The sequence below is a fragment of the Thermococcus nautili genome (genome assembly GCF_000585495.1).
Taxonomy (GTDB): Archaea; Methanobacteriota_B; Thermococci; order Thermococcales; family Thermococcaceae; genus Thermococcus; species Thermococcus nautili.
Genome location: NZ_CP007264.1, coordinates 1,252,080 through 1,307,749 on the forward strand (window position 1 = coordinate 1,252,080; position 55,670 = coordinate 1,307,749).

Genomic DNA, 55,670 nt, shown 5'->3' on the forward strand with positions numbered 1-55,670 from the left:
ACAGCGAAGGAACGCTTCTCCTGACGAACAATGCGGGTGTAATTTACTCTGTCGTCAGCTATCAGAGCTTCTGGGTGGAGGACACAAACGGAAACCGCGTTGAGGGATTCAACTTCACGATGTTCCCGAGGGTTTTTCCAAACTGGGGCAGGGGTCAGAACAAGACGGTAAAATACAACCTGACCGTGTCAAAGGACGTCCTTCCGGGCAACTACACGCTCTACCTTCGATTCATAGCAACTTACTCGGGAGACGTTTACATCCTGAAGGCCAAGGTTCCGGTTGAAGTTCTCGCTTCACCCCTTACCTTTACGAGCGCCTACTCCTACGTTCCTGGTCGGGGTGATGTTCCCTACGTTTTCCTGGGGGAGAGCGTTACCGTTTACTCCCATGTGATTAACATCGGCCACTTCAACGCTACCGTGAACGTTTTCTCTGCCCTTCTCCTGGGGAGCAATAACTACTCCGTCGTTTCCAAAAACGTGACAGTTCCGCCGGGGGACACACTGATAAGGCTATCTCTACCTGTCGGGTGGAACTATCCGGAGGGTAACTACACCCTAATCTACCGCGTTTCATACGGGGACCAGAGTTACACCTACGCCAAGAAGCTTGCAGTTTCACTCGGTGTCAGGCTCGTTGGCGTCTCTGTTGAGAAGGAGAGCGTCCTGCTTAACGACACACTGAAGGCGTACGTCACCATCATTTCCGAAAGGGACATAAACGCCACGATTTCCTGCGTTGCCGTAATCAACGGCACAAAATCATTTGCTGCCAAAACTCGGGAGATAACCCTCTCCCCGGGTACTAGTGTGGTTCAGCTGTCTCTTCCGACATCCAAGCCAGGAAACGTCTCCGCCGTTATTGGTCTCTCCGTTCACGGTCGCTCCGGGGGGAACGATACCGTTCACTACACCGTTTATGCTCCACCCTCAATAGGGTCCCTGAGTGCAAAGCTACTGAACTCGACGCTTGAGGTTAGCGCCCTGCTCCTGAACCCGACCCCAGAAGCGGTCAGCGGAACTCTCGAGTACAAGGTTCTCGCCAACGGAACTTCCCTCTACGCTGACGTTCTTGACGTAACTATTCCCCCTGGCAAAAAGGGGCTTTCATTCAGGTTTAACGTTCCAAAGGGCGTCAACGTTACGTACTCCTTCAAGCTCAACGCCCTTGGAAGGGTCAGCGTCAAGGAAGGTAGCCTCTGGGTTCCGGCGCCGAAGCCCAAGCCGTCCCCGACGCAGACACCAACAACCACGTCCACAACCCTGCAGTCTAACACAACCTCAACGACGGGCGAAGCCAACGGCGGGGGCTTCCCGTGGTGGCCCGTTGTTGGGATACTCATCGTAGTGGCCGTTGCGGTTGTGTTATACTACCAGAACCAACCCAAGAAGGGGAGAACCAGGAAAACTCCAAAGCGCCGCTCACCGCTCGGGAGATTCAAGAGGCCGAAACCGCCAAAGTTCCATGAGAGGGATTCCCTGCCCAAAAAGAAGTGACCAAACCTTTTTATCCTCCCTTTTCTGCTTCCTTACGGCGAGGGGGTCGGGGGCTCTCGGGGCACTCCCGAGGAAGTTCCGCCCACCGCACCGGGACCGCGGTGCCGTAAGGCACCTCCCGGGAGGGAGGGCAACGGCGCAGAAACGACACGGCTCCCGGGAGATGTGGATGACGCGCGCGAAGGGCCCGGCGACGGGCACCGAGCTAACCCGCAGACAATCCCGGGGGATGCGGTGAAACGGCCGTCCCGCGGGGTGCAAGGCCGTGGGAGGGGCGATGAGTTCCCGGTGCGAGCCCCGTGGTAGGCCGCTCAGTCGAATGCCCCCTTGACACAGAAGGCGGGCTACGACCCCCTCGCCAAATCAATAGCTGAGGCGAGTAGAATTAGGGCGCCACCTATAACGGTTCTAACTCCCGGTACCTCTCCAAAGACCAAGAACGCGTAAACTATCGCGCTCAGCGGGTCGAGGTAGCTCAACAGGGAGGCGTCTTTGACCTCCACCTTCTTCAGCCCGTCCATGTAGAGGTAGAGGGCGAACACCGTGTGGAGCAAGACGAGAACCGCTATTGCCCACCAGACCGGGCTTCCAACGTTTTCAACGGCCACGAAAGGAATTAAAACGACGGAAGCTACCGCCAGCTGGAGGAAGGTTAGGCTCTCACCGTCAACGCCCCTCATGAACCTGCCGAGGTTTGGAATTAGTGCATAGAAGAGCGCTCCCAGAAACGCGAATACGATTCCTGTGAAGTCCCTGTCGGAGAGGCTGATTCTCTGGGAAGACGCTATGAGGAGCAGTCCCGTGAAGGCTATGGCGAGGCTCAGAACCTTTCCCGCGTCGAGCCTTTCATTGAGGAAGCGCCACGAAATCAGCGTCGCCAGAACCGGCGCGGTGTAGTAAACGAGAACCGCGTTCGCTATGCTCGTGTAGTTGAAGGCCGTGAAGAGGAAGACCCAGTTTAAGGCTAACGCAGTCCCGAGCGCGAGCATGTGATAGGGCCTCTTTCTCAGCTCCCCCAAGGCGTTTCTGAGCTTTCCCCTGAGGCTGAGGAGTGGAAGGAGGACGAGCGCTCCAAGCGAGACCCTCGCAAAGGCGACGCCCAGGCCGGAAAGCCCGGAGAGCCTGCCGAATATTCCGACGCTCCCCCATATAAGCATTGCAAGCGCTATCTGGACCTTTCCCCGGTTCATAGCGAGCTCTCCCACTCCTCGTACGCTTCCTTTACTTCCTCCTTCCTGAACTCTGGCACGGCGTCCCTGAAGGGGTTAAAGCGCTCGAGTTTCCCCTCATCGGGGCCGATGTAGGTCGTTATCAGCCCGACCTTGGAGTGCAGGCTCGACGGCAGGCGGAGGATTCTCTTTACATCGACCGTAACGCGCCCGTCGAAGTAGGCCTTGGAGAACGTGCTCGATATCGAGAACAGCCTTATCAGCGTTTTATAGCCGACTCCGCTTGGGAAAGAGGCCAGCAAACCCCTCTCGACGAAGCTTCTGACGATTCTATTCCTGCTCTCATCGCTCAGGAGTTTTCTGGCAAGGCCCTTCTTTATCCCCGCGCTTATCAGGTGGTTCTCGTTTGCCCTCTTTATGAAATAGCCGAAGCGAAGTCTAAACACCCTGAAGTAGCCGCTCGACAGCATAATCCTCCTGCTCATCACGTCCTCGTAGGTTACCTCCTCCGAGGCGCTGATGTAAGCTAAAATCCTCTCGCGGGCCTTGGCGTCGAGCCTCAACGCCCATTCGTCGAGAACCCTTATGTGGTAGCCCCTGCCAGAATAAACCACGTGGACGTTCTCAAAGCCGAAGTCCTCCTTAAGAACCACTAGAGTGTCCCTTGCGAGCTCCTTCGCGTCCTCCAGGCAGATTGGGCACACCTGCCCGCTCGGGTGAAGATTCTGGCATCTCCTGAGGGGCAGGTCCTTGGCGTCTATGTCGAAGACGAGCTCGGCCCCGAGCCAGCCCTCCATCTGGGCCGGTTCGCGGTAGAGCGCAACCGATGTGTAGATTGCGTAGGGTGAGGTGGCCTTAACGTAGTCCTCCAAATCTCTAACGTCGGTGAATACGTTCTTCCTGTCGCTCGGGCCCTCGCCGGTGTGGTCGAAGCCGAACTCGCGCTTTTCAAGGCTATCAATGATGAACTTCGGAATCCTTTCGGCCTTCCACTCGTCCTTGTAGTAGAGCTCCCTCTCCTCCCTGCTGACCTCTCTGAGCAGTTCAGCCACCCTCCTCACCCCCTTCACCGGTTTCGCTCCGCTCCTCCCTTGCGAGCCTTCTCAGATAGTAGGTCAGCGGGTTCTTGACCCCCCTGCAGTACCTGTCCGGCTTGCATAGCTGGGGAGCGTTGGCCCTTATCTTGTCGCAGTTCGGCGGGAAGTACCACGTCGAATTTCCGCTGTCTTCAAGCGTTGGCTTATCGGTCAGTCCGAAGCCGAGGTGGTACCATATGTTCTTAATCTCGTGGGGCTGGTCCTCGAAGAGCGGCGGCTTACAGCGGTTGCCGGCCTCTATGATAACCGGTAAAATCTCCTCCTCGATGACCCTTAGGTCGCTTACGCAGTCCTTAACGCGGACGTCCTTCCTCGGCGGGTTGGGGCAGATGCGCGCGTAGCTCAGGAAGCTCGTTAAGAGAACCGTAATCGCGTAGTTCCTCATTCCCGCGGGGACGCCTTTTAGGGCCTCCTTAACGCACGGCGGGAAGAGGTCGAAGCGGAGCGGTTTCGCGCCAACCTTTCCGAGCTTCTCAAGCCTCTCCTTGAAGTACTCCCCGGCGAGCTCCTCAAGCTTCTCCTTAAGCTCCTCGTAGAATTCGGGAAGTTCGTCCCTGACGTCCGCGAGAAGGCTGACAGCTTTATCGAAGCGCCTCTCAAAGGCCATCTCCCAGAGCTTTAACGCCTCGTCCCAGCGGAGGTAGGCGTATCCTTTCCTTACGTAGACCTCCTTCAGCGACCCCTCCCAGAGCTCGAGGAACTCGCTCAGGTGCATCCTATACTTCAGCTTGAGCTTCTCCCTCTCGTCCTCGGGCAGACTTCTGTCCATTGCCCTTTCAAGTATCTTCCTGTCCCTCTCGGGTATCCCCTCCGTCGGCTCAATCTTTAGAAGACTTCCCTCCAGCGAGCCCTTTCTCTCTATCCTCGCGCGGTAGAGCTTTGCCGTTGCCTTCTTCACGAACTCGGCCTCGATGCCATAGGGGGAGAACGCCAGCGCCCCGAGCAGGGCGTAGAATCTGAAGAGGTCCCTGAGCTCCTCGAGTGGGTCGGTTCTGAGGAGCTCTCCCGGGGGCTCATTGGATTTTAGCATCCAACCGACGAGTGAGAGTGCCTCGTCTGGGTCTATGCTTGAGGGAATCCTTTCAAGGAGCGTTAGAACGTCCCCGAACTCGCGCCTGATTAGCTCCTGTGCGTCCCTTCCAAAGGGGTCGGACATGGTTTCACCTTGCTCCCACTTTGCTTTTTTCAATAAAACGTTTCCGCCCCTGTGGTGTTCCCTGGCGATTTAATAAGTAAACCGTTGTAAATCTTCCATCAAAGGGGACTTTAGTTCCGTTATCTTCCAAAAGTTTTATATCCACAAACCATCAATTAGCTATAGCGGATAAACTAAGGGCTATCCCCAACAGCCATCACGGTGATTCGTATGACCAGAGAGGTGTGGCAAGTTCGCAGAGTCAAGACCGGGATTCCCGGTTTTGACGACCTCGTTGAGGGAGGATTCCCCGAGGGAACCACGGTCCTTGTAACCGGTCCCACCGGAAGCGGTAAGACAACGTTCGCGGTTCAGTTCGTTTACAAGGGTGTTGAGCTCTACGATGAACCCGGAGTAATAGTCACCCTCGAGGAGAGGGCGCAGGACCTCAGGAGGGAGATGAGGACCTTTGGCTGGGACATCGAGAAATACGAACGCGAGGGCAAGATAGCCATCGTCGATGGTGTCAGCGCCGTCGTGGGGCTCCCGTCCGAGGAACAGTACGTCCTTGAGGGCAACCTCAACGCCGAGGACTTTTTGAGATACGTCTACCGCGTTGTTAAGGCAATCAACGCCAAGAGGCTCGTCATAGACTCCATTCCCTCCATAGCGTTCCGCCTCAAGAAGGAGGAGGAAATCAGGGAGATGCTCCTCCAGCTCAACACGATACTCCTTGAGATGGGCGTCACGTCAATCCTCACAACCGAGGCCCCCGACCCGAGCAGGGGCAAAATCAGCAGGTACGGCGTCGAGGAGTACATCTCCAGGGGCGTCATCCTTCTCGACTTCATCGAGAGGGAGGTTGAACTCAAGCGCTATCTCTTAATCAGGAAGATGCGTGAGACGAGGCACTCGATGAAGAAGTACCCCTTCGAGATAACCGAGGAGGGCATAGTCGTTTACCCGAGCGGGGAAATCTACTGACACCCAAAATTTTTTAAGGACCTTTGTTCTTACTATTTTCGATGGTTCAAAAACGATTATTTGTAGTCGTTTTGTTGTCATCACTCCTCTTCGTTTCCCTTGCGCTTAGCCGTTACTCCCCAGAGAAAGACTCCTTCACCGGCCTCTGCGTTTATTCTTCTGGCTCCATCTCGGTCCTCTACAACGGCACGGTCACGGTCGCACTCGGGAAGTCTTTGGAGCTCGGAAAGGCCTACACAGTTCAGGGCAGGCTCAGAGCGACCAACCGCGGTCTCTGGATGGACGTTTCCTCAGTAGTCCCCGCAAACGCGACGTTTCCCTTAGAAATTATTGAAGGGGCCTACTGGTACTCCAACGGCCCCGTTCTGCTCACTCCTTCGAGGGTCCGCCTCGCCTATCCACTCAACGCTTCCAAGGGAAGCCTCGTGAGGCTTGAGGGCCTGACCTACGGCTCGAAGTTCTATCCCGTCAATGTTGAAGAGCTCGGCTATTTGAAGGAACCCCGCAATGGCATGCCCTACCCTCTTGAGGGCGTCGTCCTCTACCCGGGCAACCCCGCAACGGTCTGGAACGGGAGCGAGGAGTTCAGGGTTTACCTCCCCCACGGCCTTTCCCTCAGACCGGGCCTTCGCGTCAAAGTCCTCGGCGTTGTGAGGCTTTACTCGACGATTACCCTCTACGTGAATTCCGGCGACGACGTTAACGTCCTCGGGTCTGCCGAGGAGAAGCCCCTCAACCTGGCCGAAATTGGTGATATAGCCACCGGCGAGTGTCTCGTTATCAAAAGTACCTCCCGCTACCTGAAGCTCGACTGCACAGACTTGAAGCTCTACGGCTTCAGCGCGAGAGTCGGCGACACGGTTCGCTTCGAGGCCCTGAGAAGGAAGTCCAGTTTGCTCTGCCTGAACTGCTCCGTTGTAAAACCCCGGGAAGAGTTGCCAAACGACATATGCTCCTTCAACGAAGGCTCCTTCTCGAGAATCTCGGGAAAAGTCGCGTGGGTAAAAGTTTACAGAAACGGCTTTGGCATAGCAAACGTAACAAACGGCACCTGCTCGGTTCTCCTCAAGCTCCCATCGAGGCTTGGTGTCTCTCTGACTGAAAACGAGAGCGTAACGGCCTACGGCTTCTTCACGACCTACCGCGGAAAGCCGGCGTTTGAAGTTCAGTCGGGTGAGGACCTTTGCTCCGGGAAGCACTGTTAGGTCTCCTGCTCGGCACTTTCACGGGAATAACGCCGGGAATCCACGTGAACACTTTGGCTTCCCTTCTCCGCGGTTTCGGCCTAAGCGCGGTCGTTCTCTTTGCGATGGGGCTGACTCATACGTTCCTTGATGCAATCCCTTCAACCTTCCTCGGCGTTCCCGATGAGGGTACGGCCCTCGGCGTTCTTCCGGCTCACCGGCTCGTGCTCGGCGGTAAGGGCCTTGAGGTCGTCAGGATAGCGCTCATCGCGAGCTTTCTGGCGGTCATATTCTTCCTCCCGCTGGTTCCCATCTACCTTCGCCTCGCTCCCCTCTACAGGCCCGCCTTTGGAAAGTTTGCCGTCCTGCTCCTAATCCTTCTTCTCGTCTTCACCGAGCGGGGCGTGAAAAAGATTTATGCGCTCTTCGTAATCCTTCTCTCGGGGATTCTTGGCCTTTTTATTCTCTCGCTCCCGCTGAACGAGCCATTTTATGTCCTCTTCACCGGGTTCTTCGGCGTTCCGGTTATAGTTTCCTCCCTCCTGGCCGGGACCAAGCGAGTAGAGCCTGGCAGTCCGGAGCTCGAGATTACCCCCAAAGGGCTCGTCCTATTCTCTTTCCTGGGGACGCTCTTCGGTATGCTTGCTTCCCTTCTTCCGGCCTTCACGGCATCGCAGGCGGCCCTGCTCGGCTCGTTCATCTCCCGGGACGAGCGCTCGTTCCTGACAATCGTCTACTCCGTTAACACCGCCAACTTCCTCTTCGCCTTTCTCAACTTCCTTGAAACGGGAAGGGAAAGAAACGGAGTGGTGACGCTAATGGAGCCTTTGAGCGTCAAAGCCCTCCCGGCGTTCCTACTCGTTGCGCTCTTCGTGGGCCTCGCGGTTCTCCTCTACGGCGAGCCCCTTGCAAGGTTTCTGGCGGGGGCCCTCTCAAGACTTCCGTACCGGTTTATCAACCTCACTGTTCTGGCGTTTCTGGTTCTCCTGGCCTTCATCTTCGACGGCCTTCCGGGCCTGTTCGCGCTGACCGCTTCCTCGATTGTGGGTTACCTAACCGTTCTCCTCGGGGTGAAGAGAACGGTCTGCATGAGCTCCCTGATGCTCCCGGTCCTGCTAAGATGAAACGTCAGGCGGACTTCTCCTTCATAATCTTCTGGAACTCGGAGTAATCCGTCACGATTCTCTTGCCGTCGAGGGTCTCGAAGTACACCTTCTTGACCTTAATCTTCTTGACGTCGGTGTACTTCATCTCGGGCGGGTCGTAGGAGCCTGGCTCGACAACCTCGTCCTCGACGACGTAGGTCTTCAGCTCGGGCTGGCCTATGTACTTCCAAACCTCGTAGAAGACCTCGGGCTCGAGGTGGACTTCACCGTCGAGCTCAATCCAGTCGGCGCCAATCTCTTCCAAGAACTCCTTTACAACGTCGAAGTGCATAGAAACCACCGCTCTAATATAGGGCTCCGGGGGTTAAATACCTATCGCCGGGCAGGTTTTTAAACCCCCTTCTCTAACCCCTCCGGTGGTGAGAATGGCGAGGGTAATCGTTGACGCCCAGGCGGCGAGGGCCATAGGGAAGGGCGCGATGATAGTCTTCAAGAAGGGTGTCGTGAGAACCGAGGGCGAGTTTGAACCCGGAGACATAGTCGAGGTCTACACGAGGGGAGGGAAGTTCCTCGGCAGGGGCTTCGTCAACCCCAACTCGAACATAATGGTCCGCCTGCTCATCAAAGATAAAGACACCCCGATAACGAAGGAGCTCTTCAAGGAGAGGATTAGGAAGGCCAACGAGTACAGAAAGAAGGTTCTTGGCTACGACAAAGCTTACAGAATGGTCTACGGCGAGGCTGACTATTTACCGGGCCTGATAGTCGACCGCTTCAACGAGATAGCCTCACTTCAGATTTCGAGCATCGGCATGGAGAGGTTTAAGCTCGATTTGGCCGAGGCCATAATGGAGGTCGAGCCTGAAATAGAGACAGTCTTCGAGAAGAACACCGGGCGCTCGAGGAGAAAGGAAGGTTTACCTGAGATAGAGCGCGTTCTCCTCGGCAAGGAGAAGTACAGGACGGTAATAGAGGAAGGAAAGGCCAAGTTCATCGTCGACATGCGCGGTCAGAAGACGGGCTTCTTCCTCGACCAGCGCGAGAACAGGATAGCTCTGGAGAAGTACGTCAAGCCGGGAATGAGGGTTCTCGACGTCTTCACATACACCGGTGGCTTCGCGATACACGCGGCGGTGGCTGGAGCCGAGGAAGTGGTTGCCGTTGACAAGTCCCCACGGGCCATCGAAACCGCCAAGGAGAACGCTAGGCTCAACAGCGTCGAAGACAGAATGAGGTTCATCGTCGGTTCCGCCTTCCCCGTTATGGAGGAGATGCTCAGGAGGGGCGAGAAGTTCGACATAGTTATCCTTGACCCACCTGCCTTCGTCCAGCACGAGAAGGACCTCCAGCGCGGGCTCAGGGCTTACTTCAATGTCAACCACGCCGGCCTGAAGCTCGTTAAGGAGGGTGGAATCCTCGTCACCTGCTCCTGCTCCCAGCACGTTGACATGCAGGCCTTCAAGGACATGGTCATCGCCGCTGGGGCAAAGGCCGGCAAGTTCCTCAAGATGCTCGAACCCTACAGGACTCAGGCCCCGGACCACCCGATACTCATGGCCTCGAAGGACACCGAATACCTTAAGTGTCTCTTCCTCTACGTTGAGGATATGCGCTGAAACTCGGGACGATGACGAGAAAGCACCTCCACTGAGACCGGCGTGAGTGCTGAGACGCCCACGGTCGGAGTCCCTTCGCTTTTCTTCTTCACAGCTTCAATATCAAGCTGTGCCTCCACCGCGCCCCAGCTTTAAACCGAATGTCTTTCACCAAATAGCCCAGCTTTTCTCCCTTCTCGGCTATAACCCTTATCAGCCCCTCCTTGTCGGGCAGGAAGAGGGCCACCCTTCCGCCGGGCCGTAGGTAGTCCCTCGCTTCCTCAATAAGTTTCACCGAGAAGGCCTCGCCGTGCTTTCCCCCGCCAACGCCTTCCCTCTCCGTGAGAACTCCCTTGGTCGGCCTCTCGTAGTAGGGAGGAGCTGAGAAGATGACGTCGAAGCGCTCTCCTTCGGGGATTACTCCCCTGATTATCCCCCCGTTGCTCTTGATTAGCCTGACCCTAGCGAGGTTCCGATTGATGTTCCTCCTCGCGTACTCGAAGAACTCATCGTCCAGCTCCGTGGCCGTTACCTCACAGTCGAAGAGTCTCTCAGCCATAAGTGCCATCATCGCGGTGTGCCCGGTCCCAATCTCCAGAACCTTCTCCCCGCCCCTCAAAAACGTCTTAAGGAAGAGGTAGCGCGATATCGGGGGCGTCACGAGACCGCGAGGATGGTATTCTATCTCCAGCCCGAAGAGGGCCTTCGCTATGGCTCTGTTGTAGAGTATTCTGGCTTTTCTGTTCGAGAAGTCGAGCCTTCCGCGCTCGTCAACGTATTCCTCCAGCTCCGGAAAGAGCTTAACCGCTTCCCTCACAGGCAGTCCAAGCTTTCCGTCCTTCCAGAGGGGCATGGAAAGAGGTGGAAACTGGAAAGAAAAGGCTTTCGCTCAGCGCAGGGCGAGGTAGGCCATTACCTTGGCGTCTTCGACCATGTTGTCAATCTTCGCATACTCGTTGGGCTGGTGAGCCATCTCGTCGAGCGTCGCCCAGACGACCGCTGGGATGCCCTTCCTCCTGAAGAACGCCGCGAAGGTTCCGCCTCCTATGCCCCCTACCTTGGCTTCCTTTCCGCGTAGCTCCTTTATCGCCTCCTTCAGGAGCCTCACTATCTCGCTGTTCGGGTCGGTCGGCGGTGCCGGGTCGCCCCTCTGAAGGACTTCCACCTCGATTTCGGGAAGAACCTTCCCGTCAAGCTCCTTCCTGTGCCTCTCCTTAACTTCTTTCGCGACATCTTCAACGTCCCTGAGAATATCGTCGAGGCTGTACCTCGGCAGAACCCTGCAGTCGAAAACGACCTCGTGCTCGCCTGGGATTATGTTGGGGCTGTCAGCCGGGTTTCCTCCCATCGTTGGCTCGAAGGTGCTCTCCGGCGGGTCGAAGAGCTCGTCCTTCTCGCTGTACTTCTCGTGAAGCCTTTTGTCGAGGTTGTAGGCCAAATCAAGTGCAACGCGGTGTGCGTTCAGGCCCTTGTCCGGCATGCTCGCGTGCACCTGCTGGCCCTTGACCTTGAGCTTGAACCAGAGGATTCCCTTTTCGGCAACCTCTATGAACGTTCCGTCCTCGTTTCCGCCGTCCGGGACGAGAACGAGGTCGTCTTCCCTGAACAGCTCCGGGTGCTCCTTCATCAGCCACCCGATTCCGTACTTGCTCCCGGTTTCCTCGTCGCTGACGAAGGCCAAAATGACGGTTCTCTTCGGCCTTATCCCGAGGTTCATCATGGCCCTTACAGCGTAGAGCGAAGCAACCAAACTCTGCCCGTTGTCCTCGCTTCCGCGCCCGTAGACCTTACCGTCCTTGACGAGCGGTTTGAAGGGCTCCGTAACGGTCCACTTGCTCAGGTCTCCCGGCGGAACGACGTCGATGTGCGTAAGAATCCAGAGCCTCTCGCTCTCCTCGCCTTTCTCGCCGTAGTAATAGGCCAATACGTTCGGCCTGACCCCGTTCTTGGCCCTCTCGTCGGGGGCGTTGTAGACCTCGACCTTATCGAAGGGCCAGTCCCTGATAATCTCAAGCAGCTTCTGCGCCTTGTCGTACTCCCCCTCGTAGCCGTAGTCGGGGCTTATGGCCGGAATCTTAATCAGCTCGACGAGCGTCTTTACCATCTCATCCCTTAAGCTTTCAACTTCCTTCAGAACCCCTTCGAACTCCATCAGAACCACCGCCACTACTTCTCCCCGGAGCTTAAACCGGTTTCGGAGCGCTTATATACCCCACCGCCCAAACCCTACCGTCCGCAGAGGATACGGAGGTGAGGGAGTGATAGAGATAACCTTCCTCGGAAGCGGGGGCGGGAGGTTCATCACAATAACCCAGTTCCGCTCCACGGGGGGATTCCACATACGGGCGAGCAGGAACGTTTACGTTGACCCTGGGCCGGGAGCGCTCGTCAGGAGCTGGCGCTACAAGCTCGACCCGAGAAGATTAGATGCAATCTTCGTCTCCCACAGGCACGTCGACCACTGCAACGACCTTGAGGTCATGGTCGAGGCCATGACAGGCGGTGCGCTCAAGAAGAGGGGAACGCTGATAGCTTCGAAGAGCGTCGTCTACGGCGACGAGACTCATACACCTGCGATAAGCAAGTATCACATAGAGGTTCTTGAGAGCGTCCACACGCCAGAGCCGGGCAACAAGATAGCGATAGGCGAGGAGGAGTTCCTCATAACCCCGAGCCAGCACTCGGACCCGACGACGATAGGCTTCCGCATGAAGACCGCCTACGGCGACATCTCCTACATTCCCGACACGGCCTACTTCGATGGCCTGATAGAGTGGCACGACGGGGCGAGGGTCATCATAGCGGCGATAACGCGCCCGAGGGACATGGGGATTCCCTACCACCTCAGCACCGACGATGCCGTTGAAATGCTCAAGAGCATGGAGAAAAAACCCGAAGTACTGGTAATGAGCCACATCGGCATGAAGATGCACTTCGCCAACCCCTACAAGGAGGCAAAATACATCGAAACGGTGACCGGCGTCAAGACCTACGTCGCAAAGGAGGGCTTCAAGGTCATGATAGACAAAAGGGAAATAGCCGTCAGGACCCTTCGACCCGCGCGCTTCGTTTGAGCTTTTCCACTTCTTTTGCAACCGTTTTATAAGCTAACTCGAAGAGCTCGTCCCTTCTCTTTTCGCTCGGTCCCTCGACGACGACGCGAATCTTCGGCTCCGTCCCGCTCGGCCTGACGAGAACCCACGAGCCGTCCCTCAGCTGGAAGCGGTAGCCTGAAATCGTGAGGACTTCTTTGATTTCCTCCCCTAAGGCCTTCTCAAGCTCTTCCCTAGCCTTTTCGATGACCTTCCCCTTGAGTTCGTCCGGGCACGGGACGTTTTCCTTCCTCAGGTAATAGACCGGAATCTCGGAGACGAGCTTCGAGAGCGGGCCGTTCTCGTCAATCATCTTAATCAGGAGCGTCATCGTCACGAAGCTGTCAATCCAGTTGCCAAACTTTGGATGGACGAGCTTCCAGGGTTCGCCGGCGAAGATGGCTCCGTATTTCTTTATGCCGTCGTGGGGCTGGCCGAGTGGGACTCTAACGACCTTTCCCCCGGCCTTTTCAACCACCTCATCAATCCTCGACCCGGTGTTTATCGACGTAACAACCGTTCCCCCGCCGTTTTCTTCAACGTAGTACCTGGCGAAGAGCGCTATTACCGTGTCCTCGTCAACGTAGTTACCCTTCTCGTCGAAGACCGCTATCCTGTCAGCGTCGCCGTCCTGTGCTATAGCCAAATCAACGCCGAGTTCTTTAACAAGCTCCCCGAGGTAGGCGATGTTCTCGTACCTCGGCTCGGGCTTCCTCCCCGGGAAGTGGCCGTCGACGTGGGCGTTCACGCTTATCACTTTCGCCCCCATCTCGCGGAGCAGGTAAGGCGCCAAAACGCTCCCGGAGCCGTTGGCCCCGTCGTAGAGGACTTTAAGGCCCGTCTCGTGGTTCACGAAGTCGAGAACCGCTCCGATGTAGTCGTCTATAACGTCGAGGGGCTTAACCGTTTTAATCTCGTTCCACTCTGCCTTCCTGAAGTTCCCAGAGAAGACTATCTCCTCAAGCTCCCTCTCCTGCTCGACGTAGAATTCCGTCCCGTCGCCGTTGAAGACCTTTATCCCGTTGTCGGTCGGGGGATTGTGGGAGGCTGTAATCATAACTCCAGCGTCGCCGTGCTCCCTCGTTGCCCATGCTAAAGCTGGAGTTGGAATCAAATCGGCATCTAAAACCTCCATCCCGCTCGCGAGCAGACCGCTTATCAGAGCGTTCTTGAGCATGATGCTTGAGGTCCTCCCGTCCCTCGCGACAACAGCTTTTCCGCTCTTGTATGTTCCAACGGCCATACCGACCTTCAATGCAAGCTCGGGCGTCACCTTCTCCCAGAGCCTCCCCCGAATCCCCGCGGTGCCGAAGAGCTTCATACCACCACCGGCTTTAGTTCGCTCACGGCTTATAAACGTATATTGCTAGCCCACCGTAGTTCATGAGCCTCAGCGGTCTGGGCACGGAGTCACCGCTCAGGGGCAGAATCACGAGGGGAACGCCTGTCTTTCGGCTTAGCTCAACGATGGGCTTCATTATCTCGGGCGTTGGCCTTACGGAGTAGAGAACCACCGCGTCCCTGTAAAGGCTGAGCCTCGGCCTGAAGAGGTCGTCGCGGAGGGCTTTTATGCCGGCTTTCCTCGCGTTCTCAACTGCCTTTTCGTTCCAGTCTATTGCTAAAACGTCGTAGCCGAGCTCGGTCAGCCTTAAAGCCACTTTCGTCTGGAAGCCTATGCCGAGCTCAACCGCCTTTCCCCGCGGGAAGGTCTGGGCTATGAACTCCGCCAGTTTCTCGAGCATGGGGGGTGTTTTTGATACCCCTTAAAAAGTTAAGCAAAAGTTTTATACACTCACCGTGACCATATACCACTAAGGATGAACAAACTAACGTTAGTGAATAGGTGACGAAAATGAGGGAGGAGGAAATCATTGAAAAGCTCCAGAAGCTCGGACTCACGAAGTACGAGAGTTTAGCGTACATAACCCTTCTCAAGCTCGGCCCGAGCAAGGCCACCGACATAACCAAGGAGAGCGGCATTCCGCACACGAGGGTCTACGACGTCCTCAGCTCGCTCCACAGGAAGGGCTTCGTCGATGTTATGCACGGAACTCCAAGGCTCTACCGCCCGGTTAATCCTGAGGTCGTCCTCGAGCGCATAAAGGAGGAGTTCATAGAGGACATCGAGAAGCTCAAGGAGGCGTTTGTCGAGCTCTACAAGCAGACCCACGGCCAGGAGTTACCGGAGATATGGACGATTCTCGGCTTCGACAACACCCTTGAGAGGGTTCAGCACATAATAAGAACCGCCCGCTACGAGGTTCTAATCAACACGCCCTACGAGTTCCTTGAGCTTCTCAGGCGGGATATAAAGGCCAGAAAGGACGTAATCTTCGTGATAATCACAAACCTGCCCGATGAAATTCCCGACTGGCTCAAGGCGGACAACATACTCCTCGCGAGAACCGGCGGTGCCCCCTGGCTTATGGCGAGCTGGATAATCGGCGACGCGGACTACTCGATATTCTTCGGCGCGATTCCCAAGGACAGGAGGCGGGAGAAGTTCTACTCCTTCTGGGCCAAGAGCCCGAGGGCGGTCTTCCAGTACATGCACTGGTTCTACACGATTTACTTCGACAACAGCGAGGTTGTCAAACCCATCAACTACGAGGCACTCTCAAAGCCCCTGACCTTCGTCAACGTCAGGACGCTCATCACGATACTCAAGCACGTTGGTCTTCCGCGGGAGGCCGAAATCACCGGAAAGCTCGTCGATACGAGGGAGCCGGTGGAGCTCCACGGAAAGATAGTGGACTATGAATACACCCCGCTCGTGGCCAACGTGACGATAGAGGCCGGCGGCAACCGCTGGAAGGTCGGCGGAATAAGCAGTTACGTCGAGGACGTCGAGGGCGAGAAGTTCATACTCCTCGAGTGATGCCTATGCGCGTCCTCATACTCTCTTTCGAATACCTGCCGGTTAAGGTCGGTGGCCTAGCGGAGGCCGTTACGAGCATAGCTGAAGGTCTTGTCGAGCTCGGCAACGAGGTAATCGTCTTCACCCCCGACCACGGGCGGAGCCTCGGCGAGCCGTTTCTCACCTTCAGGCTCTCCTTCGAGGGCAGAACCGTCGAGGTAACCGCCAGAAAGCGGGAGCAGAACGGGGTCACGGTTTACACGCTCTCAGGAGACCTCCTCGACACCGACGTCTATCCCGACTGGGAGACCCTCCTCAGGAAGGCCGTCCTCTTCGGCAAGGCCTCCGCCGGTCTGCTCAACCACCTTATTGAGACCTTCAAGCCGGACGTCCTCCACGCCCACGACTGGCACACGGTCTTCGCCCTCGGACTTTTGAAGAAGTACTTCTCTCCCAAAACCGTTTTTACGGTTCACAGGCTCAATAAGGCCAGGATTCCAGCGGGCTACTTCCACGAGGCCAACTTGGGCGAGCTCGCGCCTTATCCCGAGATAGACCCCGAGCACACCGCCTGCTACATAGCCGACGCGGTAACGACCGTTAGCAAGAGCTACCTCCTCGAGGAATGGGACTTCTTCAGGAGCTTCGACGGCAAGGTGACGCACGTCTTCAACGGCATAGACTGCTCCTTCTGGAGTGAGGAACTCCTTGAGAACGCCGATAGGCCGAGGGAGGAGCGGAGACGGCTAATCCTCGGGCGCTTTGGTTTGAGCGACGGAAGGGCCTTCATGTTCATCGGCCGCTTCGACAGGGCCCAGAAGGGCGTTGACACGCTCCTCAGGGCGATAGAGATACTCTCCGGCGACCCCTCTTTTAGGGAGATGCGCTTCATCATCGTCGGCAAGGGCGACCCGGGATTGGAGGCCTGGGCTAAAGCCGTTGAGAACCGCTTCCCTGAGAACGTCAGGGTAATCACCGACGTCCTGCCGAGGGAAACTGTCCGCGAGCTCTACGGCTCGGTGGACTTCGTGGTGATTCCCTCTTACTTCGAGCCCTTTGGATTGGTTCAGCTTGAGGCGATGTGCCTCGGGGCGATTCCAATAGCGAGCGCCGTCGGTGGGCTCAAGGACACGATAATAGACCTCAACGCCGACCCGGAGAACGCCACCGGAATCCTCGTCCCGCCGAGAGATGCATTCGCCCTCGCGAGGGCCATGGTTTCTGCCAAGGAACTCGACGAAGGGACACTCACAAGGCTTCGCGAGAACGCCAAAAGGCGCGCGAGAAGGGACTTCACATGGGAGAAGGCCTGCAGGCGCTACCTGCTCGTTTACACCGGCGCTGTGGACAAGGCGATGCCCTTCCTGCTCTAACGCCAGCCGAATTCGGCTAAAAACTTTCTCTTCAGCCTTTTTATCGTCCCTGAAACCCCGAGCGTCCTGAAGATTGCCTTCGAGCCGTTTATCTCCGTCACGAGGGTTAGGGCAAATCTGAGCTCTTCCACATGCTTCCTGTCAACCCTGACGATTCCGGTCTGGCTCTTTTCATCGAAGCGTATGAACCAGGGTTTTGCTTTGGCCGAGCCAAGAACTCCGAGCGCTGAGAGGCTCGCCTCCCATATTGCCTTCTTAACCTCGTCCTTCCGGAAGGGCCTCTCCCCAATCAGCTGGAAGGCAATGTAGCGGTGCTTCTCGCGGAGCGTCGGGGGCAGGTACTTCGGCTTCTCCCTCATAGGCATCGGACAACTTTGCCCGCCAACGTTTTTAAGGCCTATCCCCGGGTTAGGGTTGGCGAGGGCTATGGTATGGGAGACCCCTTACTTATCATACGCCGTGAGGGAACTTCCGAAGGGCTGTCAGCTCTGCGTTAGGGGTGAGAAGCTCGTTCTCTTCACCACAGGGAAGTGCCCGAGGGACTGCTTCTACTGCCCGCTGAGCCCCTGGAGGAGGGAAGATGTTGTTTACGCCAACGAAAGGCCCGTTAAGAGCGTTGATGACGTCATCGAGGAAGCTATGATTCAGGAGGCAAAAGGTGCGGGCGTCACCGGCGGAGACCCCCTCGCGAGGCTCGACAGGACCGTTCAATACATACGCGCCCTCAAGGAGGCCTTTGGCGAGGACTTTCACGTTCACCTCTACACCACCGGCGCTTTGGCCACGAAGAAGAACCTTGAGAAGCTCTACGATGCAGGCCTCGACGAGATACGCTTCCACCCCGACCTCTTCAACCCAAACTCGAAGCTCTTCAAGGTGGAAATCGAGAACATAAAGAACGCCTTCGACTTCGACTGGGACGTCGGCGGGGAGATTCCCTCCGTCCCGGGCCAGTTTGAGAGGATGAAGTGGTACGCCGAATTCCTCGACAGCCTCGGCGCGAAGTTCCTCAACGTGAACGAGCTGGAGTTCAGCGAGACCAACCTCAGAAACCTCCTCGACAGGGGTTACAGGCCGATAAGCGACGAGAGTTCCGCCATCAAGGGTTCACTCGAACTCGGTCTCAAACTCCTCGAGTGGGGCGAAGAAAATACCTCGCTGAGCTACCACCTCTGCACCGCGAAGCTCAAGGACGCCGTCCAGCTCAGGAACCGGTTGCGGAGGATGGCGAGGAACGTTGCAAAGCCATACATGGAAATTACCGAGGACGGAACGCTCCGCTTCGGGATTGCTGAATACGACGACCTCGACGAGCTTTACGAGTTCCTCGTCAGCGAGGCCGAAGTTCCGGAGGAGTGGCTGCACATCAACCGCGAGAAGGGCAGAATAGAGATGCCCGAGGAGGTGGCTTTAGAGCTGGCCGAGGCCGTCGAAGGCGACGTGAGGTTCTTCATCGTGGAGGAGTACCCGACCTTCGACCGGATTGAGGTCGAGAGGATTCCTCTACCCTGAATTTCTCCTTTGTTACTCTTGAGTTGTCATTTATGGGGACGTAAGTAACTTACGGGGGCATAAGTTGTGATGGCTTCGAAAAGGTTATTTACCCCCGAGAATATTAACGGCCATGCGGGTCTTTGTTAAGGACTACCTCCTCCCGTTGATATTCCTCGTCGTCTTTTGGTTCGCCCTCTGGCTTATCACTCCTCCAGTAAGGGAACACCTAAACGCCATGAACATCTTCGCGGTTTTCCTCCTTCTCATCCCGTTTCTCCTCGTGGCGCTTCACTTCGTTGGTAAGACCCTTGAACGCTACGGCTATTCTCGCGAGGACGTGAGGCGCCTTCCTGAGATAATCGAGAAAACCCACGGCAGGCTCTACCTTCCGAAAGAGGTGTTCAATATCATTGGCGACGCCATTATCTTCTGGGGACTCTTTGCGTGGGTCCTTCTGGCGACTGGAGACCCGATAATGGGACTTCTCAGCGGAATAGCGATGTTTGCTGAAATCTTCGCCTTCTCAGTTTTTCTCATCTCGATGTTTATCTGGGTTATTATCTTCCCCCACTCCCTTTACAGGCTCTTTACCGGGAGGGAACCGGACAGGGACTTCCTGATTGAGCTGATAAGACAGAACCTTGTCCTCACGGCAATTCTCGTAGCGGTCAGGCTCATAGCGCTCCATTCAAACTATTCGGCGGGTGATGATTTAATTGGGAAGATGATGGCCTTTGGGCGGAAAACGGAGCTGGTAACCCTGCTCCTTGAGCTTTCAGGCCTAAACGTTCTCTTTGGCATTGTTGGCCTCTATGGGTCGAGGAAGAGCAGAAAGCTGACGGCGCTGGCGCTGATAATCATCGTGGCCCTTCAGCTTTGGGTCGCGTGGAGGATTGTTTTTGGTTAAAGAAAAGAGAAGAGCGAAAGCTTTACCGGTGTACTCGGGCTCTACGACTCTCTCAGGATTAGCTTGACCACGGGGTCGGCCAGTCTGTACTCCCCATTCTCCTCAATCCATCCCATCTTCTTCAGGTTCTTGAGAAGTTCATACAGCCTCGGTTCTGGAGTTTTCATGCCCTTCACGGCGAGGTAGTCCCTTATCAGGCTCCACCTGTTGTAGCCGAGGGCTATCGCCCGTAAAATCTCCGTGTACCTCCTGCTCCTCCTTTCAAGCTCCCCCAGCTCACCGAACAGCAGGCCCTTTGCAACGTTGAGCGTCGCCTCCATTGCCTTTTCGAAGTCTTTCGTTTCAAGGTATTTCACGCCGAAGAGGACGAGCCAGCCAGGGATTCCGTCAAGGATTGATACGGCGCGGTCTATGGTGTCCTCAGACACATCAAGACCAGCTTCTCTAAAGCCTGTTCTCAGGAACTCCTTTGAGTTTTTTTCGTCGAAGGGCCTGACGTAGATTTCGCCTCCAACCCTGCCATAAAGCGGGCTCTCGTAGTCGTCTATGCCAAGAAAGTCGTGGAGCAGGCCGACTTCCGAGCCGGTCAGGATAATTCGGAGGTTCGGCAGACTGTCGTAGGTGTGGGCAAACAAAGCTAAGAGCTCCTTCCCGCCCCGTGAGCCGTAGAAGCGCAGGTACTGGGCCTCGTCAAAGGCTATTATGAACCTCCCGGTTTTTTCACCGAGCTCGTTCAGCTCCCTGAAGACCTCCCTCAGCGAGGCGTCATCGGGTTCTACCTCAAGAAACCGGAGGTTCAGCTTTACCCTGAACCGGGCAAGGGTTCTCTGGAGGGGTCCCCTTTTTGACTGAATTTCCCTTATGAGGTCTTCCTTCGTTATGTGCCCGCTCTCGGCGTAGAGCTCCCTGCAGTCTATCAGAATCCCGGGGTTCTCGTTGAGGTAAGCCCTGAGTATCGAGCTCTTGCCCACGCGCCTTATTCCGAGAAGGAGAGTTAAAGGATAGCGCTCAACGCTTTTCTCAAGCTCTCTGAACTCCTTTTCCCTGTCAAAAATCTCCTCTCTCCTCTCCTTTGGCCTGAGGTCGAACAGCACTTACGCCACCGTAAGTAACTTACGGGGGCATAAGTTATAAGGGTTTCGAAAGGGTTATTTACCTCAGGGGATATTAACGGCCATGAGAGTCTTTGTTAGGGACTATCTCATTCCATGGTTTCTGGCAGTGGGTTTTTGGCTGGCCATCTGGACTTTTGTTCGGCAGATACGGGAAAACCTCAACGCCGTAAACGTTTTCGTCGCCTTTCTTCTCCTTGTTCCGTTTCTCCTCGTGGCGTTTCACTTCGTTGGTAAGACCCTTGAACGCTACGGCTACTCGCGGAAGGACATCAGAAGATTGCCCGAGATAATTGAGAAAACCCACGGCAGGCTCTACCTTCCAAAGGAAGTCTTTGAAACAGTAACCAGAGCCTTGATGTTCTGGGGATTGGTTGCTACGGCCGTTGTGATGACAGAAAATCCGCTAAAGGGACTTCTCAACGGGATTGCGATATTTGTGCGTATCTTCGCCCTCTTTGTTCTTTTCGTCTCGATGGTTCTGTGGGTCATGGATTTTCCATTTGCACTCTACAAACTCTTTAAAGGAAGGGACCTGAGTAGAGACTTTTTAGTTGAGATGATAAGGCAGAACCTCCTCTACACGGCAATACTCATTGCGGTCAGGCTCATAGCGCTTCATTCGAGTTATCCGGCCGGCAATGACCCCATAGGTGAGGTAATGGCCATCGGCAGGAAAACCGGTCTGGTGAAGTTTCTCTTGGAGCTTTCAGGCCTGAACTTCCTTTATTGCCTCATCGGCCTCTATCTTCCGAAGAAATCTCGGAAACTGACCGCTCTGGCTTTAACGCTGATCGTTCTGACCCAAATCCTGCTCGTCTGGAGAATGTTCACGGGTAAATTTTAAATATTTCGTGCATGCATGCACTTATGGGTGGTGCCGTTGGGCAAGACAATTACGATAGCCGATGACGTTTACTATGAGCTCGTCAAGATGAAGGGCAACAAGAGCTTTTCCGAGCTTTTGAGAGAGCTCATAGGCAAGAAAAAGAAGGGAAATCTCGACGTGCTGATGATAGCCTTTGGAACGAGAACCCCCAAGGAGCTTGAAGAGCTCAAGAAAGAACTGAAGGAGGTTGAAGAATGGATGGACTCCTGGACACCAGCGTGGTAATTGAGCTCTTTGGCGGGAACAGAAAGGTCGTAGAAGAACTTTACCAGGAAGGAAACAGAGAGTATCATCTACCAACCATTGTTCTCTTTGAGCTTCACTGCGGTCACCTGAAAGAGCGGGAGGAGCTCATGCTTGAGATGATGCCCAAGGTTAAGTTCGATGAGAACTCCGCAAAGATAGCCGGGGCGATTTTCAGAGACCTCATGAAGAAGGGAAAACGACCTCCCCTGAAAGACCTCCTCATAGCTTCCACTGCCATAGCCCACAACGCAACGCTCTACACCTGTGATGAGGACTTCAAGCGCTTCGAGGAGTACGGGCTGAGGGTGAAAATTTTGGAGAAATGAACTGTCCGCTCTTTTGTCTGCCCGTTTCTTTCGACTGACTATGGCTCGTAAAAAAAGTTTATATGCACAGTTATCTCTACTATGTCTGACCCATTAGTATGAAGATGCCAAGAACCGAAGAAAGGCGACTTTCAGTTGTTGTCTCTCATGGCATTGAGCATAGGATTTGAACAGTCGGAGGGTTGATCAATGAAGAGCCAGATTTTACACTCTTTCCTTTTCTTTGCTATTAGTATTGGGATACTCAACATTCTCGCGCCTTTGAGAGAAGTGAGTTATCTGACGTTAGCGATTCTAATTTCGCTCCTCTTCCTCCGTGCAGTGCTTCCAAAGCGGTTCAAAAACAGGACCATAACATTTCTGTGGAATTTTTCAGTGATATTCTTGATGGGCTCCGTAATCTATCACTATAACGAGCACCTCGCGTACTCTTACTTCGCCGGTGCAGGCGTTGTTGCGGCGTTCTACGCTTTTAGCGACAAGCTGTCCTACTATGCGCCTCAGATAGCGTACTTCTGGGTTGGTCTTGCAATAGGCTTTGTCTTGTCGCTTACAGTTTTCATAGACGAGGCCAGGGACAATACTGGGTTGTTCCTCCTTCTCACGTTTGGGCTGGGTCTTGCAATGCTTCTCATTGGAAAACTCGTTAACTACAGGCTGTTTTCCAAAAGACTTGGGACCGAGAACATTGAATAAGGCTCTAATTCAGTCGGTGGTTCCTGTTTTTGTTTTTTTACTGCTCCTGCTCTCATCAATTATTAACCACAACTGCACTCGCTAATTGTCTTATTGTTCTTGGTGTTGTCTATATGGAACTTAGAGCACACAATTAAAAGGGAAATAAAAGGGTCGTTATGCTCGGAATCAATCTTCAACCTTCTCAATCCCTATCTTCGCCTGGACCTCGGGCCACTCGACGACGTAGCCCTTGGCCTCTCCGAAGATTACCTCGGTCGCCCTCGTCTCCTTCTTTATGTAGTCGAGGTTCTCGCTGAGCAGTTCGCGGTTCTCGTCGGTGGTCTCTATGGTGACGACGATTCTGTCGTTCACGTCGAGGTCAAGGCGCTTGCGCATCTCCTGTATCCTTCTGACGAACTCCCTGGCGAGGCCTTCGGCGAGGAGCTCTCTGGTGAGGGTCTTGTCCACGAAGACCCTTCCGCCCTCGAACTCCTCACTGACAAAGAAGTCCGGCAGCTTCTCTTCTATGCTCAGGTGCTCCCTCGTGAGGTGGAAGGTCTTGCCCTCGATTTCTACGTCCATCTCGCCCTTCTCGTAGAGTTCCCTTCCGTGCTCGTTTATCCAGGCTATCACGAGCTTTGCGTCGCCCTTGAACTCCGGGCCAACTTTCGCGAAGTTCGGCTTTATGACGAGCTCGCGCTCGACCTTTCCGACGACCACTTCTTTGGCGTTGAGCTGGTCGCGCAGGATTCTGTTGAGCCTCTCGACGGCCCTCTTTACTGTCCCGTCCTCGGTCTCGACGATTATTCTCCTGACCGGGTAGCGGAGCTTTATCTTGGCCCTCTGCCTGGCGCTTGAGCCCGCCTCGACTATCTTCCTTACCGCCTCCATCTCGCGCTCAAGCTCCTCGTCTATGGCCTTCTCGTCGGGCTTCGGCCAGTCGAGCATGTGGACGCTCTCCATGCCGAGGAACGGCCTGAGCATGTTCTGGTATATCTCCTCGGCTATGTACGGTGTAAACGGTGCCATCAGCCTCAGCAGGACGTCGAAGACCTTCCAGACGGTGTAGTATGCAGCTAACTTGTCTGGGTCGTCGCCCTCGACCCACATGCGCTTCCTGATTAAGCGAACGTACCACCTGCTCAGGTCCTCGACGACGAAGTTGTAGATTGCTCTCGTCGCTTTCGTCAGCCTGAAGGTCTCTATTCCCTCCTCCACGTCCTTTATGAGTCCGTTGACCCTGCTGAGTATCCACTTATCCTCCTCACGGAACGGAAGCTCCTCTGGCTTGAGCTTGGTCGGGTCGAAGTTGTCGAGGCTCATGTAGGTCGCGCTGAGCACGTAGACGTTCCAGAGTATGTTGAGCATCCTCTTGACCTGAGCTAGGCCCTTCCAGCTGAAGCGGAGGTTCTCCCAGGGGTTGGTGGCCCAGAGCATGTAGAACCTGAACGGGTCTCTGCCTTCCCTCTGGACGACCTCCTCGGGCCTTATGATGTTGCCGAGGCTCTTGCTCATCTTGTCGCCCTTTTCATCCAAGACGTAGCCGTGCATGGCCACCTTCCTGTACGGCACGGTGTCGAAGGCTATGACGCTGGCGGCCTGCTGGGAGTAGAACCACTTCGTAACCTGGTCTTCACCTTCGACTATGAAGTCGGCCGGCCAGAGCTTCTCAAAGAGCTCCCTGTTCCTTGGATAGTCGAGCGACGCCCAGCTTGCTATTCCGCTGTCGAACCAGACGTCAACGACGTCCTTTACTCTTCTCATCTCCTTGCCGTTGACCCTTATGATGAAGGCATCGACGTAGGGCCTGTGCAGGTCCTCCGGGCCAAGCTTCTCCTCTATGACCCTGAGCTTCTCGTTGTAGTCCTCCGGGAGTTCAACGCGCTCGCCGTTAACCTCTATCGCAACGGCGAGCTTGACAAGCTCCTCAAAGCTTCCAACGACGTATATCTCGCCGTCCTCGCTCTGCCATATCGGGAGCGGTATTCCCCAGTACCTCTGCCTGCTTATGACCCAGTCGCCCGAGTTCATGACGCCGTTGTCGTATCTAACCTTCACCCAGTCAGGATACCAGGTGACCTTCTCGTCGTTCTCCTTGATTATCTTGTCCTTCACCTTGCTGACCTTGAGGAACCACTGGTCTGTTGCCCTGAAAATCAGCGGGGTCTTACAGCGCCAGCAGTGCGGATACTTGTGCTCTATCGTTCCGGCCTTAACGAGGTAGCCCTTCTCCTTGAGGTGCTCGATTATCTCCGGGTCGGCGTCCTTCACATAGACGCCCTTCCACCTGCCCTCGGTGTAGCGACCCTGGTCGTCGACCGGGCTGTAAACCGGCAGACCGTACTTCTGCCCGACCTCGAAGTCCTCTTCACCGTGGCCCGGCGCGGTGTGAACCAATCCGGTACCGTCCTCAAGCGTGACGTGCTCGCCGAGGATTACGCGGTGCGCCCACTCGTACCTCTCGCGGAACTCCCTCTGTCTCGGATACTCATCGAGAAGGACGTGAACGTATCTCACTCCCTCAAGCTCCTCGCCCTTGAACTCCTCGACCACCTCACCCTTGACCCCAACCTCGCTCAGAACGCGCTCGACGAGGGCCTTCGCGATTATCCAGTACTCCTCGCCGTTCTCGGTCTCGACCCTAACCCTTGCGTAGTCGTACTCGGGGTGAACTGTAACGGCTAAGTTGGCCGGGAGAGTCCAGGGTGTGGTAGTCCAGATGAGGAGGTATTCCCTATCCCTGCCCTCGACCGGGAACTTGACGTAGATGCTCGGGTCCTTCCTGACCTTGTACTCACCGCGAACCTCGTGCTCGGCCAGAGCGGTTTCACAGCGCGGGCACCAGTGGAGGACGCGCTTGTCCTTCTCGAGGAGACCCTTCTCCCAGGCTTTCTTGAGGGTAAACCAGCCCGATTCGATGTACTCGTTCTTTATCGTCATGTAGGGGTTGTCCCAGTCCATCCAGATTCCGAGCATCTTGAACTGCTCGGTCATGACCTTGAGGTTGTTGAGGGCGAACTCCTTACACTTCTTGATGAAGTTGTCAACGCCTATCTCGGTCTCGATGTCCTTCTTGGTCTTAAGGCCGAGGGCCTGCTCGACCTTGACCTCTATCGGCAGGCCGTGCATGTCGAAGCCCGGCTGCCTGCGAACGTTGTAGCCCTGCATAGTCCTGAAGCGGATTATCATGTCTTTGATTATCTTGTTCCAGGCCGTTCCAAGGTGTATCGCACCGCTCACGTACGGCGGTCCGTCGAGGAAGTAGTACTTCGGGCCGTTCGCCCTGCTGGCCTTGACCTTCTCGTAGGTGTCGTTCTCCTTCCAAAAGGCCTCTATCTTCTCCTCCAGCTTGCCTGGGTTGTATTCCCTAAACTCCGGCTCCTTAATCATCCCAGAACCCTCCAGAAGTGATAGTTAAGGCTAACCCAGAAGAGGGCTCAAGCCTCGAAACGGGCGGAGCGAAGGATAAAACACTCCCCCCTCATGGGTATCGGGGCAGAGTTGGGAAGTTAGCTTATAAGGTTTTCTGCCGAGTTTTTTCGGTGGTGGCATGAGAATCGCGGTCGGCTCGACCAACCCAACGAAGGTTAAGGCCGTTGAGAACGTGATGCGGAGGATTTACGGCGACGTTGATGTCATAGGGGTTGAGGTTGACAGTGGCGTCCCAGACCAGCCGATTGGAATCGAGGAGATAGTGAGGGGTGCTATAAACAGGGCGAAGAGGGCTTTGGAGAAGACCAACGCTGACCTCGGCGTCGGAATCGAGGCGGGAATCTACCCCTTCCCAGGAACGCTGACCGGCTATCTCGACGTTCAGGTCTGCGCGGTGGCAAGTCCCGACGGGAGGATAACGATAGGCCACAGCCCCGGCTTCGAGTATCCGCCTGTTGTAATCAAGAGAATCATTAAAGAGGGAGTTGAGGCAGGCGTGGCGATGGGCGAGCTCGTCAGAGACCCAGAACTCAAGAGGAAGGTCGGCGCGATAGGCGTTCTGAGTAAAGGCCTGCTCACAAGAACCGAGCTCAACGAGATGGCGGTCCTGATGGCGATGATACCGAGGATGAATCCAAGTTTATTCTTTTGATACCTCCAAGAGGTCAGCAAGATGTGAGATTTCTTCTACGCCTCTCCATTTGTCAGTCAGTTTTGAGCACAAGTTCTCAAAGAGATTTTCAAAGCATCTGGGCCCAAATACGAGGTGAAGCAAGCTGAGCTTTCTCTTTTTCCAGGTGTCCCCGTCAATATCCTTGAACTTTGAGACAGGGCCAAGAACCTTTTTGTAGACTTCAAGTTCAAGGCTGTCTAGTTCTTTCTCGACATTTTTGAAAATCTTAAACAGTAGGTCCTCCATGTATCCTTCATAGGCCAGTGTGGAAACGGGAACTTCTCCTTTTGGGTTGTTCAGCCTGTTTAGTATACTCCATGCATCACGGTCCCCAACAAAAATTACCCCGTTTAGAGTTTCATGGATTTCCTCAGCGACGCGCCGAAGGGGTTTTATCGCCGACGCGATTTTTAAGAAGTTGTCTTTGCCTTCCACACTTGCTATTACAATGCTTTCGTCATTAGGAGTTCTGACAATTCGTATAACACCATCCACCTGGAAGTTTATCAGAAGGTTCCTGAAATGCCTTCTAATGGGGGATGCATAATCGGACCTGGTTATATCCTCTAGGCAAAACACTTTGACAAGAATTGACCTTATAAGGAGAACATCAAGGGGACCTTCAGTGAATATTATTTTCACCTTAAATCCACCCCTATGGTGTTAATTGCTACATTGGCCTCTGAACCGTTGTAGACTTCAACGTTTGGGACACCCCCGTCTATTGATTTGAATCTAAAAACCCTGACCTCTGACTCGACACCTAATTTCGCACAGCTATCAAGAACGTACCCGAGGAATTCTATGCTGTGGGTCGTTATGAACACCTGAGATTTCGTTTTTGCTATCTCTTCCGCGAGGATTTTCATCAAACCGGGATGAAGGTGGTTCTCGGGTTCCTCTAAAAGGACTGTAACTGGTTTTTCTGTGTTCAGGGCATAATAATAGCCCATTGCCGTTTTTATACCGTCCCCCAGCAGGGACATTGGGATTTTCTCTCCGCTCTCCATGAGCAGGATAATCTCTGCGATTTTCTTGTATATCCTTTTAATAGGGCTTCCTGTCACTTTCTGAAGAAATACTCTTAGGTTATCTACATCAATCAGAGAAAACTCTTCAAGCTTTACAACGACTTCCGAGATTGAGGACGTGCCGTAGTAGGGAGTTCTGAAGGTATTGTCATCGAGGAGGATTGCGCGTTTGCGAGAGGCGGAATATCTTGGCCATTTGAGTACGTATCTCGTATATTCACCGTATTCAACTGGTTCGATTTCTACGACCGGCCCACCATAGTTAGCCATGATTACGAGTCTTCTTTCGGTTTCCCCGGAAACATACTTATCCAATGTGCGTTGATTCCAGAGCCTTAGTTCGGATGTTGTAATGTTCGAGCTTATTGTGATTGGCTGGTAGGGCTCTCTGAAGAAATATGAAATATAGACCATGGGGTCTTCTTCCGCAAGGGGTTTTCTTATGTACGGGTTCAATCCCCTTCTGAATAGAATTGTCTTTATGGGGTGTCTCCTGAGGAGGTCTCTGCCGCCCCATGTTGTGTTCAGGTATATGGCCTCAAGAACGGTGCTCTTTCCCACCCCATTCTTCCCGATGAACACGTTAATTTTGGACAAGTTATTGAGCTCCAACTCTGATATTGCCCTGAAGTTCCTTATCGTAATCCAATCAAGATATTCCATTCTCCTCCCCTATTGATGCCCTTATCTCTCTATAACTATAAAATTTTCTAACGGTAAGAAATGTGCCCTCCCCGACCGTCCCCCGGTCACTTCTCCCGGAGGCGTGAGAGGGGAGGGCGGTTAAGGTTAGGCCGGTGAGAATTTTAAGCTTTTGCGGAACTCACGTGCAAACATTGCCAACGGTAGGGTTTTATAATCCGTCGCGGATAAAAAGAATGGGGAGAGTTATGGCGTCTGATGTGAGGGCGATTGAGTTAATGCTTAAGACCGACGAAGAGGCCAGGCGTTCGGTCAGTGAATGGATTGTCCAGCTCGCGAGGAAAATTCATGAGAAGCCTGAGGACATAGTGTGGTTTTTTGAGATGAAACGACTGATGAAGGAAGTTGAAAGGCTGGCCAATACCGTTACTGATGAAGAGCTTGAAAAGTGGGAACGGGAACTGGAGGAGGAGCATGTTGGGATAGATTACAACCTTGAGGAACTTATGAAGATAGGTGAGCGGAGTTTTAAGAAGTTTAAGCGCATCGAGGTGAAGTTGAGAGAGTTAGGAGTTGTTTGAGATGGCGGGTAAAATCAAAGTTGTGTTAGATACATCCGTCCTTATTAGTGCGTTGAAGTCTAAGGACCTTCCAAAATCTCCAGCGTGGCAGATATTAAAGGCCCTTCAAAGGGGCTATATCGTAAATTTTGTCTCAGATGAAATTATCGAGGAAATGAAAACTCAGATTCTCGGCATCGGTATGGAAACGGGGCTTACAAGACGTGCATTGCGGATTTTGGCGTTGGTTATTAAAAACAGTGTCATGGTTCGTCCTCGGCGAAAGTTCTCCGATGACCCTGAGTTCCTAAAGAACCTGAGGGACCCGAACGACGCTAAGTTCTTTGACGTGGCCTACGCCAAGAAAGTGGATTATATTATCTCAGAAAACACCAAGCACATCATCCAGATGAGGGATGAAGCTACCAAAACTTATCGTTTTGATGGAAGAAAAGTTAAAATCCTGAGGGCGGGAGAATTTGTAAGAGAAGCCTTACGATGAAGCTTTCTCCTCGACCTGCCTCTCCTCCTCGGGCTCGCCCTTTCTCCTGCTCTCGTTCTTGATGACCTGTATCACGTAGTCTATGAACTTCCTGACCTCCTCAAGGTCCTCCTCCGGGATGTCCTGAATCTTCTTGTTCTTGCTCTTGTATGTGAGCAGTTTGAGGAGCGCGAGCCTTCCAAGGGCCGTCCTCGTGCTTATCTCCCCGTTCTTCCAGTCGCGCCATATGGCGTTCGCTATGCCGTAGAACTCCGGAATGCTGTCGAGTCCCGGGTCGCCGACGTCAATGACCTCCTTTCCGAGGTACTTGTAGCGCTTCTCCTTCTCTTCCTTCGAGAACTCCTTGGTGCGGTCCTTTATGTACTCGTGCACCATGACCATCACCTCCGCTTTAAGAATAGGTGGATGTTTTTATTAACCTTTCGTTAGTTTTTCTTTATCTCGTTCCAAACGCCTGCCATTATGAGGAACGCGCCCGCTAAGGCCCTCCTCGTGAACCTCTCACCGAGAATGGCGAAGGCCGACAGGGAGCCGAAGATTGGTTCCATCGAATAGATGAGGGCCGCCTTGTAGGCCGTCGTGTGCTTCTGGTACTTGACTTGGAGGGTGAATGCTATGACAGTTCCAAAGAGGGCCGTGTAGAGCAGTCCGAGCCAGGGGAGCACCTCCCTTGGAAAAACCCTGGGCTCGAACGCCAGAGCGAAGATTAAGGAAAGGACGAAGTTCCAGAAAATCTGCCAGAAGGCCAGGCTGAGGTAGTCCTTCTCGCCAAAGCGCTGGACGAGAACTATCTGAAAGGCAAAGCTGACGGCGCAGAGGGCCGTTAGGAGGTCGCCGTAGCCGATGCTTGAGCTTGCCCCCGAGATGAGGTACAGCCCTGTGAGGGCGATGGCGAGCGACAGAACGTCCCTAGCCTTGACCCTTTCCCCGAGGAGGAAGTAGGCTATGAAGGGCGTGAACACGACGTAGAGAGACGTTATGAAGGCCGAGTTCGAAGCTGTGGTGTACTTGAGGCCGACAATCTGGAAGCCGTGGCCGAAGAATAGCGTGAGCCCGAGGAGGAAGCCCTCGCGCATGGTCTCCTTCCTGAGGACCTTTGAGCGGAAGATGATTAGCATTAGAAGCGACGCGATGCCGAAGCGATAAGCCAGGAAGAGAATCGGCGGAAGGTAGTCCAGACTGACCTTCATCGCCGGAAAGGTGAAGCCCCACATCGCTGTTATCGTGAGAAGTATGAGTTCGGCCCTCTTCATCGAGCCGAGTTGCTACCGGAATTTAAAAAGCTACTCCCCGGGTCCGTTGATGCAGGACATGTTCATTGAAAGGAGCATCTCCACGTAACCGCTTTCGAGGTTCTGGCGGATTTTGCCGGCAAGCTCCCTGAGCTCCTCCTCTTCGAGCGGTTTCTTCGTTTTCAGCCACTTTATCAGCCCGTCCCTCTTGTCGAGGATTACAACGTCTCCTTCCGTGATGAGCGGGACGTAGTTCATCTTTACCCCGTAAAGCTCCTCCGCGAAGGCCAGCTTCGCTCTCAGCAGTTCGAGGTAGTTGGCCAGCTCCTCCCCAAGGAGTTCCCTCAAGAGCCTCTTCATTCTCCCACCAACTGTACTTTGCTGGACAGGTTTATTAACCTATCGGGCAGATATGGGTAGGAAAAGGCGATAAGGGTTGAAGACGTATCACTCACGGTGAGACCATGTTTATGAAGTACGCCCACCACTTTCACGCCTACCAGCCGGGCGACGTAGTTTACGTTGAGGACGGCGACGGCTCCGGTCCGATAGAGTACGAAGAGCGGAAAAGCCCGGTCGCGATTAGAATCGGCGATGAGGAAGTTAGGGGCGAGAACTGGACGCGGGCGATGCTCTACTCCTATGAGAGGATTTCCGATGTTCTATCACTGCTCAAGGGAGTCAGCGTCGATATCGAACCCTTCACGTTCCTCATGCTCCTTCGGTACAGAAGGAGGGCCTTTGAGAGGACCCTTGAGCTCCTCAAGACCCTCGACGCCGTTCCAACGGTTCCCTTCCACCCGATAATGCCCCACCTCGACGAGTTTGAGCAGAAAATCCTTGCAAGGGTTTCCTTTGACTTCTACGCTCCGCTGATTGGCGACAAGAGCGTCATCGGCTACTGGCTCCCCGAGGCCGTGATAACGAGAAGGACCGTTCAGCTCATTGAATCCCTCGCCGACAGGAAGCTCGTCTTCCTGCTCGATGAAAGACAGCTACTCTACGACTTCCCGCAGGCGAAGTACTCGTGCAACCGCTACTCAAACTCCTTCGTCTTCGGCCGTGAGTGGGGCCTGAGCGACGCCTTCGCCTTCAACACCCTCGACGTCCCCGGGCTGGTAAACGAGACCCTCTCGCGGAGGGACGACTACAAGGAGAACCTAGGCGTTCCCTACCTGGTCTTTACCGCGAGCGACCTTGAGAGTCTGCTCGGAAATCCTGCACAGCTCGAGCGCTTTGTTGCCTGGATGGAGGGCCTTGAGAGAAACGGAGTTGAACGGATTTCGGCGCCTTCCTTCGTCTGGAAGAAGCTCTCCGGCGAGTTCAAGCGCCTCAAGGGGGAGTGCTCCTTCGAGATGCCCGTCAAAGAGTTCTCCAGCTGGAGCGACTACCTCGACTTGAGCCTCGACGGCAAGACGAGCGACTCGCGCTGGCTCGGTTACCGGAGGGCCGATGGAAGGGTCTTTGCAAGGGAAGTGAACGGGAGAAAAATCTCCCAGCTCTGGAAGGTCGCCTTCACGCGCCTTTTCAGCGAGCTCAACAGGACTGTGAGGCTCGGCGTTTTAAAGGGTCTGAAAGAGCTTAACGCCGACCCCGAGGAGTTTCTGGTCAGGTACGCGAGGGTCTTCTTCAGGGATTACTACGACTACTTCGGTCTGAGCACGTCTCTCAACTACGTCCTCGAGCCTGCCGACGGCGATAGGGACGCCCTACCGCTCGGCAGGGCCTACTACCTCATGCTCCTCGCCAACCACTCCTGCCCGCGCTTCTGGGAGAACCTTGACACCCGCGTTGCCTTCTCCAACGTCTCGGTCATGGCAAAGGCTCTGATTGAGCTGATGAGGTATTTTGAAGGAAGCGAGCTTCAGTCGCTCTTTATCGGGGCGTATCTCAAGATGCTCCGCTTTGATGACCTCTACCACGTATGGAACCTCTCCGTGATGCCGTCAATCGAGGGCTGGGAGACGGGTGAAGAGGCCTGGCGCGAGGCTTTGAAGCCCGAGGTTCCAACGAGCGGCTACAACGTCGTGACGAGGGCCGCGCTCTACGTAGGAAAGCGTGACCTCTGGGGCGACCTGAGAAGCCTCGTTGAGGGCTACAACCTCGAGTGGGCAACCGCGGACACCGGCCACATCCCCGGCGAAAGGCACGGCCTTTGGGAGAACTCGGAGTACTGCGAGCACCGTAGGAGGTAAGTTTATATTTTGTTTCCCTAACTCCATAACCGGTGGTTTCAATGAAGCCCAAAAAGGGTTTCGAGCTGAGGGAATCACGGCTGGTTGAGCTCATCGAGAGGGGCTTCGATGGTAAGAGTGCCCTTGAACTCCGCTCTGCCCTCAATAAAATTCGGGGGAAGCTGGGAAAGAAGGAGTTCCTCCTACTCCTTGAGATTCCACTTCTCTCGGCTCAGGAAGAGATAGGCCTCGCGCTCCAGCTCCTTGGGAACGTAGTTTAACAGGACGTCCGCTTCCCTCACCGCGTCCCTTATTCCTTTTCCGAGAGACACCTGGTTCTTCTCGAGGAGTTCGATGATGACGTCCACAGCGCTCTCCCGGACGGCCTTTTCGGAGTAGAGCCTCTTTCCAATGACCCAGACCTTCTCGTTCTTCCTGTAGAAGTTCCGCCCCCGCTCGGTGAAGAATTCCGGGCCGGGCTTAATCTTGACTTTCTCGCGCCAGTCTCTATCAAGTTCGAGCATTATGAAGGCCTTCCCTTTTCTCCCGACGTTCCAGCCGAGGACGCGGAAGCCTTCCCTCTCAAGGGCCTTTTCAAAGCCCCTCGCGCTCCTCTCCAGCTGGGGCAAAAGGATGTCGTCCACCATATCGGGGACATCGATTAGGAGCGTTACAAGGGCGGTTCCCCTCTTCCTCAGCTCGTCGAGGTAGTTCCCCTTGGGTTTCTCCGGTGGGAAGAAGAAGTTGACCGAGGGATTCTCAAGGAACTCCATCGCCTTGAAGTAGAAGCGCCCGTACTTCTCCCAGCTCAGGTTGGCCGAAACGTTCCGCCTCGGGTCGACGGGGTCTATCACTATCAGCGGTCTGTCTTCTTCGGTTTCCCTCTTCACGGTCTTAAGCGCGGTTTCCGGCTCTTTCCTCAGCCAGTCCGCCGGGTCTATTATCTTCTGCCTCAGTATGAAGTCCGCCTTCCCGACGACATCGAGGAAGGAGCCGTACTTGATGACGAGGATTTCGGCCAGGTAGCCGGAAAAGCCCCTCACGTAAATCTCGCTTCCATATGCGTTGATGCCCTTCAGGAAGCGCTTGAGCAGTCTAACCTCATCGTTCCGTCCGTTCAGGTTCTCGTTCACCCAGCGCGTGTGGAGTATCGAGCGGTCAACGGCGGTTCTAACATCCCGCCAATTTCTGACGTCGTAGCAGGGCACGAGGTCAACGCTCACCCCTCTGTATCTCGCCCGGACGTATGGGTGCTCCGCGTAGGCTATCTCGTAGGAGTCGAGTTTTTCTGCTATGACCTTCCCAAGCTCTAAACCTTTCTCCCTCAGCTCCTCAAGGGGAGTTCCGAGGGGGAAGGCCAGGAACAGGTCAACGTCGTGGTCTCCAGCTAAATAGGTGTCCTTCGCGAGCGAGCCGACGAAGTAGAGCCTGACGTCGAGACCGAGCTCCTCTATTCTCTCCTCGGCTACTGTTCTCAGCTCCTTCATGAGTTCCTCGACGAAGGTCCTCTCCTCATCGCTAGGCCTTATCTTGGAGAGCACTTTTTCCAGAACCTCGTCAACCTGCATTCCCTCACCTGTTGATTTAGAACTATCAAAATATTTATATATCTTTTGTTAGCCAACTATCAATCAGGTGTGAGCATGGAGGAGCTTGCCGTCGTTCAGAACCCCTGGTGGAGTGACGCGGACGCGATTTATCTCGATGATAAGGTTAAACGGGCGCTCTCAAGGGAACCCAAGCTTCTGTACCGCTTTGAGCCGGTGAACAAAATCCTGATAGGACCCAGGCAGGTTGGCAAGACAACCTACATGAAGCTTTCAATAGCCCATCTCATTGAATCCGGTGTTAATCCAAGAAACATCATGTACTTCTCCTGCGACCTCCTGAGGGACTACAGAGAAATTGTCTCCGTTGTCCGCTCGTTTCTGAGGAGGACTACCGGGAAGGCCTACGTTTTTCTCGACGAGGTTACGTTCGTTGATGGCTGGGAACGGGCGGTTAAGTTCCTCCTTGACTCGCCTCTGGCTTCGAGGATGGTTCTTCAGGTTACGGGCTCGACGTCAGCTGGTCTCAAGAGGGAGAGCTTTCCGGGCCGAGAAATCAAAGTTGAGGAGTTCCTCCCCCTTGATTTTAGACTCGTCGCCTTCGTTTATCGGTCCCGGGTGAGGAAAATCAAGCTTCCCCACGAAAACCCCACGACTCCAAGAGAGTTCTACGAAAACGCCCTCGAGCTGTATCCTTACCTCGATGACCTCTACGGAGCGTTTGACCTCTATCTGAATTCCGGTGGCTATCCCCGTGCAATCTATGAGCTCTTAGCTGGTGAAATCTCGCCCGAAACATATGAGATGGTCTACAATGCAACGGTTCTCGACGTTGTGAAGCTGGGGAGGAGTGAGAGAATTGCGCTCTCGCTTATCCTCGGTCTGCTCAGGCGCTACGGTGACAGGGTGAGCCTCAACTCCCTCGCCAAGGAGCTTGAAATCGGTTCCCACGTGACTGTCAGGGACTACTTAGAGCTCTTTGAAGAACTCTTCATTGGCAGGAACTACTTCCAGGTGAGGCTCCACGACATGACGCCCCTGTTCAGAAGGGAGCGGAAGTTCTATTTCCTTGACCCCCTCCTTGTTAGAACTTTCTCTCGGCTCTTCGGCGTGGCCGTGGACGAGTCAAGGGTCGTTGAGGGTGTCGTGGGTGAGCATCTAAGCAGGCTCTTCCCCACTTACTACTTCTACGGCTCGAAGGAGGTTGATTTCATAGCCGGAAACCTCGGCGTTGAGGTAAAATGGAGGAAAAGCGTCTCTTCATCAGACTTTCCAAGGGTTGGCATAAGGAACAAAATCCTGCTTTCAAAGGCCGACCTTGACTTTGTGGAACCCAGGAACCTTGCGATAATTCCCGTTCCGCTGTTCCTCTTCCAGCTTCATTCAGCGAGCTCGAACCTCGCAACGGTCTCGTAGATTGGCCCCTTCGGCGTCAGCGTGCTCTTCTTCAGCTCTATCGCCTCAACCTCGAACTCGCCGAAGTCCTCGTTGGCGAGGTCTTTGAGCGCCATCGCCAGCTCCAGTTTGTCCCTCACGAACTTGACGCGCCCGATTGTTATGTGGGCCACGAAGTCCTTGTCCTTCTTGAAGCCGAGCCTTCTCATCTCGCGCTCGACGTCGTTCGCTATCGCCTTAATGCCCTCGTCGTTCTCTATCCCTGCCCATATCACCCTCACGTAGTTCGGGTTCGGGAAGACGCCGATTCCCTTGACGCGAACGCGGTGCTTTTTGTGCTTCCTCGCTATCTCCGCCAGGGCCTTCTTGACCTCCTCCGCCGTTATCTCGTCAATCTCCCCGAGGAACTTGAGCGTCACGTGGAAGTTCTCCCGCTCCACGAACTTTATCTTCGCTGACTTGCTCCCTATCCTCTCCTGAGCCTTCAGAAGGTTGTCGCGAACCTCGTCGCTTACATCTATCGCTATGAACGCCCTCATACCACCACCGAGAAAAGTTGGAGGGAGGGGTTAAAGGGGTTACTCCCTCACCACAACGGGGAACTCCTCCCAGGGGAAGACTATCCATTTGTCCGTTCTGAAGACGTAGAAGTCGGGAACAACCTTGGTCCAGGGCTTCATGCTGAGGCACGCGACCTTAACCTCCTTCGCCCCTGCCTTCTTGACCTCCTCGATGACGACCTCAAGGGTCTTTCCGGTGTCGCTGACGTCATCCACAATGACGACCTTCTTGCCCTCCAGCGAGCCGTGAAGGGGAATCGTTATCACGGGCTTCTCCATCCTCTCGTCGATGCCCTTGTAGAACTTGACGTCTATGACCTTGAGCTCCACATCGCCCAAAACGTGGCTCAGCCTTACAGCTGGGATAAGCCCGCCCCTCGCGATTCCGACTATCACGTCGGGCATGAAGTGCTTTCTCAGTTCTTCGGCGAGCGCGAAGACTGCCCTATCAATCTGCCACCAGGTCAGGTAAACCTTGTCCATGGGAACACCTCCGAATAGCGTGAGTTCTCAACGCCGAACTTAAGCTTTGGGTGAGTGGTGGAAGTTAAAAGAAAGGCCTTAAAAAACCTATTTTGGCAGGAGAATGTTAAAAAGGAGAGATTAACTGTCGTTTGGATTTGGAAACAGTATGTATACTGTTTTGTTTTTAATATCTATTTCGTGTTCTTTTTCAGTGGTTCCTCTGTTTAGTCCAAGTTTGTTAGCGATTCTCATGATTGAAATTGTTATTCCTCCGGTTTTTTGTTTTGTAACTGTGTATCCTTCTGGGCTGTCAGTTGCGGTGAGTTTGAGAAGAATTTCCCCTGTATCCTCAATTATGCCTGCTTCAACTAGCACTTTGTCGATCATTGACAAAAAGGCATTTACATCGCTAGAAGCAGGAATATACAGGGCTAAGCGTTCTTTTCCAGTTTTTAGTCGTCCCATGCTGATTATTTTTATTTTTCCATCTGAGCTCTTAGCTCCTTTTTTCTTGGTAATTATCCATTTTGTTTTCTTTTCGAGATCTTTTAGACTCATTCAAATCACCTCCTCTTTACAATGAAAACAATAAAAGACGAAAGAGTTCCCAGTAAGGACCTGCTCCAGGAGTATGTATTCTTATTATTCTTGCTACAATTGTGGTCAGGATTATAATGATGCTAAAGCTGATGACTATGTGTACTGAAATGTCAATTGCCAATTCCACTTTGGCTTTTTCAAGAAAGGACACTACAAGGTAGACAAATACAATCAAATGGTAGAAGTTTATCCTACCCTTTTTCATGTCCTTCACCTCAATGACAATAAGAACAACCCCCTTAAAAACTTTTCCTTACATAACTTTGAATATAATATTCAAAACACAAACATAAAAATAAGACAGTATAGCACCTAACTAATCACACACTTACTCCATCCACAGCGCGGGCAAGTTGCGCAACCGCTCTCCATCCTGAGCTCTACCAGCTCTCCGTCTTTCTCGTAGCAGACCGGGCAGTAAGCCACTCCAAGGAGCTCCTTAATCTTCTCCTCAGGAATCTCCGGTTTCTCCGCGTGGTGCGGGTGCTCTGGCGTCTTTGGCGTGATGGTCTTTGCCGTGCTCAGGGAAAAGCTGAGCGCCGGCGCTTCCTTCTTCTCCTTCCCGTTGGTGCCGTTGAGTATGGCCTCGACGTTGATGAACTTGGCCAGCCAGGGCTCGGCCTCGACAACAGCCTTCAGCTTCTCGACCGCGTACTTGCTCGGCTTGGCTGGAACGCGCTTCCTCTTCTCGCCCTCGACGCTGTAGACCTGCACCGAGAGCGAGCCGTCGCGGTAGACGGTTATTCCTTTACAGCCGAGCTTGTAGGCCAGCAGGTAAGCGGCTTTGACGTCTTCCACCGTTGCGTCGTTCGGCATGTTTATCGTCTTGCTCGCGCTGTCGGTGAGCCAGAGCTGTATGTTGGCCTGAGCCAAGATGTGGTCGAGCCAGTGGACGTCCATCGAGGTGACAAAAACGCGCTGCATGTCCTCGGGAATTTCCTCAAGGCCCTGCACTGAACCGTAGTTGTCGCTTATCTTCTTCAGCAGTTGCTCGCTCCAGAGACCGCGCTTCTTGAGCTCGGACTCGAAGACAGGGTCGACGTAGTAGAACTCGCCGACGGTGACGCTCTTCTTGTAGACGAGGGCAAAGATTGGCTCGATTCCACTGGAGGTGTCGGCTATCATCGAAACCGAGCCAGTGGGTGGGCAGGTGGTCACCATGCCGTTTCTAACTCCATGGCGCTTGATTTCCTCAACAAGCTCGTCCCACGGGAGCGTCCATATCTCGCGGTGGTAGAAGCCCTCGACCGGTAGCTCACCGTCCTTGTATCTGCTCTTCTCGTAGAGCGGGAACGTTCCGCGCTTTTTGGCGGCCTCAACGCTGTACTTGTAGGCGTAGAAGGTGAGGTACTCGGTGGCTTTCCTCATGAATGCGAATCCTTCTTCGCTGTTGTAGGGGATGCCGAGCTTGAAGAGGGCATCAGCTAGGCCCATCATTCCGACGCCTATTCTCCTGGTCAGCTTCGTGTTGTGGTCGATTTCAGGAAGCGGGAAGCGGTTGACGTCGATGGCGTTGTCGAGGTACTTGGCGACCTTTTGAATGACATAGGCGTACTCGTCCCAGTCAAAGTAGGGCTTTCCTTCGTCGTCATACTTTACAAATTTGGCGAGGTTTATGCTCGCGAGGTTGCACGATTCGTATTCGTAGAGGGGCTCTTCACCGCAGTTCTTGCTCACTATCCCGTTTGCTACGTACTCATGAACCTTTTTCATTGTCAACGTGTAAACGAGTCTCTTGCCAACCGGCTCTACACGCATGACCTTCCTGCATCCCTCTGGATAGACATCGACGCATAAGCCTGGCTTGAGGTCTTTCAGACGCACGTATTGGCCCTTAACCTTAACCTCATGCTCTTCGTCACCTATGAGTTCGGTTCCATCTTCGAGAACAATCTTTATTGCGGGCTTAAATCCGACCTTCCACACGTACGCTTCAACTTTTTCACCGTTTGATGCAATGACTTTTACTGGACTCAGGTATGCCCTCTGTTCGCCGCCCTCTCCGAGTACCCCATCATCAATAACGTTAATGGTTTCTGTCCCCTTTGACTTGGCCAGCTCAAAAAGTTCCTCGATTTTCATTTCTCCCTTTTCAGTTAAAATCCTCGTCTCCCCGACCACACACGGGTTAGTAGCCCTTATCGGCCCTCCCTTCGCTTCCGCCAAAACGTTTCTCCTGTTGATGACGTCGAAGAATATAACGCCGGGGTCGGCCTTGCTCCAGGCCATGAAGGCTAACTCCTCAAACAGGCTCTTGGGGTCTATCTCCTTGACCTTCTCGCCGGTCCTCGGGTTGACGAGCGGGTAGCGCTTGCCCTCCTTCAGGGCCTCCCAGAAGTCCTCCCAGATGCCGACGCTGATGTTGAAGTTGCTGAGCACGTTGGTTCCAGTGTTTCTCTCCTTCGCGTGGATGAACTTCTCTATGTCCGGGTGCCAGACCTCCAGGATTCCCATGTTGGCGCCCCTTCTTACGCCTCCCTGCTTGATGACGTCGCTGACGGCATCGATGAGGTGCATGAAGGAAACCGGACCGCTCGCGGCTCCGGCCGTAGAACCGACGAAATCGCCTTCAGGACGGAGCTTTGAGAAGTTGAGCCCTGTACCCCCACCCATCTTCTGTATCATGGCCACGTCGTGCGCGGCCTTCATTATGCTCTCCATGTCGTCCTCTATTGGGACAACGAAGCACGCCGAGAGCATTCCGAGGGGTCTGCCAGAGTTTATGAGTGCCGGCGTGTTGGGCATGAAGACCTGGCCGGCCATGAGCCTGAAGTACTCCTCTATTTCTGCCTCGTAGTCGTCGAAGGCCCCGTTCTCGAGCATGCCCAGGAACTCGTCTATCGAGACCTTCATCTTGCCCTTCTCCGCCAGCTCGCGGTAGAGGTTCACGAGCCTCTCGAAGTGGTACTTGTTGAGCTTGAAGCGTCCGATTGAGTACTTCCCATCGAACTCCTCGAAGTGCTCAAGGTAGTACTTGACCCGGCTTAAATCCTGCTCGTGCTTTCCGTCTTTGTCGTAAACGCGCTCGTCGTAGAGCAAATCGGGGATGACCGCGAGGGTGGCGACCCTCTCAAAGAGCTCCCTGGGGCTCTCAACAATCTCCCCCTTCTCGTTCCTTATGAGGTATCTGCTCGCCAAAACGCGGAGGGCGTTGAGGGAGAAGCGCTTGTCGATTTCATCAAGCTTGTCCTTGTTGAGGATTTTCTTCTTCTCCTCCCTGATTTCGGCCTTCTTCTTGCGGTAGAGGATGTAGGCCTTGGCGACGTCGAAGAGGCCCGCTCTCATGAGCTCGAGCTCAACGATGTCCTGTATGTTCTCGATGTTGGGAATCTGGCCGTCGTAGAGCTCGTTGACGCGCCTGACGACCCTTCTGACAACCCTATTGAGCAGCTTTTCGTCGTGGATTCCAACTTCGAGCATTGCCCTCTGGATGGCCCACCTTATACGCTCCCTATCAAAAGGTACGATTCTACCGTCTCTTTTCATCACTTTTTCAACGGCCATATAAACACCCCTGACACACAGCTGTGTATAAATCTGACCATTGGTAAAATTATCAGCACCGCCACTCTCGCCGGGTTCCCTAATATACCTTGCCCCGCCTTGACTTGCCATCCTGACGAATTCTGACTTATCACCTTGGATGGTAGGGAACGGATAGAAAAAGGCGATGGATGGTTTAGATGGCCTCGTATATCAGCTTCAACCGGTACGCGTGGGTCAGCTCCTCCCTCGCGAGGTGCATGAACAGGTCGCTGAAGGGCTCATCTAAGAGCTTCGCGAGCTTTGAGTACATTTCGTAGGCGTGCTTTTCCCTCAGGACGGCCTCAACAACGAGCTCCTCAAGGCTCTCCGGTTTGGCTCTTTCATCGCTCAACACCGGTTCTATTGACAGTTCGTCCATGTAGTCGAGGATTAGGCTCTCGAGGGTCCCCTCGTTCAGGAGTCCCGTCAGGGTCTCGCGGTGCCTGAGTTCCTCCTCCGCCATGAGCGCGAAGGTGTCTCTCAGCTCGGGTCTCTCGAAGAGCGCGTACGTTTCCCCTAGCTTGTAGAGGTTGTAGAGTTCGTTCTCCTGCCAGATTAGCCTCTCTATCAGCTCCCTCGCCTTCATTCCACAACCCTCAGGTAGTCCAAGAGCTCCCTTATGCTCGGCAGAACGAGGTCGGGCTTAACTCCACTCCGCTCAACGTCCTCTAAGGTGCTCACGCCTGTGAGAACCATTATCGCCTTCATGCCGAAGCGCTTAGCAAAGGCAATGTCCGTGTCGAGCCTGTCGCCCACCATCCAGATTTCATCAACTGGTCCAAGCTTCTCCCTCACTATCTCGTAGGCCGGTTCGTTGGGCTTTCCTATGATTAGGGGCTCTCGGTCAGTTGAGGCCTTCAGCGACGCTATTATTGCCCCTGCCCCAGGGTAGAGTCCCTCCTCCGCGGGGTAAGTGGTGTCGGGGTTCGTTCCGATAAAGCTCGCCCCGTTCCTTATCGCCAGCGTCCCGTACTTGAGCTTCTCGTAGGTTAGCTTGGGGTCGAGACCAACCACAACGTGCTCGATTTCCTTCCATTTTCCTTCCCTGCACTCATCGAGGCTTACAACGCCCCAGCCGAGCCTTTTCATCTCCTCGTGGAGGCCATCTCCCCCGATGACGAAGATTTTCCCTGGTTCCATATGCTTGGCCATGTAGAGCCTCGTGGCGAGGCCCGAGGTAACTATTCTCTCCGCCGGAACGTCTATGCCCATCGAGAGGAGCTTTTGCCTGTAGGTCTCTGGCGTTCTGGTCGAGTTGTTGGTGAGGAAGACGAATGGAATACCCTTTTCCCTCAGGTATTTGATTACCCCCCGCGAACCATCAATCGGCCGGTTTCCGCGGTAGATGACGCCGTCCATGTCGAATATGATTCCAATCATGCTCCCACCGGAGGGAGAAGGTGGGGGAAGTATAAAAGCTCACTGGCTCGCGTCGAGCCTCAGCGTCACGTCTATTCCATCGGTCTGACACTCGTTGCCCGCCTTGGCCGGGAGTTCAAGGGTCATCCTTACTTCAGCCTTCTCCCCCGGCTTGAGCTTTACCGGCAGGGATATCGTCTTCCCGCTGAGCTCGTCGAGGGTTCTGTTCACGGGGATTGTTCTTCCGTTCACGCTGATTGTTTTCAGAACCAGCCACTTTCCGAGTTCTCCTTTTTCGGGGGTTGAATCAACGGCTTTCTCCGCCGGGGACATCTTCACCTCGTAGTTTCGGACGTTTAGCGTCAGTGTCAGCCGGTTCATCGTGACCGTGCCCCTGTTCTTGACGAGGAATGTCACGTTTCTGTTCTCCCCGGGGAGCAGGTTGCTCAGGTCGAAGAGCTTGAGCTCGTTGTAGAAGCGCTTTCCGTCCTTACTTATGGCGATGTCGAACTCGGCAGTTGTCACGGTGTTGCCCTTAGAGATTGCCGCGTCGGTGAAGTGGGATTTGGCTGCTCCGGAGACAGCTACTATCAGCGCCACTACAACAACGATTATCCGAAGTTCTACCTTAACTGCTTTCATTAGTAACACCGTATAATGTTGGAAGTACCCCTTATATGTTTTTCGATGTTCGGAAGTAACTAGTCACTCATGGACATAGATATTCAGCTTGAGGCTCTGAATTGTTCCGTTGACGGCCCCCAAAATGAGCTCTCTTGCGGGGGTCTCAGCGTAGTTTCCATCCTGCGGTGCGGGGGGAAGTCTTGGCTGGCTGTCTTTGAACAGGAGGAACCACAGCTGCCACCTGCCGGGTCTGTCTATGCTGAACGTGTAGTTGGTCTCGAATTGGGGTGTCCAGTTGCCCTCGATGTTGACTGGAACTGGTGGGAGGGTTACGTTAAACCATCCGGGCATTGGATACATCTCATGGATTATCGTCGTGTTTGTTTGGTTGTCCCAGGTCAGGTTCACGAGCCAAATTTGAACGTAGTATGTCACGTTTCTGTGCTCGTGGTTGACGATGCCAATGATTACCGTTGCATTCTGTCCGACTTTGAGGTCTGTTGGGTAGTCGCTCGCTTTTCCGTTTGGACCGAGGATGTAGAACTCCGTGAAAGCTTCTCCGGGCTTGGGATGGGTCACAACATAGGTCAAGACTCCTACGGAGGTCACAATTGCGATTATCAGAATCACGGTGAGGGCTTTATCGAGCCTGCTCGCGGTCTCCCACTCCAGTTCCCGTTTTATGTCTTCCAGGGTTACCCAGGGAATCCAGGGTTCAATTGCGTTTTTCCTCCTGTAAATTGCCGCGAGGGCGGAGATAATGTTAAATGCAGTTAGGCTGATTAGAATTGGCTTCAGCCTTATCCCCCAGGGGGTGTAGTTCAGGGCCAAACCGATGAGCGGAACTATCGCTATGCTGAGTCCGAAGCTCAGGGCGAGCCTCTCAAGGTTATCGAGCTCTTTTCTCTCTGGAAATAGGGCGGTAATAAATGCGTAGCCTGGGAAAAAGAGCACAAACGCTAAACCAAGGGCCTTTCTCGCGAGGCTGTCTGGGAAGGCTAGTATAAGGATGTCCAGAAGGACTGAGAGGCATATCAGCGTCACAAGGTCCCAGTACTTCCATACGCCCCGAGGCTCTCGCAACTACCTTCCCCCCGAGAGGATTGAGTATACACGTCCCATAACGATGATTGCGAACACCACTATCAGGAGCTCGAGGAGGGGTTTTAAACTCTCCTTCTGCTCCCTGCTCAGGAAGAGGCTTCCCACCTCAACGGTTATTAGAAGGCCTATGAGGGTTAGGGTCAGGAAAACGCTTACGCTCGATGTAGCCAGAGCAGAAATCAAAATCCAGACTGACAGGAAGAGGAGCATGTAGTCCTCTACATCCATTTCTCGACTCCTCCTAGCTTTCTGACGGTCACTTCAATTCCGTAGTCCTTTTCTTCAACGGATTCAACGGCGAGCACCTGATTCGTTCCCTTTGCAAGTGCGAGTAGAACTGAGGCGCATATTGGACAGGGAGCCTTCTCGCAGTTCCTTGGTCTGCATCCGATTGTTGGTCGAATTACCACCCGAAATCCATCTTCTTTCTCCTCTATGTACACCCTGTCGGCTAGCTCAAGGTATCGGAGAACGGAGCCCGCGACGCTCTCAACGGCTCCGCTGCCGGCTCCATTGAGCGGTCCCTCAAAGTGCTCCTCAAATTTTTCTACCAAAGAACTCCCGAAGGGTCCGAGGAAAAGCCCCATCGCCCGGTCGTTGGGAACGTCTGTGAGGAAGACAGTTCCCTCATCAAGCCTCGCTAGGTCAAGCTCAAACTTATCGTGGAGGGGCACGAAGAGTCCGCCCCTCGGAAGGTTCTCGTAGGGCGGTATGAAGACGGCGTTTCCTTCGAGGTACAGGTTGTCCGCAAAGGTTGAGAAAACTCTCCGATACGGCTCCATAATCGCCTGAACGCTTTCCTTTTTTACGTAGTCGCTGGATTTAAATGTAAGCACAACGAGGCCCAAGAAAACGCCGGCTATACCAAGGTTGGTGAGGGTGGTTTTAACGTTCATGAACCCGTAGATTGCGAGTGCGAGCCCGGTTATCATAAGGGTTAATCCCGAGGCTTCCCTTACCTTCATTACGCCCCACGAACGGGGGAGCCACTAACCTTATAAAAGGTTTTCTCGTTTCCGTTCGCGGGGTATTATGAAGAAGGTTTCCGCAATCCTGTTGCTGTTGCTTTCCCTAACGATGATTCCCCCCTCCTCGGCGGGCTCACCTCTGAGTACTCCTTACTACGTGTACTATGGCAATCTCCTCAACAGGACAGCTTCCCTTCTCTCTGGGGTGCTGGAGGGCAACGCCTCAGTGGGAGATGCCTTGGAGCTGCTCTCCGTTGCGAATTCCACGTATTTTACGCTTCTCTCCTACAACGCTTCAAACGATGTCCTTACCCTCGCCCGCTCCTTCGTTGAGCTTGAGAAGGGTGTTCTGCTGATAGTTAACGGGAGCACTTCCCTCAACTCCTCACTTTCGAGCGGGAACTACGAGGTAGCGAGGCAGCACATAGCATCTGTTGTGGATGGCATCTCCCTCGTTAGAAACTCCCTTCAAATTATCTCTGAGTTTTCCTTCGGCGTTAACGGTAGTGAAGCTTCCCTTAACACGACTGCCCTTGATGAGCTTGTTGTCGAAATCTCGCGCGAATTCCGTTCAAAGGAGAACGCCGTCAACGAAGCTGCCGGGTTGAGGTTCTCTATATTCGTTTCCAAGGCAAGACCTTTCGTTGGGGAAAACGTTACAATCTTTGGGTACGCCCCCAATATGAGCCGGGTTGTTCTCCATATTGGCAACTACTCGGTTCTCCTTCCGGTTGCTGAGGGGAAGTTCTCTTACGTGTACTCTTTCCCCTCCACTGGGGTTTACGAGGTCTACGCGGTTGGTACAAACGCAACCGGGGAGCACCGCTCGAACACGGTTGAGGTTGAGGTTCTCCGCGTTCCGGTCTTCATTACCTTCGGCACCTGCGCAAACCTCTCCGGTGTGTGCGGCTACGTTAGCGATGCCCTGGGCAACCCACTCAAAAACGCTCCCCTGGTGGTTCGCTGGGGAAGCACCGCTAGGGGTGTCTTCACGGATAGGGATGGGCAGTTTTTTGTTCCACTTAAAACAACCGGCCCGGTATGGGTGGACGTTCTCTACTTCGGAGATGAAGTTCACTCCCCCGCGAGTGCCTTTACAGAGTTCGTTCCCCAGAGGGTTCCCCTCATAATAAAGCTCTCCGTCTCCAAAGTTTCCCCCTTCTCCGGAGAAGCAACCGTTGAGGGGCGCCTGCTTCCGTCTCCCGGGGGTTTGATTGCCCTCGACGTTTACGTGGATGGTTCCTTTTACTCCCGCCTCTTCGTTTCGAAGGGGGAGTTCACGCTCACAATACCAACAGGAAGCAGACCCCATGAAGTCTACGTAGTTTTCAGGGGAAACCAGAGATACCTGCCCGCCAGGTCAAACACCTTAGTGATAACTCCCCCGCTGATTCCGATGGCAAGGGTTGCCCTTTTCGTGTCCCTGCTCGTCATAGCGTTCCTTGCGTACCGTATGTTTGGCAGGGAGAGTTCAGGCTCCCCTGAGCGGGTGGAAAAACCGGACTCGGGCTCGTTGGAGTGGGGCTTGAAGGAAAGGGCTTTCTCCTCCGTGCGTGAGGTTTACGTCCTCGTTTACAGCGCCCTGCTGAGGCTCCGGGGATTGCCCAGGTCTACGACGCCCAGAGAGCTCCTCGGTGAGTTTAGACGGTTCCCGTTTGGAAAGGATTTGCTCACCCTCACGACCCTTCACGAGCTTGAGGTTTACAGAGGGATTAAGGCGAAGGCCTCAACGGTTCGCGGTGCGGTTAGAACTGCTTCGAGGGTTCTGCTATCGGCGATAATCGGTGATGAGCTGTGAGAAGGGTGGCGTACGCTCTGCTCCTCATAGTAGGGATTGCCCTCATAGTTATGCCCCTGAGCGTTCCCAGGTTTAAGAGTGATGCCCCCTACAGCGTTCTGAACACTGGGCCAGATGGAACTTCAAGGTTTGGAGCGCTCCTGTACCACTCCGGCAAGGTAGTTCCCGTGCTCTTCCCCTACTCCTCGTTCTCTGAGGGAAACGCGACGCTCGTTATGATAGAGCCCGATGTCTCGCTTGGGGCGGGTGAACTCGAGGTGCTTCGTTCGTTCATTGAAAAGGGGGGCACGTTGCTACTCGCCACGGACTCTGACGTGGGAAACTCCATACTTCGGGAGCTGGGTTTAAAGCAGAGGGTCTCCAGTGAGAAAGCGCTCACGATAACGTTCCTCAACGGCCTCCCCGCTACACGGGAGGTTTTGGGTTCCCTTGCGAGGGGCGTCCCCTTCGTGGCCCTTCGCGAGCCTTCTGTTATCCTCGGGGCTCAGAATCCCATCCTCTTCACCAGCAACGCGACGATGTTCAGGGGTTCCTACGGACGGTTCCCCCTCGCCGATGAGGTGCCCTACGGGAAAGGGCGGATAATCATAATTTCGGACCCTGGGATTTTCACGAACGCCCTCTTTGACGAGAACGAGCCGTTTCTCAGAAACCTCATTGCGGGGCTCCCCAAGACGTTCTACATAGACGAGGCACACCACCGCGACCTGAACCCGTACTCCTCCGGAACCGTCGTCATACAGAGGGCCGTCAACAGGAAGCTGGTGTTCTACTACGTTCTTTTCGTTGCGCTCGTCGTGTTCTTTGTTGAATCCGGCCTCGCGCTTCGCTTCCTTGCGTGGTCTCTGGGTCTGGTTTTCTCAATCCTTGAGAAGCTCTTCGGGTCGGAGGAGAGCCTTGAGGACATCCTCCGGAGGCTTGAGGCCAGGGGCTACGACGGGGATAAGTTAAAAAGACTGATTGAGGAAATCGAGACCGGCTCAAAACTGGGTGGTGCTCATGGACGGTAAAACCTTCATAACTAACCTCAAACGGGAGCTCTCAAAGGCTGTGGTTGGCAAAGAGGACGTTATAGAGCTCCTCGCAGTTGCACTGCTAACCGAGGGACACGTTCTCCTTGAGGGAATCCCGGGCGTCGCAAAGACGACCGTTGCCAAGGCCTTTGCTTCCGCGACTGGTCTCACTTTCTCGAGGATACAGTTCACCCCGGACCTCCTCCCCGCTGATATAATCGGCGTCCGCTACTACGACCAGAAGGTCAAAGACTGGGTTGTTAAAAAAGGGCCTATATTTGCAAACGTCGTTCTTGCCGACGAGATAAACCGCGCCCAGCCGAAAACCCAGTCAGCGTTGCTTGAGGCGATGCAGGAGAGGCAGGTCACCATAGAGGGAGAAACGCACCAGCTTCCCAGGCCCTTCCTTGTGATAGCGACCATGAATCCCCTTGAGCAGGAGGGTGTTTACCCCCTTCCTGAGGCCCAGATTGACAGGTTCATGCTCAAGGTCGAAATGGGCTACCCGAGCAGGGAGGAGGAGCTTGCGCTCTTGAGGAGAAAGAGCACCAACGACTTCGGCGATGTTCGTCCGGTCGTCGGGGGAAGCGAACTTTTCAGGCTCATGGAGGGGGTAAGGAAAGTTACAGTCAGCGATGAGGTCATAGAGTACATCTACGCCCTCATCTCCGCCACCAGGAGTGACGAGAGACTGCTCTTCGGCGCCTCCCCAAGGGCAGGGGAGCACCTCCTCTACGCCGCCAAGGCGAGTGCCTTCCTCGACGGCAGGGAATACGTCATCCCTGACGACGTGAAGAAGATGACACTCCCGGTTCTCGCACACAGGCTCGTGCTTAGGGTGGACTACGAGCTCGAAGGTCTTAAGCCCAGAGACGTCCTCATGGACATCCTCAAGAGAACGCCGGTGCCGGTGTAGCGCATGAAGAGGGAAGACTTCATTGTGATGACTGCGTTCCTCCTCATGCTTGAGGGCTACCTTTCGGGCAACGTCCTCCCCGGGTTTCTCGGCCTGGCGATGCTAATCTATCTGCTCCTCCTCCGCTCGTCTACGGAGTTCGCCGTCAGCGCATCCGCGGCTTTTCCGGAAGGGCCCCTTGAGGCCGGTAAGGAGTATCTCCTGGAGCTCAGGGTTAAGAACTCGGGTAGCATCGTCCGGCTTCGTCCTGAGGTTTCTGCGAGGGGCTTGAGCGTTGAGTTCCCGGAGTCCTTTTTCGTTGAGGGCGAGGAGAAAACCCTGGCCGGTCGTATGAAGGTGCTTGAGAAGGGCGAGGTTTCGATAGAGAGAATCGCGCTCAGGGTCGAGGAATGGCGCGGGCTCTACTTCGACGAGCTGACCCTTGGGGGGGCCAGGTTTCAGGCGTACCCTTCGCTGGAGGAGCTGAGGGAGGAGGCGAGGGTTGAGAGAAACCTCCGCCTAGCCGAGCTTTACAGGACAGGGCGCTTCTTCGGTCTCGAGAGCCTCGACTTCAAGGATTTGAGGGAGTACCAGCACGGCGACGATTTCAGGAGGATAGACTGGAAGGCCAGCCTCCGCCTCGGTGAGCTCATAGTCAGGGAGTTCCTCAGGGAGGACAACGTTGACGTTTACATATTCCTCGATAACACCAGGGAGATGAGGAAGGGAATAAGGCGGGCGAAGATTGACTACGGCTCAACCCTTGTTCTCCAGCTTGCTTCGGCACTGCTCGACAACTACAACGTTGGACTCGTCGTTTACGACGAGGTGAGCGCCAAACTGCTGCCCGCGAGGAAGGGGCAGGCTCAGCTCGAAGCCATCAGGAGGAGCCTGGGCATAAAGCACGAGGAGAAGGCCATGAGCCTCAGGTTCGAGTTCTCAGCCAGCGTGGGTTCCAGGGCCAGGGAGTTCCTCAAAAAGGTGCTTCCAATGATGAAGGGCAGAAAGGGCTCACCCGGAATCTTTGAGGCGCTCTCACTCCTTAAAGGTCCGGCGTTTATAATCCTCATAACCGACCTCAGCAACCCGAGGAACGTTTACAGGGCCGTTTCCGAGGCCAGGAAGAGGCACAGGGTTCTAATCCTCTCTCCAAATCCGATTCTGTTTTACTCGGGAACGCTTGACGAGAAAACCCTTGAGAGGCTTTACAAAGCTTATGAGGAGCGGGAGAGGCTTATAAAACGCTTCAACGCCCTCGTTCCCACGATTGACCTCGGGCCGAGCGACTACCTGAGAGAGATAGCGAGGGTGATGTGAGTGATTGGTGTTTTACTCTCGATAATCGCCGGTTACTGGGCCGGGACTTACGCGGGGGCGCTCTCGATAGTGCCCTGGCTGCTCTCGCTGAAGAGAAGAGACGCCGGGCTGGTGGCGTTCTTTCTCTACGCCATCTACCTGGGCAACTCCGTTCAGGTTTCGACGGTGTACTCTTACTCTTCATTGATTGCAGTCCTTTCCTTTTCCCTGGCCCTCATTGTCCTCCTCGACGACGTTCTAACGGGAAGGCTTCTACCGGGGAGAAGGGAGTTAATTGCGGTTCCCTTCATACTCCTCGGGGCCCTCTTTCCGGAGTCGCTGATTGTTGGCGGGGCCGTTGTTCTTGTCTCCAGAGTGAGGTTTGGACGGATTGCCGGCGCGGTCTTGGGGATTACAATTGTAGCGTTCGCCCTGCTTAGGGAAACCCTGGATTACGCGGGCTCCGCTCCGGCGCAGGTGGCGGTTACAGCCGCGGTTGGGGTTTTTGTAATCCTAGTTATCTTAACTCGGAAAATGTTTAAAAAAACAGTACTTAAGCTTTAGCAAGGGTCTTTATCATGTATTTACCCACAATGTTATATAGTGGAATGGTACTTGATTGGATGTTAGGCTAAGGATATAAATTAATCCGTATAAACAGTATTGATGTCGATGAGAATTAGATAGGGGTGTGGTTGATGAGGGTTTCGGTTATCGGTTCGGGTTACGTTGGTCTGGTAACTGGGATGGGTTTTGTCAAGCTGGGGAACGAAGTCATCTTCGTGGACGTTGACGAGAGGAAAATCGAGATGATAAACAAGGCTCAACCCCCAATTTACGAGGAAGGCCTCGAAGAACTCATGAGAGAATTCAGGGGAAAGTACCGGGCAACCAAGGACTACCGTGAGGCCATCCTCAACTCGGACGTGACTTTTATTGCCGTTGGAACTCCATCGCGCGAGGACGGGTCAATCGACCTGACTTACATCGAGCAGGCTTCGAGGGAAATCGGAAGGGCCCTCCGCGAGAAGGATGACTATCACGTTGTCGTCGTCAAGAGTACTGTTCTTCCCGGGACAACCGAGAACGTCGTCAAGCCCATAATCGAAAAGGAGTCGGGCAAAAAGGCTTTCAAAGACTTCGGCCTTGCGATGAATCCTGAATTCCTGCGTGAGGGCGTGGCTTTGAAGGACTTCCTCAACCCGGATAGGATTGTAATTGGAGTCCTGGATGAGCGGACGAGGGAGGTTTTGGGGGAGCTTTACGCGCCTATTGACGCGCCTAAACTCTTCACGGACATTAAGACTGCTGAGATGATTAAGTACGCTTCAAACGCCTTCCTGGCAACAAAAATTAGCTTTGCCAATGAGATTGGGAACATTTGTAAGAGGCTTGGCATTGACTCGTGGAAGGTGTTTGAGGGTGTTGGGTTGGACCATAGGATTAGTCCGTACTTCTTCAGGACGGGAATTGGTTGGGGTGGCTCGTGCTTCCCGAAGGACGTTAAGGCACTCATCAGGAAGGCGGAAGAAATTGGAGAGAATCCCATCATCCTTAAAGCCGTTGTTGAGGTTAATGAGAGGCAGCCGTTGAAGTTGATTGAGCTCCTCAGGAGGCATGTCCCCGAGTTGAGGGGTAAGACCATTGGCGTTCTCGGTTTGGCGTTTAAGCCGGACACGGATGATGTTAGGGAGACGAGGGCGTATGTTATTATCAAGAAGCTCCTTGAGGCGGGTGCGAGGGTTGTTGCTTACGACCCTAAGGCGATGGGGAATTTCAAGCGCTTTTATCCGGACGTTGGTGATAGGATTGAGTACGCGAAGTCGGGGGAGGAGGTTCTCGGGAGGAGTGATGCCATCCTCATTGTAACCGAGTGGAGGGAGTTTGAGGAGCTGGATTACTCTGGGAAAATCGTGATTGACGGGAGGCGTGTAAGGAAGGCCGAAAAGACCGCAAAAACCTACGAGGGGGTATGCTGGTGAGGGTTAGAAAAGCCGTTATTCCAGCGGCTGGACTCGGCACTAGAATGCTCCCAATAACGAAATCGATGCCAAAAGAGATGCTTCCAATAGTTGACAAGCCCGTCATCCACTACGTTGTTGAGGAAGCCATCAAGGCCGGAATCGATGACATTCTTATAATTACTGGAAAGGGAAAGCGCGCTATAGAGGATTACTTCGACAGGAGCTTTGAGCTGGAGTTCTATCTGAGGGAAAAGGGAAAGCTTGAGGAACTGAGGCAGATTGAAGAAATCGGGGAGATGGTTGACATATACTATGTCCGTCAGAAGAAGCCCCTTGGCCTCGGGGATGCTATTCGGTATGCAGAAAAGCACGTGAACGGAGAACCCTTTGCAGTTCTCTTAGGGGACGACATTATTTTTAACGGAACACCGGCAATTAAACAGCTGATGGAGGTATTTGAACGTTTGAATGCCCCCATCTTGGGTGTAGAGAGAGTCTCGTGGGAAGATGTTCGCAGATATGGTGTTATCAATGGAAAAGAGCTTCAAAGGGGTCTTTATGAGGTTAAGGATTTGATTGAAAAACCCTCCACAGAGGAGGCACCAAGTAACATCGCAATTGTTGGCCGTTACATCTTAACCCCAGAAATCTTCGATGCCCTTAGGTCTGTGCATCCTGATAAAAGCGGGGAGATTCAACTAACTGATGCGCTGAGATTGCTGGTGAGCAGGGACGCTAGGGTATACGCCTCAGAAATTGAGGGAAGAAGATACGACGTGGGAACAAAATTAGGATTTATAAGAGCAAACATTGAAGTTGCTCTGGCCAGACAAGACTTGGGAGGCGATGTTGAAAGGTATCTCAGAGAACTATTGAGGTGATTAGTGCATGACTAACAAGCAATTGCTGTCTTTTCTAAAGAATAAAAAAGAAACTCTCTCCCTGCTCATCCCGATAGTGCTGGGGCTGTATCTGAGGGTTCAAACTTTAAAGTGGCACCGAATCTTGGCATATGACCCTTATTTCTACTACAGGCAGGCCGTTTATTTCGCCAGCGGTGGAAGTGTTCACGACATTGACCCGATGATAGTCACCACTGTTAGAAGATTCAGTGACAATGAGTACTTTCTTCCACTGCTCTGGGGGTACCTTGGGAAGATATTCCATGTGAATCTATGGACTCTGGGAATCTATCTCCCTCTGGTGATATTTGTTCTTCAGGTGATAATTGTTTATAAGATGGGTAAAGATGCCTTTAACTGGAGAGTAGGCTTTTTTGCGTCGCTGTTTCTCTCAGTTATGGGGGCACATGTCTACAGAACACATGCTGGTGGAATCTGGAAGGACACTTTAGGTTCATTGTTCATGCTGATGTTTCTTCATGCCACAATACTGATACTAAAGGAGAAACGGTTGGATAAAGGTAAGGCCATTGTATTGGGAAGCTACCTGGCAGTTTCACTTTATCTGTCAATTATAACCTTCGACGGGTTTGGTGAGTTTTCTTTGGTTGTTTCAACATACCTTATACTGGCGCCACTGACTGCTAAGCCAAGGAAGAACGAGTTTTTGATTGCAACTCTGATGGTACCAGTGCTCCTGTTGGGCGGAATGTCTGTTGGGACTTACTGGCCTTGGAGTGATTATCAGTTGAAAGAGATATATCTCTTTGTTCCCTTTTTGATTGCTGGTATTTTTGATCTGGTATTTTTGTTGTTGGCGGTTGTTATCTTTAGATATAGAAAAAAAGAAAAGGTACTATACGGTATATCTTTGATTTTGGTTGCTCTTGGAGCATTATACTTTTCTAAAAGAATTCTTCATGAAGATAATCAAAACTCTCTTGTGGGGTATTTGATTTATAAATTTTATAAATTTACAGCATATCTATTGAATCCGAATTCCTATTGGCTCTCAGCCCAGAGCAAAGCAACGTCGCCTGACGTGCTGCGGCTGTTCTTCTCAAGTCTATTAATTTTTGCGCTCTTAGGTGGTGCAGTTGTTGGATATAGAATAGCAAGGTCCTCAACAAAAATTCAGAGAAGGCTCAACCTGCTGTTTTTGATATTGTTTGCAATAGGAGCCTTCCTTGGAATTGCGACAATTAGACTGACGTATCTTATGTCCTTCGGGGTGGCGTTCCTATCGGCGGTGTTCTTTGATTGCCTGCTTGATATACTGCAAACAAAAATTTCCAACAAAAACAAAGCTATAGCAGTATTGCTTTCAATTTTGTTAATTGCCACAGTTCCTACTTTTGTTGAAGCCAAAAAATACGTCTCCATGCCACCTCTTCCAAACGACGAATGGCTGGATGCTGTGGAGTGGATGGGCCATAATATACCAAATACAACGGTGTTTAACTGGTGGGATTGGGGTCACTGGATTCAGGCATTTGGCGTAAAGACTACGAGCGATAATATTTATCAGAGGGGAGGTGAATATGCCTGGTTCCTTAGAGTCAGTGAAAAAGAATCCATGAAGCTCATAGAAAGAACCAAAGAGATTGCAAGAAAAAACACTGGAAAGAATATCACTATTGACTATGTTGTGGTTAGTCGCGATTTATTGCTAAAACTGAGTACCATAAACAGGTATTATCCGCCAAATGTGAAAATTAGTGTTTATCCTTTTGTACTGGAGGGCGCAGTTGGAAACTTAAGAGTATATTCTGTAGCTAATGCAAAAATATTTGTAGAGTTTAATGAAAACAACACTAAAGCAACCCTTGTTTATGGCAACGTTAAAAGAGAGCTTAAAAACATCGTGATTGAGATGCCTTCAGGACGAAACATTGTCTACACCTATGGTCAGGATAATTACATTGCCTATGTAACTCCGGATATTTGCTTTTTAATACCTTCCTCTCTGAAAGATACCATGTTAGTTAGGCTTCTGGTGTTTGAACAATCTGAAAAATATAAGCTGGTTTATGACAACGGATATGTGAAGGTTTATAAAATCAATAATTAGCCGGATTTTATGGGGGGATTTTGATGAAGGCACTTATTCTCTCTGGCGGTCACGGAACCCGACTTAGACCCTTGACGTACTCCCAGCAGAAGCAACTAATTCCAGTTGCCAACAAGCCAGTGTTGTTCTACGCCATCGAGGACGTTATCGAAGCCGGAATTAAAGAAATTGGAATAATAGTCGGCCCAAACGCCAAACAGGTAAAAGAGACCGTCTTAAGCAGGGATTGGGACGCGGAGATAGAGTTCATCTATCAGGGAAACCCGAAGGGTCTGGCCCACGCAATACTCGTTGCAAGGGACTTTCTGGGCGACGATGACTTTGTCATGTACCTCGGCGACAACATCCTGAGGGAGGGCATAGTTAGACACAGGGAACACTTCGAGAAGGGAAACTACGACGCGAGCATACTCCTCACGGAGGTCCCAGACCCAAGGCAGTTTGGCGTCGCCGAGCTTAGCGAGGACGGAAAAACTATCAAGAGGCTTGTTGAGAAGCCAAAGAACCCGCCGAGCAACCTCGCCTTGGTCGGGATATACTTCTTCAAGCCTGTAATCCACGAGGCAGTCCAGAACATAAAGCCCTCCTGGAGAAA

At 53.5% G+C, this 55,670-nt stretch carries 57 protein-coding genes and 1 other RNA gene (2 of these 58 cut by a window edge); 30 read left to right on the forward strand and 28 right to left on the reverse strand.

Going from position 1 to position 55,670, the window contains the following annotated elements; all coding sequences use genetic code 11:
• Positions 1-1,499, forward strand: the 3' portion of a protein-coding gene (locus BD01_RS06860) for a COG1361 family protein (protein ID WP_042691241.1). The gene continues 118 nt to the left of window position 1, outside the view; only the last 1,499 of its 1,617 coding nucleotides appear in the window; its start codon lies off the left edge, out of view; it ends in the stop codon at positions 1,497-1,499.
• 37 nt (positions 1,500-1,536) lie between these two features.
• An RNA gene (rnpB, locus tag BD01_RS11115) (RNase P RNA component) lies at positions 1,537-1,858 on the forward strand.
• Here rnpB and BD01_RS06865 read toward each other — a convergent pair.
• From BD01_RS06865 to priL, 3 genes are read right to left on the reverse strand one after another with little or no spacing between them, the layout of a single operon-like run.
• Entirely contained in the window at positions 1,844-2,689 is an 846-nt protein-coding gene (locus BD01_RS06865; RefSeq protein WP_042691244.1) for a DMT family transporter, read from the reverse strand. The two genes, rnpB and BD01_RS06865, sit on opposite strands and share 15 nt — an antisense overlap.
• Positions 2,686-3,720 carry a DNA primase catalytic subunit PriS gene (priS, locus tag BD01_RS06870; RefSeq protein ID WP_042693246.1) on the reverse strand — a complete coding sequence of 345 codons (1,035 nt, stop codon included), beginning with the start codon at positions 3,718-3,720 and terminating at the stop codon, positions 2,686-2,688. The genes BD01_RS06865 and priS overlap by 4 nt, the downstream gene beginning before the upstream one ends.
• Complete coding sequence (priL, locus tag BD01_RS06875; RefSeq protein WP_042691246.1) at positions 3,713-4,921, reverse strand: DNA primase large subunit PriL; 1,209 nt, start codon at positions 4,919-4,921, stop codon at positions 3,713-3,715. Before priL ends, priS begins: the two co-directional genes overlap by 8 nt.
• A gap of 210 nt (positions 4,922-5,131) precedes the next feature.
• On the opposite strand from priL, the gene BD01_RS06880 reads away from it, so the two are divergent.
• From BD01_RS06880 to BD01_RS06890, 3 genes are all read left to right on the forward strand, one after another.
• Entirely contained in the window at positions 5,132-5,884 is a 753-nt protein-coding gene (locus tag BD01_RS06880) for an ATPase domain-containing protein (RefSeq protein ID WP_042691249.1), read from the forward strand.
• Positions 5,885-5,958: 74 nt separating this feature from the next.
• A complete protein-coding gene (locus BD01_RS06885; protein WP_245599211.1) occupies positions 5,959-7,089 on the forward strand; it encodes a fibroblast growth factor in 1,131 nt (376 codons plus the stop codon).
• Positions 7,068-8,192 carry a tripartite tricarboxylate transporter permease gene (locus BD01_RS06890; protein WP_042691255.1) on the forward strand — a complete coding sequence of 375 codons (1,125 nt, stop codon included), beginning with the start codon at positions 7,068-7,070 and terminating at the stop codon, positions 8,190-8,192. The genes BD01_RS06885 and BD01_RS06890 overlap by 22 nt, the downstream gene beginning before the upstream one ends.
• 4 nt (positions 8,193-8,196) lie before the next feature.
• On the opposite strand, the gene BD01_RS06895 is transcribed toward BD01_RS06890, so the two are convergent.
• The gene (locus BD01_RS06895; RefSeq protein ID WP_042691257.1) at positions 8,197-8,505 is read right to left on the reverse strand and encodes a DUF5748 family protein; all 309 of its coding nucleotides are present in this window, start codon (positions 8,503-8,505) and stop codon (positions 8,197-8,199) included.
• Between the two features lie 94 nt (positions 8,506-8,599).
• Between BD01_RS06895 and BD01_RS06900 the strand changes: the two genes are divergently transcribed.
• The gene (locus tag BD01_RS06900; RefSeq protein WP_042691258.1) at positions 8,600-9,790 is read left to right on the forward strand and encodes a class I SAM-dependent rRNA methyltransferase; all 1,191 of its coding nucleotides are present in this window, start codon (positions 8,600-8,602) and stop codon (positions 9,788-9,790) included.
• Between the two features lie 88 nt (positions 9,791-9,878).
• On the opposite strand, the gene BD01_RS06905 is transcribed toward BD01_RS06900, so the two are convergent.
• Both BD01_RS06905 and BD01_RS06910 read right to left on the reverse strand, forming a co-directional pair.
• Positions 9,879-10,622: an RlmF-related methyltransferase gene (locus tag BD01_RS06905; RefSeq protein ID WP_042691260.1), complete on the reverse strand. Its 744-nt coding sequence runs from the start codon at positions 10,620-10,622 to the stop codon at positions 9,879-9,881.
• A gap of 36 nt (positions 10,623-10,658) precedes the next feature.
• The gene (locus tag BD01_RS06910) at positions 10,659-11,921 is read right to left on the reverse strand and encodes a M20 family metallo-hydrolase (protein ID WP_042691262.1); all 1,263 of its coding nucleotides are present in this window, start codon (positions 11,919-11,921) and stop codon (positions 10,659-10,661) included.
• Between the two features lie 106 nt (positions 11,922-12,027).
• Here BD01_RS06910 and BD01_RS06915 point away from each other — a divergent pair, with 106 nt between their 5' ends.
• Positions 12,028-12,843: an MBL fold metallo-hydrolase gene (locus BD01_RS06915; protein WP_042691264.1), complete on the forward strand. Its 816-nt coding sequence runs from the start codon at positions 12,028-12,030 to the stop codon at positions 12,841-12,843.
• On the opposite strand, the gene glmM is transcribed toward BD01_RS06915, so the two are convergent.
• Together glmM and BD01_RS06925 are read right to left on the reverse strand one after the other, a co-directional pair.
• Complete coding sequence (gene glmM / locus BD01_RS06920; RefSeq protein ID WP_042691267.1) at positions 12,812-14,182, reverse strand: phosphoglucosamine mutase; 1,371 nt, start codon at positions 14,180-14,182, stop codon at positions 12,812-12,814. The genes BD01_RS06915 and glmM overlap by 32 nt on opposite strands.
• A gap of 22 nt (positions 14,183-14,204) precedes the next feature.
• On the reverse strand, positions 14,205-14,603 hold the full coding sequence (locus tag BD01_RS06925; protein WP_042691269.1) for a UPF0146 family protein: 399 nt from the start codon (positions 14,601-14,603) through the stop codon (positions 14,205-14,207).
• A 110-nt stretch (positions 14,604-14,713) separates the two neighbouring features.
• On the opposite strand from BD01_RS06925, the gene BD01_RS06930 reads away from it, so the two are divergent.
• Positions 14,714-15,739 carry a TrmB family transcriptional regulator gene (locus tag BD01_RS06930; RefSeq protein WP_042691270.1) on the forward strand — a complete coding sequence of 342 codons (1,026 nt, stop codon included), beginning with the start codon at positions 14,714-14,716 and terminating at the stop codon, positions 15,737-15,739.
• 5 nt (positions 15,740-15,744) lie between these two features.
• The gene (locus BD01_RS06935; protein ID WP_042691273.1) at positions 15,745-17,091 is read left to right on the forward strand and encodes a glycogen synthase; all 1,347 of its coding nucleotides are present in this window, start codon (positions 15,745-15,747) and stop codon (positions 17,089-17,091) included.
• Here BD01_RS06935 and BD01_RS06940 read toward each other — a convergent pair.
• A complete protein-coding gene (locus BD01_RS06940; RefSeq protein WP_042693248.1) occupies positions 17,088-17,450 on the reverse strand; it encodes a ribonuclease P protein component 2 in 363 nt (120 codons plus the stop codon). The two genes, BD01_RS06935 and BD01_RS06940, sit on opposite strands and share 4 nt — an antisense overlap.
• Before the next feature lie 67 nt (positions 17,451-17,517).
• Between BD01_RS06940 and BD01_RS06945 the strand changes: the two genes are divergently transcribed.
• Together BD01_RS06945 and BD01_RS06950 are read left to right on the forward strand one after the other, a co-directional pair.
• On the forward strand, positions 17,518-18,603 hold the full coding sequence (locus BD01_RS06945) for a radical SAM protein (RefSeq protein ID WP_042691276.1): 1,086 nt from the start codon (positions 17,518-17,520) through the stop codon (positions 18,601-18,603).
• Positions 18,604-18,715: 112 nt separating this feature from the next.
• The gene (locus tag BD01_RS06950) at positions 18,716-19,492 is read left to right on the forward strand and encodes a hypothetical protein (RefSeq protein WP_042691278.1); all 777 of its coding nucleotides are present in this window, start codon (positions 18,716-18,718) and stop codon (positions 19,490-19,492) included.
• Between the two features lie 41 nt (positions 19,493-19,533).
• Here the strand turns inward: BD01_RS06950 and BD01_RS06955 are convergent, their stop codons facing one another.
• Positions 19,534-20,586, reverse strand: a complete 1,053-nt coding sequence (locus BD01_RS06955; protein WP_042691280.1) for an AAA family ATPase — start codon at positions 20,584-20,586, stop codon at positions 19,534-19,536.
• Between the two features lie 82 nt (positions 20,587-20,668).
• Between BD01_RS06955 and BD01_RS06960 the strand changes: the two genes are divergently transcribed.
• The 4 genes from BD01_RS06960 to BD01_RS06975 all read left to right on the forward strand — a co-directional run bounded on the left by BD01_RS06960 (position 20,669) and on the right by BD01_RS06975 (position 22,761).
• Positions 20,669-21,451: a hypothetical protein gene (locus tag BD01_RS06960; protein ID WP_042691283.1), complete on the forward strand. Its 783-nt coding sequence runs from the start codon at positions 20,669-20,671 to the stop codon at positions 21,449-21,451.
• A gap of 36 nt (positions 21,452-21,487) precedes the next feature.
• Positions 21,488-21,718, forward strand: coding sequence for an antitoxin VapB family protein (locus BD01_RS06965; protein ID WP_042691285.1), 231 nt, complete (start codon positions 21,488-21,490; stop codon positions 21,716-21,718).
• A complete protein-coding gene (locus BD01_RS06970; RefSeq protein ID WP_042691288.1) occupies positions 21,688-22,065 on the forward strand; it encodes a type II toxin-antitoxin system VapC family toxin in 378 nt (125 codons plus the stop codon). The genes BD01_RS06965 and BD01_RS06970 overlap by 31 nt, the downstream gene beginning before the upstream one ends.
• 189 nt (positions 22,066-22,254) lie before the next feature.
• A complete protein-coding gene (locus tag BD01_RS06975; protein ID WP_042691292.1) occupies positions 22,255-22,761 on the forward strand; it encodes a hypothetical protein in 507 nt (168 codons plus the stop codon).
• A gap of 168 nt (positions 22,762-22,929) precedes the next feature.
• Here the strand turns inward: BD01_RS06975 and ileS are convergent, their stop codons facing one another.
• On the reverse strand, positions 22,930-26,133 hold the full coding sequence (gene ileS / locus BD01_RS06980) for an isoleucine--tRNA ligase (protein ID WP_042691295.1): 3,204 nt from the start codon (positions 26,131-26,133) through the stop codon (positions 22,930-22,932).
• A 160-nt stretch (positions 26,134-26,293) separates the two neighbouring features.
• Between ileS and yjjX the strand changes: the two genes are divergently transcribed.
• Positions 26,294-26,827: an inosine/xanthosine triphosphatase gene (yjjX, locus tag BD01_RS06985; protein ID WP_042691297.1), complete on the forward strand. Its 534-nt coding sequence runs from the start codon at positions 26,294-26,296 to the stop codon at positions 26,825-26,827.
• Here yjjX and BD01_RS06990 read toward each other — a convergent pair.
• Both BD01_RS06990 and BD01_RS06995 read right to left on the reverse strand, forming a co-directional pair.
• Positions 26,816-27,490, reverse strand: a complete 675-nt coding sequence (locus BD01_RS06990; RefSeq protein WP_042691299.1) for a hypothetical protein — start codon at positions 27,488-27,490, stop codon at positions 26,816-26,818. The genes yjjX and BD01_RS06990 overlap by 12 nt on opposite strands.
• Complete coding sequence (locus tag BD01_RS06995) at positions 27,487-28,542, reverse strand: ATP-dependent nuclease (protein ID WP_042691302.1); 1,056 nt, start codon at positions 28,540-28,542, stop codon at positions 27,487-27,489. Before BD01_RS06995 ends, BD01_RS06990 begins: the two co-directional genes overlap by 4 nt.
• A gap of 239 nt (positions 28,543-28,781) precedes the next feature.
• Here BD01_RS06995 and BD01_RS07000 point away from each other — a divergent pair, with 239 nt between their 5' ends.
• Positions 28,782-29,102, forward strand: coding sequence for a hypothetical protein (locus BD01_RS07000; RefSeq protein ID WP_156927397.1), 321 nt, complete (start codon positions 28,782-28,784; stop codon positions 29,100-29,102).
• A gap of 1 nt (position 29,103) precedes the next feature.
• The gene (locus BD01_RS07005; protein ID WP_042691308.1) at positions 29,104-29,583 is read left to right on the forward strand and encodes a putative toxin-antitoxin system toxin component, PIN family; all 480 of its coding nucleotides are present in this window, start codon (positions 29,104-29,106) and stop codon (positions 29,581-29,583) included.
• Here BD01_RS07005 and BD01_RS07010 read toward each other — a convergent pair.
• From BD01_RS07010 to BD01_RS07020, 3 genes are read right to left on the reverse strand one after another with little or no spacing between them, the layout of a single operon-like run.
• Positions 29,575-29,958, reverse strand: coding sequence for a hypothetical protein (locus BD01_RS07010; RefSeq protein WP_042691310.1), 384 nt, complete (start codon positions 29,956-29,958; stop codon positions 29,575-29,577). The two genes, BD01_RS07005 and BD01_RS07010, sit on opposite strands and share 9 nt — an antisense overlap.
• Positions 29,959-30,008: 50 nt before the next feature.
• Positions 30,009-30,836, reverse strand: coding sequence for a DMT family transporter (locus BD01_RS07015; protein ID WP_042691313.1), 828 nt, complete (start codon positions 30,834-30,836; stop codon positions 30,009-30,011).
• Positions 30,837-30,866: 30 nt separating this feature from the next.
• A complete protein-coding gene (locus BD01_RS07020) occupies positions 30,867-31,175 on the reverse strand; it encodes a hypothetical protein (protein ID WP_042691315.1) in 309 nt (102 codons plus the stop codon).
• Between the two features lie 104 nt (positions 31,176-31,279).
• Here BD01_RS07020 and BD01_RS07025 point away from each other — a divergent pair, with 104 nt between their 5' ends.
• Positions 31,280-33,010 (forward strand): hypothetical protein, encoded by a 1,731-nt coding sequence (locus BD01_RS07025; RefSeq protein ID WP_042691318.1) that lies wholly within the window; start codon positions 31,280-31,282, stop codon positions 33,008-33,010.
• 41 nt (positions 33,011-33,051) lie between these two features.
• Complete coding sequence (locus BD01_RS07030) at positions 33,052-33,270, forward strand: hypothetical protein (protein WP_042691319.1); 219 nt, start codon at positions 33,052-33,054, stop codon at positions 33,268-33,270.
• On the opposite strand, the gene cca is transcribed toward BD01_RS07030, so the two are convergent.
• Entirely contained in the window at positions 33,193-34,557 is a 1,365-nt protein-coding gene (cca, locus tag BD01_RS07035) for a CCA tRNA nucleotidyltransferase (protein WP_042691321.1), read from the reverse strand. The two genes, BD01_RS07030 and cca, sit on opposite strands and share 78 nt — an antisense overlap.
• Positions 34,558-34,632: 75 nt before the next feature.
• Between cca and BD01_RS07040 the strand changes: the two genes are divergently transcribed.
• Positions 34,633-35,952 carry an ATP-binding protein gene (locus BD01_RS07040; RefSeq protein ID WP_042691323.1) on the forward strand — a complete coding sequence of 440 codons (1,320 nt, stop codon included), beginning with the start codon at positions 34,633-34,635 and terminating at the stop codon, positions 35,950-35,952.
• Here BD01_RS07040 and thpR read toward each other — a convergent pair.
• The 11 genes from thpR to BD01_RS07095 all read right to left on the reverse strand — a co-directional run bounded on the left by thpR (position 35,916) and on the right by BD01_RS07095 (position 45,133).
• A complete protein-coding gene (thpR, locus tag BD01_RS07045) occupies positions 35,916-36,470 on the reverse strand; it encodes an RNA 2',3'-cyclic phosphodiesterase (RefSeq protein ID WP_042691326.1) in 555 nt (184 codons plus the stop codon). The two genes, BD01_RS07040 and thpR, sit on opposite strands and share 37 nt — an antisense overlap.
• Positions 36,471-36,509: 39 nt before the next feature.
• The gene (locus tag BD01_RS07050) at positions 36,510-36,974 is read right to left on the reverse strand and encodes a phosphoribosyltransferase (protein ID WP_042691329.1); all 465 of its coding nucleotides are present in this window, start codon (positions 36,972-36,974) and stop codon (positions 36,510-36,512) included.
• Between the two features lie 120 nt (positions 36,975-37,094).
• Positions 37,095-37,514, reverse strand: a complete 420-nt coding sequence (locus BD01_RS07055) for a hypothetical protein (RefSeq protein ID WP_042691332.1) — start codon at positions 37,512-37,514, stop codon at positions 37,095-37,097.
• A 16-nt stretch (positions 37,515-37,530) separates the two neighbouring features.
• Positions 37,531-37,761, reverse strand: coding sequence for a hypothetical protein (locus tag BD01_RS07060; RefSeq protein ID WP_042691335.1), 231 nt, complete (start codon positions 37,759-37,761; stop codon positions 37,531-37,533).
• Positions 37,762-37,868: 107 nt separating this feature from the next.
• Positions 37,869-41,060 carry an adenosylcobalamin-dependent ribonucleoside-diphosphate reductase gene (locus BD01_RS07065; protein ID WP_042691338.1) on the reverse strand — a complete coding sequence of 1,064 codons (3,192 nt, stop codon included), beginning with the start codon at positions 41,058-41,060 and terminating at the stop codon, positions 37,869-37,871.
• A gap of 175 nt (positions 41,061-41,235) precedes the next feature.
• Positions 41,236-41,667: a ferritin family protein gene (locus tag BD01_RS07070; RefSeq protein ID WP_042691340.1), complete on the reverse strand. Its 432-nt coding sequence runs from the start codon at positions 41,665-41,667 to the stop codon at positions 41,236-41,238.
• Positions 41,664-42,461: an HAD-IIA family hydrolase gene (locus tag BD01_RS07075; protein ID WP_042691341.1), complete on the reverse strand. Its 798-nt coding sequence runs from the start codon at positions 42,459-42,461 to the stop codon at positions 41,664-41,666. The genes BD01_RS07070 and BD01_RS07075 overlap by 4 nt, the downstream gene beginning before the upstream one ends.
• Positions 42,462-42,500: 39 nt before the next feature.
• Positions 42,501-43,082, reverse strand: a complete 582-nt coding sequence (locus BD01_RS07080) for a hypothetical protein (protein WP_042691345.1) — start codon at positions 43,080-43,082, stop codon at positions 42,501-42,503.
• Between the two features lie 63 nt (positions 43,083-43,145).
• Entirely contained in the window at positions 43,146-44,147 is a 1,002-nt protein-coding gene (locus BD01_RS07085) for a DUF1616 domain-containing protein (protein ID WP_042691347.1), read from the reverse strand.
• Positions 44,148-44,396, reverse strand: a complete 249-nt coding sequence (locus BD01_RS07090; protein ID WP_042691349.1) for a hypothetical protein — start codon at positions 44,394-44,396, stop codon at positions 44,148-44,150. It abuts the gene before it with no gap.
• Positions 44,387-45,133, reverse strand: a complete 747-nt coding sequence (locus tag BD01_RS07095) for a hypothetical protein (RefSeq protein ID WP_042691351.1) — start codon at positions 45,131-45,133, stop codon at positions 44,387-44,389. Before BD01_RS07095 ends, BD01_RS07090 begins: the two co-directional genes overlap by 10 nt.
• Before the next feature lie 67 nt (positions 45,134-45,200).
• On the opposite strand from BD01_RS07095, the gene BD01_RS07100 reads away from it, so the two are divergent.
• The 9 genes from BD01_RS07100 to BD01_RS07140 all read left to right on the forward strand — a co-directional run.
• Positions 45,201-46,934: a carboxypeptidase-like regulatory domain-containing protein gene (locus BD01_RS07100; protein ID WP_156927398.1), complete on the forward strand. Its 1,734-nt coding sequence runs from the start codon at positions 45,201-45,203 to the stop codon at positions 46,932-46,934.
• Complete coding sequence (locus tag BD01_RS07105; protein WP_042691356.1) at positions 46,931-47,944, forward strand: DUF4350 domain-containing protein; 1,014 nt, start codon at positions 46,931-46,933, stop codon at positions 47,942-47,944. Before BD01_RS07100 ends, BD01_RS07105 begins: the two co-directional genes overlap by 4 nt.
• On the forward strand, positions 47,934-48,863 hold the full coding sequence (locus BD01_RS07110; protein WP_042691359.1) for an AAA family ATPase: 930 nt from the start codon (positions 47,934-47,936) through the stop codon (positions 48,861-48,863). Before BD01_RS07105 ends, BD01_RS07110 begins: the two co-directional genes overlap by 11 nt.
• Positions 48,864-48,866: 3 nt before the next feature.
• Positions 48,867-50,159 (forward strand): DUF58 domain-containing protein, encoded by a 1,293-nt coding sequence (locus BD01_RS07115; protein ID WP_042691361.1) that lies wholly within the window; start codon positions 48,867-48,869, stop codon positions 50,157-50,159.
• A complete protein-coding gene (locus BD01_RS07120; protein WP_042691363.1) occupies positions 50,160-50,702 on the forward strand; it encodes a hypothetical protein in 543 nt (180 codons plus the stop codon).
• A gap of 134 nt (positions 50,703-50,836) precedes the next feature.
• The gene (locus tag BD01_RS07125; protein ID WP_042691365.1) at positions 50,837-52,120 is read left to right on the forward strand and encodes a UDP-glucose dehydrogenase family protein; all 1,284 of its coding nucleotides are present in this window, start codon (positions 50,837-50,839) and stop codon (positions 52,118-52,120) included.
• Complete coding sequence (galU, locus tag BD01_RS07130) at positions 52,117-52,983, forward strand: UTP--glucose-1-phosphate uridylyltransferase GalU (RefSeq protein WP_042693251.1); 867 nt, start codon at positions 52,117-52,119, stop codon at positions 52,981-52,983. The genes BD01_RS07125 and galU overlap by 4 nt, the downstream gene beginning before the upstream one ends.
• A gap of 7 nt (positions 52,984-52,990) precedes the next feature.
• Complete coding sequence (locus BD01_RS07135) at positions 52,991-55,075, forward strand: hypothetical protein (RefSeq protein WP_042691366.1); 2,085 nt, start codon at positions 52,991-52,993, stop codon at positions 55,073-55,075.
• A gap of 23 nt (positions 55,076-55,098) precedes the next feature.
• Positions 55,099-55,670: the 5' portion of a glucose-1-phosphate thymidylyltransferase gene (locus BD01_RS07140; RefSeq protein ID WP_042691367.1), read on the forward strand. The gene runs 487 nt beyond the window's last position; only the first 572 of its 1,059 coding nucleotides appear in the window; it begins with the start codon at positions 55,099-55,101; its stop codon lies off the right edge, out of view.

Excerpts from the sequence above, each read along its gene's own strand:
- BD01_RS06865 (WP_042691244.1), bottom strand. The coding sequence starts at position 2,689 with ATGAACCGGGGAAAGGTCCAGATAGCGCTTGCAATGCTTATATGGGGG.
- priL (WP_042691246.1), bottom strand. The coding sequence starts at position 4,921 with ATGTCCGACCCCTTTGGAAGGGACGCACAGGAGCTAATCAGGCGCGAG.
- BD01_RS06880 (WP_042691249.1), top strand. The coding sequence starts at position 5,132 with ATGACCAGAGAGGTGTGGCAAGTTCGCAGAGTCAAGACCGGGATTCCC.
- BD01_RS06895 (WP_042691257.1), bottom strand. The coding sequence starts at position 8,505 with ATGCACTTCGACGTTGTAAAGGAGTTCTTGGAAGAGATTGGCGCCGAC.
- BD01_RS06900 (WP_042691258.1), top strand. The coding sequence starts at position 8,600 with ATGGCGAGGGTAATCGTTGACGCCCAGGCGGCGAGGGCCATAGGGAAG.
- BD01_RS06905 (WP_042691260.1), bottom strand. The coding sequence starts at position 10,622 with ATGCCCCTCTGGAAGGACGGAAAGCTTGGACTGCCTGTGAGGGAAGCG.
- BD01_RS06910 (WP_042691262.1), bottom strand. The coding sequence starts at position 11,921 with ATGGAGTTCGAAGGGGTTCTGAAGGAAGTTGAAAGCTTAAGGGATGAG.
- glmM (WP_042691267.1), bottom strand. The coding sequence starts at position 14,182 with ATGAAGCTCTTCGGCACCGCGGGGATTCGGGGGAGGCTCTGGGAGAAG.
- BD01_RS06925 (WP_042691269.1), bottom strand. The coding sequence starts at position 14,603 with ATGCTCGAGAAACTGGCGGAGTTCATAGCCCAGACCTTCCCGCGGGGA.
- BD01_RS06930 (WP_042691270.1), top strand. The coding sequence starts at position 14,714 with ATGAGGGAGGAGGAAATCATTGAAAAGCTCCAGAAGCTCGGACTCACG.
- BD01_RS06935 (WP_042691273.1), top strand. The coding sequence starts at position 15,745 with ATGCGCGTCCTCATACTCTCTTTCGAATACCTGCCGGTTAAGGTCGGT.
- BD01_RS06940 (WP_042693248.1), bottom strand. The coding sequence starts at position 17,450 with ATGAGGGAGAAGCCGAAGTACCTGCCCCCGACGCTCCGCGAGAAGCAC.
- BD01_RS06945 (WP_042691276.1), top strand. The coding sequence starts at position 17,518 with ATGGTATGGGAGACCCCTTACTTATCATACGCCGTGAGGGAACTTCCG.
- BD01_RS06950 (WP_042691278.1), top strand. The coding sequence starts at position 18,716 with ATGCGGGTCTTTGTTAAGGACTACCTCCTCCCGTTGATATTCCTCGTC.
- BD01_RS06960 (WP_042691283.1), top strand. The coding sequence starts at position 20,669 with ATGAGAGTCTTTGTTAGGGACTATCTCATTCCATGGTTTCTGGCAGTG.
- BD01_RS06970 (WP_042691288.1), top strand. The coding sequence starts at position 21,688 with ATGGATGGACTCCTGGACACCAGCGTGGTAATTGAGCTCTTTGGCGGG.
- BD01_RS06975 (WP_042691292.1), top strand. The coding sequence starts at position 22,255 with ATGAAGAGCCAGATTTTACACTCTTTCCTTTTCTTTGCTATTAGTATT.
- ileS (WP_042691295.1), bottom strand. The coding sequence starts at position 26,133 with ATGATTAAGGAGCCGGAGTTTAGGGAATACAACCCAGGCAAGCTGGAG.
- yjjX (WP_042691297.1), top strand. The coding sequence starts at position 26,294 with ATGAGAATCGCGGTCGGCTCGACCAACCCAACGAAGGTTAAGGCCGTT.
- BD01_RS06995 (WP_042691302.1), bottom strand. The coding sequence starts at position 28,542 with ATGGAATATCTTGATTGGATTACGATAAGGAACTTCAGGGCAATATCA.
- BD01_RS07005 (WP_042691308.1), top strand. The coding sequence starts at position 29,104 with ATGGCGGGTAAAATCAAAGTTGTGTTAGATACATCCGTCCTTATTAGT.
- BD01_RS07010 (WP_042691310.1), bottom strand. The coding sequence starts at position 29,958 with ATGGTGCACGAGTACATAAAGGACCGCACCAAGGAGTTCTCGAAGGAA.
- BD01_RS07015 (WP_042691313.1), bottom strand. The coding sequence starts at position 30,836 with ATGAAGAGGGCCGAACTCATACTTCTCACGATAACAGCGATGTGGGGC.
- BD01_RS07020 (WP_042691315.1), bottom strand. The coding sequence starts at position 31,175 with ATGAAGAGGCTCTTGAGGGAACTCCTTGGGGAGGAGCTGGCCAACTAC.
- BD01_RS07025 (WP_042691318.1), top strand. The coding sequence starts at position 31,280 with ATGTTTATGAAGTACGCCCACCACTTTCACGCCTACCAGCCGGGCGAC.
- BD01_RS07030 (WP_042691319.1), top strand. The coding sequence starts at position 33,052 with ATGAAGCCCAAAAAGGGTTTCGAGCTGAGGGAATCACGGCTGGTTGAG.
- cca (WP_042691321.1), bottom strand. The coding sequence starts at position 34,557 with ATGCAGGTTGACGAGGTTCTGGAAAAAGTGCTCTCCAAGATAAGGCCT.
- BD01_RS07040 (WP_042691323.1), top strand. The coding sequence starts at position 34,633 with ATGGAGGAGCTTGCCGTCGTTCAGAACCCCTGGTGGAGTGACGCGGAC.
- thpR (WP_042691326.1), bottom strand. The coding sequence starts at position 36,470 with ATGAGGGCGTTCATAGCGATAGATGTAAGCGACGAGGTTCGCGACAAC.
- BD01_RS07050 (WP_042691329.1), bottom strand. The coding sequence starts at position 36,974 with ATGGACAAGGTTTACCTGACCTGGTGGCAGATTGATAGGGCAGTCTTC.
- BD01_RS07055 (WP_042691332.1), bottom strand. The coding sequence starts at position 37,514 with ATGAGTCTAAAAGATCTCGAAAAGAAAACAAAATGGATAATTACCAAG.
- BD01_RS07060 (WP_042691335.1), bottom strand. The coding sequence starts at position 37,761 with ATGAAAAAGGGTAGGATAAACTTCTACCATTTGATTGTATTTGTCTAC.
- BD01_RS07065 (WP_042691338.1), bottom strand. The coding sequence starts at position 41,060 with ATGGCCGTTGAAAAAGTGATGAAAAGAGACGGTAGAATCGTACCTTTT.
- BD01_RS07070 (WP_042691340.1), bottom strand. The coding sequence starts at position 41,667 with ATGAAGGCGAGGGAGCTGATAGAGAGGCTAATCTGGCAGGAGAACGAA.
- BD01_RS07075 (WP_042691341.1), bottom strand. The coding sequence starts at position 42,461 with ATGATTGGAATCATATTCGACATGGACGGCGTCATCTACCGCGGAAAC.
- BD01_RS07080 (WP_042691345.1), bottom strand. The coding sequence starts at position 43,082 with ATGAAAGCAGTTAAGGTAGAACTTCGGATAATCGTTGTTGTAGTGGCG.
- BD01_RS07090 (WP_042691349.1), bottom strand. The coding sequence starts at position 44,396 with ATGGATGTAGAGGACTACATGCTCCTCTTCCTGTCAGTCTGGATTTTG.
- BD01_RS07095 (WP_042691351.1), bottom strand. The coding sequence starts at position 45,133 with ATGAAGGTAAGGGAAGCCTCGGGATTAACCCTTATGATAACCGGGCTC.
- BD01_RS07100 (WP_156927398.1), top strand. The coding sequence starts at position 45,201 with ATGAAGAAGGTTTCCGCAATCCTGTTGCTGTTGCTTTCCCTAACGATG.
- BD01_RS07110 (WP_042691359.1), top strand. The coding sequence starts at position 47,934 with ATGGACGGTAAAACCTTCATAACTAACCTCAAACGGGAGCTCTCAAAG.
- BD01_RS07115 (WP_042691361.1), top strand. The coding sequence starts at position 48,867 with ATGAAGAGGGAAGACTTCATTGTGATGACTGCGTTCCTCCTCATGCTT.
- BD01_RS07125 (WP_042691365.1), top strand. The coding sequence starts at position 50,837 with ATGAGGGTTTCGGTTATCGGTTCGGGTTACGTTGGTCTGGTAACTGGG.
- BD01_RS07135 (WP_042691366.1), top strand. The coding sequence starts at position 52,991 with ATGACTAACAAGCAATTGCTGTCTTTTCTAAAGAATAAAAAAGAAACT.